This is a genomic window from Escherichia sp. MOD1-EC6162 (assembly GCF_002965125.1).
GTDB lineage: Bacteria > Pseudomonadota > Gammaproteobacteria > Enterobacterales > Enterobacteriaceae > Escherichia > Escherichia marmotae.
The window spans coordinates 1-57,671 of record NZ_PTSB01000002.1; the positions used below are offsets into that span (position 1 = coordinate 1).

The following is a 57,671-nucleotide window of genomic DNA, read 5'->3' on the forward strand; positions in this document are numbered from 1 at the left end:
CCATCCCGCCGAGCATACAGGCCTCGGAAGAACCAATGGTGTTGGTGCCAACGGCCTGACCGTTTTTCGGCGCAGGCGCGTGCCACAGATCAGCAACCATGTTTACGCAACGCAGGTCAATTGCTGCGGACTGCGGATATTCTTCTTTATCGATCCAGTTTTTATTGATCGACAGATCCATCAGCTTATGAACATTTTCATCGTCCCAGGTCTGACAAAATGTGGCGAGGTTTTGTCGGGCATTGCCATCCAGGTATAATTCATCATTGATAATCTGGAAGGCGATATCATCGCGCATTTCATGCAGCGGAAAACGTTTCGATTCCGCGATAGTGGAAATAGATTTCGCGCCAAAACGTGAATCGAGTAGTTCAGACCTTAAATCCGTTACTTGCTTCTTATCCATTTCAAACTCCTTAAAATGATTGGAACGCATTAAAAAAAGTAGGATTTATTGATAAAGTAAGCAAGCGTAAAGGCCTCGGTTTCAAATAACAAAATCCTAATTTTATTTTGTTGTTTGAAAATGGATTTTTTATTTTGACAAGTAAAAACAATAAGATAGGAAGATAATCAATGATAACATCACTCTTTTTATTGTTATTTTAGTCCGTTCTATTACCCTCCGAAATTATCACATAAAAATTGGCCTTTAAAATATCATTATTAGTTCGCGGTTAATTTTTTGAAAAACTTTCAAAGGTTGTCAAACAAACACGTTAATTATACAGAATACCCCGCCAACAAAGTTGGCGGGGGTAAGTTATTATTTTGGCAGCAATACTCCAGTGTAGGTATTCGCGGTTTTACTCAGATATTCTTTAACTGTAGCATTAACATTTTCCACAGTCATATTCTTTAACACTTTCTCCTGCGTCATCCACACAGCAGGATCATCATATTGAATAATACTATTCACAATAGTGTTCGCTGATTGCTGAACGCTATTTTGCTGAATATCGAGGCTGCGTTGAATATTTTGCTGATATTCGTCCAGCTCTTGCTGACTGATCCCTTTAGTCAGACGTTTAGTCATTACCTCATTCGCCAATGTTAACAGTTCGCTATGACGTTCAGGTTGACAGGTGAAAGCCAGCAAATGACTGATATCTTTGGCCTTAGGATCAACAGAGAGACGAGAAGAAACGCTGTATGCTCCGGATGCCTGTTCACGAATATTTATCCGCAGATCTTTTGCCAATGCGACGTTGAATGCATCCAGTGCCATGCGTGTCGCCAGGTTAATAGGTGTGTGGGGATCATACCGCGTCCACTGTGAAACTTGTGCTACAGGTTCATTTTGTTCTTTTACAGTAACAGCCGCGTTACCCGTCGCGCGGGTTAATGGTTTACCTGCTGCCAATGCTGAATCAGAACGTTTGATTGATCCTAAGTAACGCGTAATTAACGGCAGGAGTTTGTCTTCTGCCACATTACCGACAATCACAAAAGTGATATCTGCTGGGGAAGAAAACAACTGACGATCGGCAGCCAATGCGTCTGCGGCAGAAAACTGTGCAATCTGTTTTTCTTGCAGTAATTTCGTGCGCTCATCGGCATAGCGTGTTTCGTACATCTGCTGAGCGAATTTCTCTGCCGGGCGTTGATCGAGCGTTCTCAACGCTTGAATTTGAGCATTTTGTAACGATGACCAAATGTTGTCGTTAATTGTGCTGCGGGTGATCCGCTGGTTAATTAACTGAAAACCGGGTTCAGGATTATTAGCCCGTGCGCTAACAGACAGTAGTGTATTCAAGCCACTGACTTTACTGCTCATGGTCACTGAGTTTTCTGCGCTCCAGCGTTTCAGGCTGGAAGAGGAGAGATCGCCAACTCCGCTACCGCTAACGGCTTTATTTGCCAGCGCAATAAGTGATTTTTGTCCCGCAGGGAAACTCAAATCGCCTTTATCAGAGACGGCAATAATTTGCAGCTTTTCTTCTTCGCCCGTAGATTTTGCCAGAATGACGTTTGCGCCATTAGAAAGGGTCAGTGACGTCAGATTTTCAGCCAGTCTTTTTTGGCTGGTTATTTTTGCTTGCGGATCAGCGTTTACCGTTAAAGATAAATTTCTGCCAGGGAAGACATAAGCCGCCAGTTTTTTGTTGGCATATTCATTTTCCAGCGCCGTAATGGCTGCAGGAGATAATGCATTTTGGGCTGCAGTATCATTGTTGACCATTTGTTCCCAAAATGTGTCCTGGTTCTTTCTTAATTGCTGCCATTTTTTCGCCAGGCTTTGCACGGTAATTTGTGGCCACAGGCGTTTAGAAAGCTGGTATGTCTCTTCCGGTGAAAGGAATGGCGTATTATTTAACGAGCTGGATGCCAGGCGGCTGGTCAGCATCCGCAGATCGCGTTCAGCCTGTTGCTCAGCCGCATTTTTCAGCCAGGTCAGACGGGTGGCTTTTACATCATCAAGCTCTGCAACGGAAAAACCATGTTGGTCGATAGTTGCCAGTTCTGCCATTAATGCATTCGCAGCATCCTGCATATTATCGTCCCGTGCATTTACACGGAAAAACAGCGACTGATAATCAGGCGCAATTTTAATACTGCGCGCGGTGCCACCGGAAATAGTCTTCAACTCACCGGACTGGATCCGTTCCAGCAATCGCTGATTAAACAACTGGACCAACATGCTCCATTCTGCCTGTTCGACAAAGCTTTGTTCATCGGTCACCTGAACCATTGGCATGCGATAATAGAGTGCGATACCGTTCACCCGATTTTCTTTATCATTAATGATATTAAAGCGCCGGCGGTTTTCTGCTTCCGTTGGCCATACGCGATTTTCAGCCGCTTTGTTTGCCGGAAGTTTACCTAAATTTTCCTTTATCAACGCCAGCGCTTCTTTACTGTCGATATCACCAACGACGATAAAGGTCATATTATTCGGCTGATACCAGCGTTGATAAAATTGGCGCAGTTGTTCCGGCGCGACCGTTGCGACAATATCCATCAAACCGATCGGTTCACGGTCTAAATTGCGTGTATTTGCCAACAGGAAAGGGCGACGCGCCTGAGATGTGCGCCATTTAACATCCTGATGCGCGCGCCATTCCTCGGTAATTACGCCACGTTCAGCGTCTACTTCGTGTTTTTCAAAGGTGGCGGCATTGCTCCATTCACTGAAGATTGCCATCACTTTTTGCAAATTTTGTTTCTGCGTTGTTGGCAAACTTACCTGATACACCGTTTCGTCATAGCTGGTATAGGCATTAACATCGCGGCCAAAACGCAGCCCCATCGATTCAAAAGTTTCGATGACTTTATTACCAGGCCAGCTTTTTGTACCGTTAAACATCATATGCTCAACAAAATGCGCCACGCCGCGCTCGTTGTCCTCTTCCTGCAATGAACCGGTATGAATTTGCAACCACAAATTCACTTGATCCTTAGGGTGTGAATGTGGATAGATCATATATCGCAAGCCATTTTCCAGTTGCCCGGTAATTAACTTGTCATCCTGTGGTAATGCCGCGGCAATAAGTCGTCCAGGAAGCAACAACAGTGTTGCCACTAAAGTCAGTAAGAAACAGAGGTTTCTCATAATCATCTCCATGCGAAAACCAGGTGAATTTACCCGGTAAAGTAAAATCCGAAGTTTTAAAATTTCATGCTGACATCAAGCCAGAAAGTACGACCGCTGGCGTAAGTCGCCACACCGGCGGTTGTTGTATCAACAGCGGTTTTGCTATCCAGCACATTCAGAATGTCGGCGCTAATCGTCAGGTTTTGCTGCTTAAGAAATTGGGGTGTCCAGGATAAACGGGTATCCCAGGTCAGGCTGTTATCCAGTTTCTCGTCAACGTACTGCTTGTAATCTGAATATTCGCTGATGTATTGCGCGTTCGTCTTACTCAGAATGATGCGAGCTTTGCGTGCTTCTTGCCAGGCCAGTGTATTCGCCCACACCAGTCCGCTTGGTTGATGAGTGAAATCCATATTTAAGGAAATCTTTAACGGGTTATTAAAATCCGCCAGCGGGACGCTGTCATAAGAGACAAGTTTACCGTTGTAAACTACCTTGTTATCATCGGTATTGCTCTCTTCATAACCATTATTCAATGACAAATTGCCTTTGCTCTTGATATAGCTGAAGACAATTTGCGGATTAATAGCCACCTGGCTGACATGCAGAGGTTCTGTCAGTTCAAAACTCACGTTGAACGAATGGGTTTTAGTTTTACCGTCATTGTTATACTCAGTAATCGTTGTTTTCGTTGCGCTGTCGGTACGACTACTTTTACTGATTTGATCATGCGCCTCACGGTAAACATAGTTTGCCCGCGCAATAACGTTATTACCGATCTTTTGCTGCAAACCTATTGCCAGTTCGTCATTATAGGGTGTTTTCAAATCCTGATAACGGGTGAGCGTTTTATTGCCTGAAATTGATTCTGTCCAACTATTACGGATGTCTCGTAACCCCATATCGAGAATATTTCCGCCATAATAGCGGTTATATCCGGCGGTAATTATTGAGGTTTGATCAGCGAAAATATCCCATTCCGTCATAAAGCGGGGAGAGATATTGTGGTTTGACAGGTAGTTGTCATAGTCATAACGCACGCCAGGCATCAGCGACACATTGCGCCAGCTAATACGATCCGCGATGTACAGCGTGTAGTTGTCAATTCCAAGGCTACCTTTACCTTTATGGTAAATGGTATGGTTAGTTTTCTTTCCTGCGGCATTAATTACATAAGATTCAGACTGATTATGGCGTTCAGTCCATGCATCGGAATAGATGTATTCCGCACCGAAGTAAGGCTGATGCGAGAAATTGCCCACTTCAACTTTTTGCCAGTCAAGTCGTGTTTTGAAGGTGTAATTATCAACAGCCTGCGAAATATGCCCCAGCCCGCCACGGGTGCAACGTCCTGTAATATCACCATATGTGCATGAGAGTTCGGTGTACCAAATGTCATGGTCGTGACGGGTATAGTCACTGATATGATCCCAGCCGACAGTGGTATGCAGTTTGGCCCATACGAGTTGTGTGTCCATATCCCATGCCAGGCCATAAGATTTGTTGCCCATTTCTCGGTCAGACTCGGGGAAGGTGCTGGTATTATAATCCCGGCGAGAACCGGTATATTTAAAGGTTAAATCGTGGGTAAAACGCTCACTGGCAAACCAGGTAAATTTACTTAATGCTGTATCGATAACGTTTTTATACTGCGCCCGACCTGCAACAATACCGTCATTCGAAACATAATCTGCGCGGATAATGTCAGACTGGCGGCGGGAGAAACCAGCAGTCACGCCAAAGTTATCAGTGAGTTCCTGATTAAATGACAAGGTGTAAAAGTTCTTTTTAAAGTCGGGAGAATAATAAGTACTTCCTGAAGACCCCTGGTTAAATGCATTCTTGTTATTCTCATCGATATGAGACGTTAACCAGTCCGAACGCGTTGTGCGATAACTCAGCTTTACGCTGTCATCATCAGCATTAAAGCGTTTGATCCTTGCATCTATCACCCCACCATTAAAGTGACCAAATTCAACCGGAACAAAACTGTCATAAAGCGTGACATTGTCCAGTAAGCTGACATCAAGATAATAACCCTGTGACATCCCGCTAATATTGGTTGCACTGCTGGCATCCGATTCATTCGCCGGGTTCAGGTTATTGGTGGCGCTAATACCATCAATCAAATAGGCATTCTGGTAGGGCGATGCACCGTGAATGGATATTTTCTCCGGGCGGATCTCCCCCTGATTCAACGAGGTGCTTTGCGTTGAATCCATACGCACCGCTGGGTTTGTTTTTAATAAATCGCTGATATTGCCATTACCTGTCGGTAAACGCTCGATGCTTTCACTGGTGTAATGCGTGTTACCGTTTACGGGCACAGGGACAGGGGCATAGACTGTCATCTCTTCAAAAACAGGCATATACTTGTCTTTGTCGTCGACGGCCTGCGCCATATCAGCGCCAGCGCCACATAAAATGACGCCAGAAATAAGAACTCGCTTCATTTATTTTTATCTCCGTATAGCAGGGCATTTATCGTTTTTATAAAACCGCGCTAATGTCACAAATATCATCCGCCAGATCCCAAACACCAGGCTGATGGGTCACCATAATCACACCGCTTTCAGGTAATTTTTCGCGCACTAAACGCAGTAAACGGATAGCCTCTTGCTCCTCCAGATGTGACGTTGCTTCGTCGAGAAATATCCATTTCGGACGTCGTAAAATTAACCGAGCCAGCGCAATACGTTGTTTTTCGCCGCTGGAAAGAATATCTCCCCAACGATCGTGGTTATTAATGCGCGTAGCCAATTTACCCAGCCCAACCTGATGCAACACCTCGCTCAACGGCTCATCGTCTATAGGGTGCGGAAGTGCTTTACAAATGTTCTCTTTCAGTAAGCCGGTTTTGATTAACGGCGTTTGTGACACATACCAACTGTCTGCAGGAGAAGAAATATCACCTTTAAACCACGGCCAGCAGTGGGATAATGTTTTAAGCAGCGTTGTTTTTCCCGCACCAGAGTATCCTTTCAGCAGTAGCCATTTGCCTGGAGAAACATGAAAGTTCAGGTTTTCTAATATGACTTTATTATCGGGGGTACGGATACTGGCATCAGCAACCTGAACGGCATGATCGCAATTTTTGGGTTTATTTGTCGGGCGCTGTTCAGTAAGTTGATGAAATTCATACAACCGGTCGATAACCGCTGCCAGCTCTGCAAGTTCATCGTATTTATAAATAAACCAACTCAGATTGTTGGATACCAACATAAATGCCTGACGTGATTTCATCAGCCCACCTAAATTGATCTGCCCGCTGATAAACTGCGGTAGCAATAGAAAGTAGGGGAGAACACTAAGCGAGCGTGAATAAACATTCTGCCAATAGTCAAGCCAACGCTGACGATTCATTAAACGGTGCCAGTTGTCTTTTATTGTATGAAAATTGTCGCTCAACTCCTGACGTTGCAGCGTTTCAGCATTGCTTAACGCAATTAACTCCGCTTGCTTATTATGCTGCACAAGGTTAGTTCGAAAAGTCGCTTCGCTACGTTGCTTCTCCACATTAAGCGGGCGGATACGTTTACCCACTTTATGGGTAAACAACGTGCCACCAATAACAATGAGCACGACGGTATAAACCATATAACCCTGGATATTCCACTCCGTTCCACCAACCGTGAATGAGAGTGTCCCCGCGCTTTGCCACAGAATAACGGTGAAGGTAATCAGCATACTCAGTGACTGAATGAATCCGAATGAAAGGCTAAGTGTTTTGCTGATCAATAGAAGGATATCTTCAGCGATACGTTGGTCAGGATTATCGGTATTCTTATCCTCGCCGTAGATCTGTGTGAAGTAGTAGTTTTTATCTGTAAACCAACGATTGAGGTAGTAATCTGTTAACCATTCGCGCCAGCGAATAGTCAGTAGTTTAATTAACCATGTTTTGTTAACGGATATTAATACGAAGATCCCCAGCAGAGCAGGAAACCACAGGACAAGCTGCCAAAGTTTATCGGTTTCTTTCTGGCTTAGCGCATTGAAAAAATCATTGTTCCAGTCATTCAACCAGACCTGAATTTTAACCACGCCAAGGATCATGGCGAGGATAATAATGATTAATAATACTGAAGTTTTATTATTCTTACGTAGCCAAAAAGGCTTCAGCAAGCAGAGGTACTTTGCAATTAGCATACAAATGGTAATGGGAACAATTATCATTAACGAAATTTGATTGTGCCACCCAATGATTGGCTATAGCAATGATTTACTGATGAAATTTACTTAAGTGTCTGTAACTATATGATATATATTGATAATTGTTGTTGTGCTGGTTACTTTCATGCCCTTGATTATCAAGAGTATTGCAAAAGCATGTCTGAAGACGCTCCTCCAGAACAACAGATAATGATGGCTGAAACCCCCGGCCTGAGTCTGTGCCGGGTGTTCTGCTGAAGTCGTAAGAAGGATGATATGACCGGAGTGAATGCAGGAGTATTATTTATTACTCTCCATTCGTTTTGCGACATCCATAATGTGATAGAGGGGGACTTTATTTTTAGCGAGTTCAACCATTGCATTCATATATGGCACCATAGTTGTAAATAGGATTTTATAACCTTCACAGAAGTACGATACTACCTCATTATTCACTTTTGTGATGCGATGTTTAGGACAACCACCATTACAAATTGGCTTGTAAACACATTGCTGGCATTTTTTTGATATCAACTTTTTTTGTGCAGTCAACTGCACGCTTTTCATCGTTTTTAGTGCAGCGTTATTGATGTTGCCAATTTTATACTGCGGGTAGACAAAATGATCGCATTCATAAATATCACCATTACTTTCCACTACCAGATTGTCTTTACATGACTCCTGGAAAATACAGCTAGTATGCCCATTTCCCAGAAAACGGCTGACAAAACTTTCAAACTGGCGGATGAATATTTCACCAACATCATTTTTAACCCACTGCATAAAAATAGCTGACATAAACTTGCCATAGGCGGTGGGTGGAACAGAAAAATCGATGATACTGAACGTATTCTCACCATTGCCCGTAAAATCTACATTCGGTGTCCCCGTCTCCAGTAGTTCTATAAACTGCATATGCTTACTACCGATAGATTTTAAAAAGTTATAAACCTCAAGAGGATGTTGGACGTTAATATTGTTAATGACAGTTAGCGTATTAAACTCAACCTTATACTTCTTCAGACGATCAATTGCCGTCATGACTTTTTCAAATGTCCCATTACCAGAATTACTGCGTCTGTAACGATCATGTAATTCTTGCGGGCCATCAATTGAAATACCGACCAGAAACTTATGCTCTTTGAGAAAGGCGCACCATTCATTATTCAATAAAATACCATTGGTTTGTAACGCATTATGAATACCTTTTCCCCCAGCATAGCGTTGTTGGTAGTGAATAACCTTACGAAAAAAATCAAGACCCGCGAGAGTAGGTTCGCCGCCTTGCCAGGTAAAATAGACCTGTTCACCTGAGGCAGCAATGTATTGTTTAATGAACTCTTTCAGAGTGCTGTCATCCATCCATTTTTCATGACTAAATTGCGACTCTTTTTCAAGATAAAAACAGTAATCACATTTGAGATTACATTGAAAACTGGAGGGCTTGGCTGTCACGTGCATTGCTATCTCACTCAATAAGGCGGCGGAAAATCTCCGCCGCATAAGGGGTTAGTTATTTGGCATCGCTAAGTGCTTTCTTAATATTGTTAAACTTCTCCTGATTCACCTGACTAAGCGGCGGTTGGCTGCTGTTGATAAACTCGCTTACCACACCTTGCATCTCTTTAACAACTTGTGGTTTAGCAGCAGCGAGATTCTCTTTTTGTTGTAGATCGGTGAGTTTGTACAAACCTAACTGGTTATTTTCCACGGTATAGACAAGAGAGTAATCATTATTTCTCACCGTATAAGAGAACTGGCTTAAGTCCTCGGTATTCGGATTGTGAGGATAATCATCTGACTCATGGCGGACAAATTTATGGTAATTATCCCAGAATGGAATATTTTCCTCATCAAACCAGTGAGAGTAGGACGTTACCCAGGTCAGGTTTTTATGGGGTTCGCCTTGCTTCTTATCTTGCAACCACGGGAGTAATGAAACGCCGTCCAGTTTAAGATCTTTTGGAATGTTGATATCGGCAGCATCCAGAGCAGTAGGGTAGAAATCCATAGCAGAAATTAACTTGTCATAATTTCCTGGCTGAAGTTTTCCTTTCCACCACATGAACATCGGCGTATGCGTTCCGCCAGGATAAGTCTGACTCTTATAGCCTTTTTGCGCACCATTTAGCGGTAGTGGGCCATCGATGACCGCACCATTATCAGACGTAAAGAGAATAATGGTGTTGTCGTACTGACCATTTTTCTTCAACTGTTCGAGAATCCGTTTTACACCTTGATCGACGGAGTAAACCGATGCGTAGTAATTATCTGCAGTTTGGCTACCGGTATTGAATTGCTTCTGATATTGCTCCGGTGCTGGATTGTCATTCGGCAGATGCGGCGCGTTATAAGCCAGATAAAGCATAAATGGTTGGTCGAGTGCTTTAGCCCGGTCAACAACACCAATTGCTTCGTCCGTTAACTGATCGCTGATATAACCCTTGGCAGGTACGCGTTCACGATTTTTGAACAGCGAAGGTGAGTTGTAATAGGCTGTTCCCGCTGCATGGAACCCCATAAAGTAATCGAAGCCGCGGTTTTGTGGTTGCCATTCTTCCGCGGAGAATGTGGTGAAGTTGTCATGATAGTCACGGGTTTGTTTATCTTCCGGAACCGGGACATTACTGATTTTAGACAGATGCCATTTACCCACAGCCGCGGTGTAATAGCCATGATTCTGGAATAATTCGGGCAGGAAAGTTTCGGTCAGGGGAATACCATCCTGAGCATCGGTATTGGAGTAAACACCAAAACGGGCAGGCGCTCGGCCCGTCATAATTGCAGCACGGGATGGACCAGAAACACCGTGAGCGACATAACCATTAGTAAAACGTACACCTTCATCCATTAAAGAAAGAAGAGTTGGCGTTGATTTTTGAGCCGCTTCGATGGCTTTATCAATACCTATTTTGTAGGTATTGACAACTTCCCTGTTTTCCATTGTTTTTGGATCAAAAGACCCTTTATCAAACGGTAGTTGTCCATACCCAAGATCATCCATGGTCAGTACGATAATATTCGGCTTTCCTTCGGTACTGTATTCAGTCGGCGTAAAATCCGAAAAAGCCACGTTAGTTTTTGTTGCTTTCAGTTTTACATCTTCTGCTGCATGAGCCGCGAATCCGGCCATACCAGATGCCAGTATTAAGGATATGGATGTGCTCACAACACTTTTTTTTAGTGCAGACGTCATAAAATTTCCTCTTTTTATTGTACTTAATTCCAAAGTAATTTTACGAAGAAAAATAAGTGAATGTAAGTGAAGTAAGTCACATTAAGGGACAGTAGATTTGACTAAAAATAAGCAAACTAAAGGCCATAATTGGTTGACAAATGAAAGATGTTAACTAAGTAAATTCTGATCACCAAATAACTATCATCTTGAAAAGATTAGATATTTTTTGGTGTTGGGCGCAATGCAAACATTATTGCTTCATATTTTTTATTGCAACTTTCCACTCCGGTGCATAAAGTTGTGATGTTCATCACAATATAAACTGATGCGTCGGGAAGATAAAAAGAGGGGCGCTTATAGATACTTTATTAATTAAGCGTTCTAATGCATGCTTTTATTTTATAATTTAAATGTTCTTGCTATTTTATCTCCTTATCACTGTGAAATATATTTCTATCAATAAAAGCCAAATTAGCTCTACCACAAAAAATATTTCATCTCACGCTGTTTAAATAATGAAGTTGCTTTGATTTTTTAGCAAAAAATAGAACGTAAGAATCTATTTTACGGCTTGCACAAAAAGCTAAATTTGCACTCACAAACAAAAATATAATCCCGGCCCTGTCATCCGGCGAGTAGTCGCAACCACTGAATATTCAGGGTGACGATGCGCTTTCTTTCATAAAGGTATTTCCTTTTCTGCGGAAAAGGAAACCGGGAAATACCCGGTTTTTCTGACAAGCAAACGTTTTATTTGCGTTTGCTTATGTTCGTTAATTCGTTCATCAGGAAATTATCTCAATGTCACGTTTAAAAAAGGCTTATAAACAACCACGTTTTCGTTATTCAGCCCTGGCCCACTGCGTGGCGTGGGCAAACATCTCTATTCAGGTTCTTTTCCCACTGGCTGTTACCTTTACACCGACAATGACGGCGCGAGCGCATAATGCGGCTCTGCCACGTCTAAGTACGGAAAATACTGCGGTTGCTACTGACAATAATGCAGACAAAAACATCGCGTCGTTTGCCGCGAATGCCGGTAAATTTTTAAGCAGTCAGCCGGATAGCGATGCGACACGCAATTTTGTTACCGGAATGGCCACAGCGAAGGCTACTCAGGAAATCCAGGAGTGGCTTGGCAAATATGGTACGGCTCGAGTCAAATTGAATGCCGATAAAGATTTCTCGCTGAAGGACTCTTCGCTGGAAATGCTTTATCCAATTTATGATACCCCGACAGATATGCTGTTCACTCAGGGGGCAATACATCGTACCGACGATCGTACTCAGTCAAATATTGGTTTCGGCTGGCGTCATTTTTCAGGCAATGACTGGATGGCGGGGCTGAACACATTTATCGATCATGATTTATCCCGTAGCCATACCCGCATTGGTGTTGGTGCGGAATACTGGCGCGATTATCTGAAACTGAGCGCCAACGGTTATATCCGGGCATCTGGCTGGAAAAAATCGCCGGATATTGAGGATTATCAGGAGCGTCCGGCTAATGGTTGGGATATCCGCGCCGAGGGCTATTTACCGGCCTGGCCGCAGCTTGGCGCAAGCCTGATGTATGAACAGTATTATGGCGATGAGGTAGGTCTGTTTGGTAAAGATAAACGCCAGAAAGATCCACATGCCATTTCTGCCGAGGTGAACTATACGCCAGTGCCTCTTCTGACACTGAGTGCAGAGCACAAACAGGGCAAGAGCGGTCAGAATGACACTCGCTTTGGCCTGGAAGTTAACTACCGGATTGGCGAACCTCTGGAGAAACAACTCGATACGGATAGCATTCGCGAGCGTCGGGTACTGGCAGGCAGCCGCTATGATCTGGTTGAACGTAATAACAATATCGTTCTTGAGTATCGCAAAGCTGAGGTGATCCGTATTGCCTTGCCAGACCGTATTGAAGGTAAGGGCGGGCAGACGGTGTCTCTTGGCCTCGTGGTCAGCAAAGCAACTCACGGCCTGAAAAATGTGCAATGGGAAGCGCCGTCTTTGCTGGCCGCAGGCGGTAAAATTACCGGTCAGGGTAACCAGTGGCAAGTGACGCTCCCGGCTTATCGTGCAGGCAAAGACAATTATTACGCGATCTCTGCGGTCGCATACGATAACAAAGGCAATGCCTCGAAACGCGTGCAGACAGCGGTGGTCATTACCGGAGCGGGTATGAGCGCCGATCGTACTACGTTAACGCTTGATGGCCAGAGCCGTATCCAAATGCTTGCTAACGGGAGTGCGCAAAAGCCGCTGGTTCTGTCTCTGCGAGACGCCGAGGGACAGCCAATCACGGGCATGAAAGATCAGATCAAAACTGAACTGACGTTTAAACCTGCCGGAAACATCGTAACGCGGGCCCTTAAGTCCGCTAAATCACAGGCACAGCCAACACTGGGTGAGATCACCGAAACAGAAGCCGGGGTGTACAAGTCTGTCTTCACCACCGGTACGCAATCAGGTGAAGCAACCATTACTGTGAGCGTTGATGGCATGAGCAAAACCGTCACGGCTGAACTGCGTGCCACTATGATGGATGTGACAAAATCGACTCTGAGTGTGAATGAGACGTCAGGTGATGTAATTGCCGATGGTCAGAAATCTTACACGTTGACGCTTACTGCGGTGGATACCGATGGCAACCCGGTGGAGGGAGAAGCCAGCCGTTTGCGCTTTGTTCCACAGGACAACAGCGGTGTTACCATTGGCACCATTTCGGAGATAAAGCCGGGGGTCTACAGCGCCACGGTTTCTTCGACCCGTGCCGGAAACATTGTTGTGCGTGCCTTTAGCGAGCAGTATCAGTTGGGCACGTTACAACAAACGCTGAAGTTTGTTGCCGGACCGCTTGATGCAGCGCGCTCAACCATCACTCTGAACCCGGATAAACCGGTGGTTGGCGGCACGCTTGCGGTAACCTGGGCGGCAAAAGATGCCTATGACAACCCAGTGACCGGCCTTACTCCAGATACACCGTCATTAACGGGTGCAGCCGCTGCGGGTTCTTCAGTCTCAGGCTGGACGGATAATGGCGACGGGACGTGGATCGCGCAAATTTCTCTGGGTACTACGGCGGGTGAATTAATTGTTATGCCGAAGATCAACGGTCAGGATGCAGCAGCTAATGCGGCTAAAGTGACTGTGGTAGCTGATGCTTTATCTTCAGGCCAGTCGAAAGTATCCGTTGCAGCGGATCGCATTAAAGCAGGGGAAAGCACGACAGTGACGCTTGTGGCAAAAGATGCGCATGGTAACGCTATCAGCGGTCTTTCCCTGTCAGCAAGTCTGACGGGTGCCGCGTCTGAAGGAGCGACCGTTTCCAGTTGGACTGAGAAAGGCGACGGTTCCTATGTTGCTACGCTGACTACCGGCGGAAAGACGGGTGATCTTCACATCATGCCGCTATTCAACGGCCAGCCAGCAGCCACCGACGCTGCGCAGTTGACCGTTGTTGCGGGGGATCAGGCGGTTTCTAACTCAACGTTGACGGTAAAAGATAGCGTTCTTGCTGTTGAAAGCGCAACGGAACTGACTTTCTCCGCCAGAGATCAGTTTGGAAATGCGCTTACCGATATCGACACTGCTAAACTTGGCGTATCGCTTTCCGGTGATGCCGCGTCTGGTAGTTCGGTTACAGGCTGGAGCCATAAAGGCAACGGCGAATACACGGCTATTCTGCGTTCGGGAACACGGGCAGGCGCGTTGAACATTATGCCGCAGATTGATGGCAAAAACGCTACAGCAAAGGCAACTCCGATTAATGTTAAAGCGGGTACTGTTTCGGTTGACCACGCGGAAATGACGGTATCGAAAACGTCGATTACCGTTGGTGAAAGCGTCACACTGACGCTGACGATGACGGATAAATACGGCAACGCAATCACCGGCATTACGCCTGAAACACCACAATTTGGTGGTGATGCATACAACATCAACCAGCAGCGTCCATCCGTCAGTCAGTGGACGGATAAGGGCAATGGAACCTATACGGCGGTGCTGACTGCTGGCGCAACGGGAGTTGGTGAGCTGACTATCATGCCGCGAGTTGATGGCTCTGACGCTCTGAAACAGGCGGTTTCTGTCACCATTGCCGCCGGGGAGATGTCATTAGTGAACTCCACGTTCGTAGCTGATAACGATGCCCCGATGATCAAAACAACGACACAACTGATCTTCACGGCGAAGGATGCGAACGGTAACCCAGTCAGAGGTCTGAAACCTGATGCTCCAGAAATTAGTGGCGCAGCCAGCACAGGGACGGAGCAACCTTCGGCAGGAGCCTGGACGGAACAAAGTGATGGCACTTATGTTACGACGTTAACTATAGGCTCTGCAGCCGGCCAACTGGTTATCTGGCCGCGGGTGAATGGCAAAGATGCTGCTTCGCAACCGCTATTGCTGAACGTTGTGGGTAACGCATCTGAGGCTAACATTCACGATATTTCAGTGAATGTTGATAACCAACTGGCTGATGGACAGTCTGCCAACAAGGTTACTCTGACCGTAACGGATTCCTATGGTAACCCGTTGCAGGATCAAACTGTAACGCTGACTCTGCCGGAGGGAGTGAGCAGTAAGACGGGGAATAAGGTAACAACGAATGCTGCAGGTAAAGCCGATATTGAGCTGATATCAACCGTTGCCGGGGAACACAAAATCACGGCTTCGGTGAAAAACTCCCAGAAGACTGCCACGGTGAAGTTCAAAGCGGATGCCAAAACTGGCCAGGCAAGCCTTCAGGTTGATACCGCCCAAAAAGCAGCAAACGGCAATGATGCCTTTACGCTGACGGCAACTGTTGAGGATAAACACGGCAACCCTGTTCCCGGAACTATGGTCGCCTTTAATCTTCCCCGGGGCGTCACACCGCTTAATGACGAGAGTACCTGGGTGAAGACTAACGATGAAGGTAAAGCCGAGCTGCGTGTTGTTTCTGTGGTTGCAGGAACGTATGCAATCACAGCCACGGCAGGAAATGACCAGACTTCGGATGCGCAGAGCATCACGTTTGTGGCCGACAAGGCTACGGCAACCATCTCGAACATTGAGGTGATTGGCAACCGCGCACTGGCAGATGGTAAAGCCAAACAGACTTATAAAGTCACGGTTACTGATGCCAATAACAATATCGTGAAAGATAGTGAAGTGACGCTGAGCGCCGAGCCAGCAACGTTAGACCTGGAGCCGAACGGGACTGCAACAACCAATGAGCAGGGGCAGGCTGTATTCACCGCCTCTACCACTAAAGCGGCGATATATACGCTAACCGCGAAAGTGAATCGGACTGACGGTCAGGTATCGACGAAAACAGCCGAATCCAGATTCGTCGCGGATGATAAAAATGCGGTACTTGCGGTCTCTCCTGAACGAGTAGAGTCTCTGGTGGCAGACGGGGTGGCGACCGCAACACTGGAGATCTCTCTGATGTCGGCAGGCAACCCTGTTGGGGGGAGTATGTGGGTCGACATTCAGGCTCCGGAAGGGGTGACGGAGGATGATTACCAGTTCCTGCCATCGAAAGCCGATCATTTTGTGAGCGGAAAAATCACGCGTAAATTCAGTACTACTAAGCCAGGGGTATATACATTCACATTCAACACTCTGACGTATGGTGGGTACGAAATGCAGCCAGTGACGGTGACAATTAACGCAGTGGAGGCTGCTACTGAAGAAGGTGAGGAGGCAATAAAATAATTTCTCCAGGAATGAAAAATTCGCTGTAATAAAGAATAATGGCGTTGACACACACAACGCCATTATTTACTGAACACCTACCCTGATACTGATTAGACAGTAGCAGGGTAGGGTAATCCTCAATGAGATATAGATACAGGCTAAGCCGGGCGAACGGGGATAAAAATTTCGCAAACAACATAGTTGTTATTCTTTTCTACAAAAGTTTCATTGCAGTAAAAACGTTCGATATCACAACCGTTTACTCTGACTAACCCCCTGGCAGGCAGTTCTATCAGATAGAGGTTCCGCACCCAGTTCGCATAATACTCCCAATCTCCTTCATAGCGGAAAGAGGCATAAAGCCCTCCAGCCGTTATCCATTCCTTTGGCATCTCCGTATCCGCATGGTCGCATACTGTACCGGCGAAGGTTTCAACTGTGAGCAAATCTACCGATTTTGTAGATGGTGTATATGTTGAGACGTAATAGATATCCGTCTTCAAATTCTGAAGACATCTGGATAAATGATTACGCCGCAGTTTTACTTCTTCATCTGGTGGTTTGTTAGAGATTTCAATGTCATATTTAAATGAATTACCCCAAATACGTGTCTCAGGTAAATTGATTAATCTGCAATCAGTCTTTTGGTACTGACGCGTTAATAAAGGAGGCAAGATGTTGGTGAGATCCCAAAAGTCACGGAGCCGATATTCTCTGGGAGAACATCCAAACAACTTTTTAAATTCGCGGCTGAATGACTGCTGTGAATCAAAATGCAAAGATAGTGCAATATCAAGCATTGATTTAGCTGTAAGTCTGACAAGAATGGCTGCCCGACAAAGTCTTCGTTTGCGGATGTATGATCCCAGGGGCATGTGCATGAAGTTTTTGAACAGAAGTTGAATATTGCGTCTACTGTAGCCAGATTTCTGTGCGATATCTTCGATTGAGATAGGGTGATCGAGATTGCACTCAATCCACTCCAGGAGCTGCTGTAAAATCTTCTGCCTGATCATAACATTCTCCATTTATCTTTAGTCACTTTGCACATTTTCCTTGCGACAATGACTTTGAGTATATCAAAAACAGAAATGCCCGAGGCTAAACAAACGATTGATAGTGCATCTTCATTTTGCCGGGTAATCGTGAATGCCATAAAAGTGGTTTTGGCCAATAACATGGGGGAGGTGTCATGAACATCACGCTATGAGGTGGCCACAGTGGCTGAGTGCATTCTGATACTATTCATTTAACATAATATATATTATGCGCACCAAGGTTATAACTGCAATATTCTAATGTTGCGCGGCTAGGTTTTCCCTGGGCTTGTTATGTTGTGATCCCAGGATGCTGCCGGTACTTCACCGGACTCATTTTTCGCGGTCGAGATTGTCTTGCTCGCTAAAACCGGCCAAACCCCATATCTCACTTAATTCCATATTCTCGGCTTAACCGACCGTGCAACCTCAACACATTGGTTTCAATTGCCGTCAACACGTTCTCCGGAAAATCTGCCGGTAATGAAGCCTTCACGTTATCCAATGCTGCGGGAATCATTCTGGCAAAGTCACTCAGGATTTCATGCATCTGCACTTCCGGAAATTTCAGTGCCTTTGCTGTCGCCAAAAAATGTCGCGGATATATTTTATCGATTTCCGTTTTTCTGCCTTTGGATGCGTTAAGCCCCATTGCCAGTTTGAGATCGCTGATATGTATTCCCGCGCCACCCAATACCGGAAATGCTGAAATGATGTCGTAAAATGGCGTGAGTCGATAACTGCCACCGGCCTGGATAAACACTGAGAAATGCACCAGTCATTGCCCATTCTGAGCAGCGCAGTCTTCTCCTGCGCGCCAGCAACCGAGATGCGAAAGTCATTTTCCTCCCTAATCATGCCTAGCGGGATATCTGCTTTATAAGCCGTTAATACTTCTTCAAGTCTGGCTTCAGTAAGCTTTTCCCATACCATTATTGGGCGCGTCACGGTTTCGTCTTCTGGTAATAACGTCACGGCGCCAACGCTATCTCGCCCTATTTCTGACAATAAATCAAACGGTTGCCTGGATTTAGCATGATAACGTTTAACGATGCGGTCGCGTACAATCGGGCTATCGGGTAACAGGTTATCGAAGAAGTTAAATACAGCATCAGAGGTGATATTCCCCCTCTGCAATGGCAGCGAAAGCGACAATGGCCTGGCATAACGGTTGGCCAACCACTCCGGCGCATACTTAAAGGTATGGGCACCGTTGGTCAGCTTCGTCAACTCGCCTACCCGCTGGTTGTTCATCCACGTGACAAGTTTTGGCATTACCACTCCAGATCTTGCTGATCGGTTGATTCTGGCGAGTCATTTTTCGTGTCGCATAGCGTCATCGAGAGATTAAGTGACTGTAATATCTTAAAAAATGTCGTTAGTGTGGTGTTGTCAGGGTTATTTTCGAAATTGGAAATAGTCGCCTGTTTTATGCCGATTTTTTTCGCCAGCTCGCTCTGCGTCCAGCCATTTTGCTGACGAACCAGTTTCATTGCATTTGCTAATTGCGTTGGGCTATAGATCATCGGAAAGCTCATCATGCCATACATCCACAAGAATTTTATCCGCTTTAGGGGATATTTTCAGTTTTATCCTTTAGTGAGGATAAAGTCAATCTGTAAACGCATTTTATCCGCTCTACGGGATAAACACTGCGATATCCCCGATCGCGGATAAAATGGAGGATTTAAAAAACGGCACTGACGTGCCATTTGAGGTTGCTGATTTAAGCTGCATTACAAGCCTCATCACAGCGATCTCACCATTCTTGATGTACACTCGCGGCAAGTCTGGCACTTCGGGATCAGGCGCCTTTTCCCATGATTATATTTCTTTTCAATTTAATGGCATTCCTCAGTTCGATATTGAATTTAGCCTCGTCACTGAGGTTGTCCTTAAGATCAAGCGCAATGCGTTTTAATTCCGTAAATGCAAGCGGTCTTTGCCCATGTAAAAATTGAACGCCAGAACGTTCATAATACTTATCAATATGCTTTAACCTGTATTTTGCTAATTTTCTTATTTCACCTATAGACCCCTGCTGCCCATTGTCTATTAGGCGGTTGATTGTATACTCAACAAACTCTTTTTTATCTTCTCCGAAATAACTTAAAACTAACGGAAGTAAGAATCTTTGCATACAGATATCATATGAAAAAACCATAGAAAAATCGGAACCTAAAAGATCACAAGCCCCATCGAAATCGTTATATATAAAGATATAACGGTAAAAATCCTTAAACCTACTAATTATGCTTGCGTCGGTAACTTTATTTGCGCCAATATAGCAGCCATAAGGACTTCCTTTTGCAAAGTCAATGTTTTCTGTTGATTTGAAACTATCACATCCAGCGACTATAGCGAGTAGATTATTCATTGTATGTTTGTTTATCATTAAAAATAGATCATTCATCTCACTCCAGGATATATACTTTTTAATGCCAGGGAAAAACATTCCCTCATCGGGTGAGCCATGACACTCAAAATGCACTATCGGGATTAAACCTTTTTTTATGACTCCTTTTTCCAGCTCCTTAAAGAAAGATATTAGCATGGGGATATTATGGATCTTAACAAACACAATGGGGATGGGGACTTTCAAGCTTGAGATCGATTTAAATAGTTTTGAAGCGGTATTGCTTTTAAGTGTTATATCATCTGGTCTATTGGTGTTAATTTTGATGTCACTCGAGGAGTCAAGATCTTCATCACCTAAAACATCGATGATATATATAATGTTGAATGCAAATTTTCTCGTCATATTTTATATCGCTATATCCGATAGAGTTAGCGTCCAAAATGCCAGGAGTTTCACACAAAAAACTTCAAACCTGGTTCCTGTCCTAAGGATATCAAAAAAAAGTCACTTTGTGATTATTCACTATCCACAGATAGATATTAATTTTGAATATATTGCATGTTAATATATTTATATGAAATGAATAAAAACAACAAGAAGGAGGATTTATTTGTTTTAAATTGATTTTATGCGAAATTTACTCTTCCCTACCCCGTTAGGCTCTAATATTTTATTGATTAATAAATATCTCTGATGAATCTTGACCAGCACGTAGTCAATCACTTTTAGGTATCCTTGATTTAATGCGCGTGTTCGGTGGATTGATGACGTGAGGCGAATTCATCAATTTTATCTACACTTGGGTTAACGCGCTGACGGGAGTAAAAAAATGGCTGACTGGAACCCTTCTTTATATTTGCACTTCACCGCCGAACGGTCGCGACCAGCGGTAGAACTGCTTGCCAGAGTTCCTCTGGAAAACGTCCGGCAAATAGCCGATCTCGGCTGCGGCCCAGGCAACAGCACCGCCCTGCTACATCAACGTTGGCCAACGGTAAAAATTACTGGCATTGATTCGTCTCCGGCGATGATTGCTGAAGCGCGTGCAGTGTTGCCAGAATGTCAGTTTGTTGAAGCAGATATCCGCAATTGGCAACCGGATCACGCATTCGATCTGATTTTCGCCAACGCCTCGTTGCAATGGTTGCCTGATCATTACGAACTGTTTCCACATCTTGTGTCGTTACTCAATCCGCATGGCGTACTGGCGGTACAAATGCCGGACAACTGGCTGGAGCCGACACATGTATTAATGCGCGAAGTCGCCTGGGAGCAGCATTATCCGGATCGTGGACGCGAACCACTGGCAGGCGTTCATGCTTACTACGATATTCTGAGTGAAACCGCATGTGAGGTTGATATCTGGCGAACCACCTACTATCACCAGATGCCATCTCACCAGGCGATTATTGACTGGGTGACCGCCACCGGATTACGCCCGTGGTTGCAGGATCTGACTGAGAGTGAACAGCAGCATTTTCTTACGCGCTACCATCAGATGCTGGAAGAGCAGTATCCACTGCAGGAGGATGGTCAAATACTGCTGGCATTTCCGCGCTTGTTCATTGTTGCCCGGCGAACAGAGTAATTGTTACGTCAACTGGTAATGGCGGTCGGGAAGAATCTTCGGCGGGATCTCCGTTTCATCGTTCATCTGCAACAGGTCAATTTCAATAGCGTTGCAGATGGCATCCAGCGGTAAATCATTGTTTTCTGTACCGAACGGGTCTTCTAACTCTTCCGCCAAACAATCAAGCGAAATGAAGGTGTAGGAAATCAGTACTGAGATAAAAGGCGTCATGTAATGCAGATCCACGACCAGCGCGAACGGTAGCATGATGCAAAACAGGTAAACGGTACGATGCAAAATGAGTGTGTAAGCAAAAGGAATTGGTGTATATGCGATGCGCTCACATCCTGCCAGCACCGCAGAAATATCATTGAGCCGATCGTTCAGACTAATAAATAGAATGTCAGAAAGTTGCCCATTCCGGCGCTGAACTGCTAACCACTTCCCCATCATCAGCAAAATATGATTAGCTGGGGAGTTTGTAGCCTGCACCCGCTGAAGATCTTCTTCATTGAGGTAATGTGCCAGCACTTTTGCCTGTGGCAGTTTGCGTAATGTCATGCGTAAACAGTGAGCAAAGGCAATTTGTAGCCGGACAAACTCCTTTACGCTTGCTGAATCGGGCAACGTCGTTTTTACTTCACGCAATAATGACCGTGAGGCAATCATCAACTGTCCCCACAGTTTGCGCGCTTCAACATAACGAGCGTACCCCGCGTTATTACGAAACCCCAGAAAAATGGCGATAGCAACACCGAGAATGCTGAACGGCGCGAGGGTAAATTTGATGCCCAGATGCGTATACCAGGGCAGCATGAAAATAACCGCGATAGAAAAAAGAAAGTTGAGTAGCAAGCGCGAGGATATTTTGGATAATACTGAACCGTGCCAGACAAAAATACGGCGCAACCAGTGTTGTTGTGGGCGAACAATCATGATTATCTTCAAACATGGAAAAGTCGCCCTATTAAACGTGATTGCGATCACGTTCTCAAGTGTCAATTTACAAATTACCTACAAGACTACAACAATCACAGATGCGCCATGTGGCACCTGGTTATGATAAGGGTATATAGGATGTTGTAACTAATAATGCATAATAACAAACCCGGCCGAAACCGGGTTCAGAGATTGCGCCGTTAATTGCCTGATGCGCTGCGCTTATCAGCGCCTCCAACTAGCTATGTGATTTCAGTTAGTTGGAAAAGTGCGGCAGGATGCAGCATAAATGCCTTATCCGGCTTACAAAATAATGCAATTATTAGCACAACGGACGTACAGCTTCGCGCATCCCTTTTTCCAGAATCGCATCCAGGTCATTGGCCACCTGCTCTACCAGACCAGGCACTTGCGTCAGATCCTGCTCCCAGTGGTCTTTTTCTGCCAACACAATAGCAACCAGTGCCTGGGTGTCGATGACACGATCACGATGCTGACTCCACAATTGCTGATAACACTCCAGCCAGTGAGCATCATCCTGCACCGGATAGGTTTCACCGTTACGCTCACCGCGATAGAATGCAATCAGTGCCGCTAACGCGAAAGTGAGACGAGCCGGGAGTTTACCATTCGCCTTCTGCCCTGCCAGCAACTGCGGCAGGATGCGGGTACGGAACTTGGTCATACCGTTGAGCGCAATGGACAGCAACTGATGCTTAATGTACGGGTTACGGAAACGTCCGGTGACTGCACTGGCGAAAGATTCCAGCTCATCTCGCGGCAGATCCAGTACCGGAATAATCTCTTCATAAATGGCTTTTTCAACGAATGCACAGATTTCTGCATCGTTCATCGCTTCGCCTACAGTATCCAACCCAGCCTGAAACGCCACCGGCACCAGCGCGGTGTGAGCACCATTAAGGATTGCTACTTTGCGCTCTTTATACGGTTTAATATCGTCAACAATCAGTACGTTGAGCGGATATTTATCCAGACGCAATTCAGACGCTAAGGATTTCGGTCCCTGAATCACAAACAGGTAAAAGTGTTCAGCGGTGTCGAGGAAACCATCGTGATAACCGAGTTCTTCTTCCAGTTTCGCTACTTCATCACGCGGATAACCGGTAACGATACGGTCCACCAGCGTAGAACAGAAGCTGTTAGCTTTATCCAGCCATTGAACAAACGCTTCCGGTAGCTGCCACTCTTGCGCATAACGCAGCACCAGTTCACGCAGCGCATCACCATTATAATCAATCAGTTCACACGGAATGATGATCCAACCTTTATCCAGCGCACCGTTGAAATGGCTAAAACGTTCGAACAGCAAACGCGTCAGTTTTGCCGGATAGCTTACCGCTGGCGCATCATCAAATTTGTCGCCCGCATGATAGCTGATGCCCGCTTCGGTGGTGTTAGAGAAGACGAAACGCATTTCCGGATTGTGCGCCAGCTTCAGGAATTCATCGTAGTCACCGTAGACGCTAATTTCACGGTTTACAGAACGAATCAAACGCGCATCGCTGACTGCTTCGCCCTTCTCATTCAGGCCACGAATAATGGTGGTGTACAAACCATCCTGAGTGCTAAGTGACGGCGGGAATGAAGTTTCAATCGGACGAACAACGACCACACCAGAATTCAGATCGGTGTGCTCATTCAGGAGATCAATTTGCCAGTCAACAAAGGCGCGCAGAAAGTTACCTTCACCAAACTGAATGATACGTTCTGGATACTGTGCACCGGGAAAATCGCGACGATTTAGTGTTTTCACAATGGGTTCCCTTTTGATTAGTCATACAACCTGTTTGAATTGGTATAACAGATTAGCAAACTTTAATACGCTGAACCCCTGTTTTGATCAACTCGTGGTGATTAATTAGCAGGTTTAAGAGAAAAATGTGGCGCAGATCATGGTTCTGACGGTATTTATTCAACCGCCAGAGTGGTAGAACACATTATTCTGAAACAGCGGAAAAATAATAAAGCTGTCAGACAACTTCCTCACCATAACGCATGGTGCTGGTGCGGTTACGCCCATCTTTTTTCGAGCGATAGAGACACGTATCAGCTTCAACCATCAATTTATTGAAGTCATCAGTTAGTGTACTGTATGAAGCACATCCACTACCGACACCGATGCTGACCGTAAGATAGAGCGTCTTTTGTTGCCAGGTAAAAGGTTGAAGTTCGACAGCTTTGCGGATTTTCTCCGCCATCAATAGACCATCGACGGGATTCACTGAAGGTACAGCAACGGCAAACTCTTCTCCCCCCATCCGCGCCACCAGCCCTTTATCGCCCACAATTTTCTGAATATGCTGAGCAAATACGCTTAAGACTTTATCGCCACATTCATGACCATAGTTGTCGTTAATGCTTTTGAAATAGTCGATATCAAGCAGCATGACGGTCAGATGTTGTGTCTGTTGCAGCGATGGACTTTTCAGCGCCTCATAAAGACCGGATCGTGAGTACACCTGTGTCAGAAAATCAAAATCGGCACGCAGAGAAACTTGCTTCATCAGTGAATTAATCGCCGCCACGCTAAAGGAAACCATAATTGGGCAAATGGCCATCGTGGCAATGCCCAGACGAGCGGAAAACATTTGCGGAATCGAGAACGGCGAACCGACGGCGATATCAATCACCGAATTAGCCACCAGCACGATTTCTACCGCTCCGGTGATAAAGGTCAACAGACACGTAGCCTGTGGCGTATAGCGCACCGCACACCAGATTAATGCCGGCAGCGGAAATGCCAGACTCCCTGCACCGCCAATCGCCACTGAGGCAATGACCGACACGATCAGCGCAATGACAGGCATCATCTGCTCTGCTTTAAAACGCGGTAATACTCCCGGAATTGCCAGCGTCAGCATACAAGGAACAATCAACACGCCTGTTGAGAATTGTTCACTAAACCAGTCAGCAAGCAAAGGCCAGAAATCAAGACTATCAATACTGACCGAACCAATCGCGCCGACGATGGCACATAATAAAGCGGCAATCAGACAGTAATTAAATAACCGTAAGGCACTTACTGGTTCATATTTATTTTTCCCCAGACGCTTATCCCGTACCACCAACAGAGCAACGGTCACAATAAACATCATATTGGATAAATTAATAACCAGCGAGACCAGCCCCCATTCGGTGGTCATGGCATCATAAGCCAGCATTGCCACGTAACAGATAGCATAGTAATGCAGACGATTAAGCCAGACATAGCGGGCAAATACCCCTGCCATTACACCATTGAGCGGCCAGAAAAGAGAGAGTTCATGAACCAGGCGTAGCTCTGCACCAATAAAATAGAACAGCGTCGTTAGCGCAAAAATTGCAATGCTATTACGTAGCAGATGACCTTCCTGGAACAAACGGAAAGTGGATATGGGGTGTACATACATTAATTATCTGTCCATACAATTGCGGATGGCAATTATCTCAACGCAATAAGTAAATTCTCATAAAGGATAGCATGTTCGCTGACAGCGGCGACAAGGAAAGATATCAGTCAGATGATCTTTTGGCTTTTACCACCATTCTTATGGCTGATTCATCTGTATAACCAGCCAGTGGTAGATAACCGTCACGATATAACGTTGTTGTTCCTCACTTAACGAAACACCCTGCGGAATGTTATGCCACTTAGCCAGACAACCACGGCAACAGGTCGCGGTGGCGTGCTGAGCGATAAACACCGGATGCCCACGCATGGGGGTTTGCTTACCATCGTTCGCCGGTAATGCCGGAGCAAGACGCTTAGCGACAAAATCCGCCGCATGTTGTTCTATAACCGGCGCGCCCTTCTCCAGACAATACTGACGCTCTTTCACACCCAAACGAAAGCGGGAGCGAAATTTTGAACGGGATAAACGCGCGAAGAGTGGATCAAGTGACTGCATTAATAAACCGAGCGTCCTAATTGTTTCGTCAATTGTTCAAGTACTGCGATACCGGCAAGAGAGTTGCCCGCATCATCCAGTTCCGGGCTCCATACCGCGATAGCCATTTCATGCGGGACGATCGCAACAATACCGCCGCCAACGCCAGATTTCGCCGGAAGCCCCACTCGCCAGGCGAATTCACCCGCGTTCTGGTACATTCCGCTCGTTGCCATCAGCGCATTAATTTGCCGTGCCTGCATCGGCGTCACTACTGGCTCATCGATATGAAAAGCTTTCCCCTGATTCGCCAGAAAGACAAACGTCCGCGCCAGCTCAACACAACTCATTTTCAGTGCGCAGTAATGAAAGTAGTTTTGCAGAACGGTAGTTACATCATGATGGAAATTACCAAACGACTTCATCAGCCAGGCGATCGCCGCATTTCTCGCAGAATGTTCAAACTCGGAACGCGCCACCACCGTATCGTAGGCAATATCAGACACGCCGCTTAAGCCGCGCACCACTTCCAGCATACGCTGCCGCGGGGCGCTTAACCGCCCTTGCAGCATATCGCAGACGACCAACGCACCGGCATTAATAAACGGATTGCGTGGAATGCCCTGCTCCATTTCCAGTTGCACCAGGGAATTGAACGGCGATCCAGACGGATCTTTGCCGACGCGTTGCCAGATCTCCTCTTCGGAGTAATGACGCATAGCGACAACGAGACTGAGCACTTTGGAAATAGATTGAATGGAAAAACGTTCTTGCGCGTCTCCGGCCTGAAAAAGCTGCCCATCAACGGTACAAATGGCAATCCCCAGGTGGGAGCCATCGACGGTTGCCAGTGCCGGAATATAATCTGCGACTTTACCCTGACCAATTAGCGGCCGCACTTGCCGCAAGATGTTTTCTAAAATTACATTATCCATGGCGACAGCCACACTCTGCTCCTTGCTCGCAGGTCTGAAAAGACCTGCGAGTATAACAGAGCTAAATATGTGACGTCAGATCCGGTCTTTCCACACCGTCTGGATATTACAGAACTCATGTAAACCGAAATGGGAAAGCTCACGACCAAAACCACTCTTCTTCACACCACCAAAGGCGACTCGCGCATCGCTGGCGCAAAAACCATTGATAAACACGCCACCGCATTCCAGACGTGCTGCCATCTGTCTGGCTCGTGTTTCGTCAGCGGTAAAGATCGTCGCAGAAAGACCGAACTCGCTGTCATTAGCCAGTTTCAGCGCATGTTCCGCATTTTTTGCTATGGTGATTGCGGCAACGGGGCCAAAAAGCTCTTCACGAAACGCCGTCATTTCGGGGGTGACATTAGCCAGAACCGTTGGCGGATAGTAGTTACCTTCCCCTGCCATCTTTTCTCCGCCCAGTAACAAACGCGCCCCCTGCGCCAGTGTTTTTTCCACCTGATGATGTAGCTCATCACGCAAATCAAAACGTGCCATCGGGCCGAGATCGTTCTCTTCGTCACGTGGATCGCCCATTTTTAACGCCGCTGCAGCCGCTACGAAACGTTCGGTAAATGCCGAAGCAATTCCCTCTTCGATGATAAAGCGTTTTGCCGCCGCACATACCTGCCCGGTATTCTGATAACGTCCGATAACCGCAGCTTTCACGGCCAGCTCCAGATCGGCATCGTTAAGCACAATAAACGGATCCGAACCACCCAGTTCCAGTACGCATTTTTTTAGCGCTGCGCCGGCCTGTGCGCCAATAGCCGCTCCCGCACGGACACTGCCGGTCACCGTGACCGCTGCAATACGCGGGTCTTTAATCATCCGGCTGACACCATCGTTGTCAGCATTCAGCCAACCATATACGCCTTGTGGGATACCGGCATCTTGAAATACCTGGGCAATTAACTGTGCACAACCTGACACATTCGGCGCATGTTTAAGTAAGTAACTGTTACCCGCAAGAATGATAGGAACAGCACCGCGCATGACCTGCCATAACGGGAAGTTCCACGGCATAACCGCAAGGATTGTCCCCATTGGGCGATATTCAATGACCGCTTGCTGGTTCTCAACCAGTGTAGGTTCAGCTTTCAGCATTGCCGGGCCATGCTCTGCATACCAGTCGCACAAATTCGCTGATTTCACCACTTCGGCACGCGCCTGTTTGATGGGCTTACCCATTTCACGGGTGATCATTTGCGCCATCTCTTCGCTACGCGTACGCAGAGCCTTAGCGATATCACGCAGTTTCTTCGCCCGGTAATCTATGCTTGTCTCGCGCCAGTCGCGATAGCCTGTCGCCGCAAGCTGAAGAGCGTTTTCAATATCGTCAGCACCAGCCCACGGCAGTGAAGAAAGTTGTTCACCATTGGCTGGATTTATCGAAATGGCATGGGTCGCCGGAGTGATGGTCATTGGGGTATCTCCTTCATGAGTCAGGGTAAAAAGATACGCAGATTTACTCTTACTTTAAAATGAATAATATTAAGCCACTTATTCACGAATTGAGAATACTATGGATCTAACCCAACTGGAGATGTTTAACGCCGTTGCTGAGGCAGGCAGCATTACCCAGGCTGCGGCAAAAGTGCATCGTGTACCTTCTAATCTCACGACCCGTATACGCCAACTGGAAACAGAACTCGGCGTTGAACTGTTTATTCGCGAGAATCAGCGGTTACGGCTTTCTCCCGCCGGGCATAATTTTTTACGCTATAGCCAACAAATTCTCGCGCTGGTGGATGAGGCGCGGAACGTTGTAGCTGGCGATGAGCCGCAAGGTCTGTTTTCTCTCGGGTCGCTGGAAAGCACCGCCGCTGTGCGTATTCCGGCAACGCTGGCTGAATTTAACCGTCGCTACCCTAAAATTCAGTTTTCACTCTCTACCGGCCCATCCGGCACCATGCTGGACGGTGTACTGGAGGGGAAACTGAATGCGGCATTTATCGATGGGCCAATCAACCATACTGCCATCGACGGGATACCGGTTTACCGCGAGGAGTTGATGATCGTCACGCCACAAGGGCATATGCCAGTAACCCGCGCCAGTCAGGTTAATGGCTGTAACATTTATGCCTTCCGTGCCAATTGCTCGTATCGCCGCCATTTTGAGCGCTGGTTTCATGCTGACGGCGCAGCGCCGGGGACTATTCATGAGATGGAGTCATATCACGGCATGCTGGCTTGTGTTATCGCGGGTGCAGGCATTGCGCTTATCCCTCGCTCTATGCTGGAAAGTATGCCAGGGCATCATCAGGTTGAAGCCTGGCCGTTAGGTGAGCAATGGCGTTGGTTAACAACCTGGCTGGTCTGGCGTCGCGGTGCGAAAACACGTCCGCTTGAGGCATTTATTGAGCTGCTGGATGTGCCAGACTAAGCATGATGAAAAAATTTTCTGCTCTGTATGTTGTACCTGCCACTCACGCAGTAGTTGGCACAACATGAAGCGGCAAAACGCGACACAGGTCACAAAGTCATTGTATTCAGATCATTAACCGTTTTAAGATCATTTCATTACCTTTTCGCAACTCACCCGATAATCTGTTATGACAACGAATATTGTTTCCCGCAAAGTGGCGTGGCTACGGGTAGTTACGCTGGCAGTCGCCGCTTTTATCTTCAATACCACTGAATTTGTTCCTGTTGGTCTGCTTTCTGACATTGCGCAAAGCTTCCATATGCAAACCGCACAAGTCGGTATCATGTTGACCATTTATGCGTGGGTAGTGGCGCTAATGTCACTGCCTTTTATGCTAATGACCAGTCAGGTCGAACGCCGCAAGTTGCTGATCTGCCTGTTTGTGGTGTTTATCGCCAGCCACATCCTGTCGTTTTTATCGTGGAGTTTTACTGTTCTGGTGATCAGCCGTATTGGCGTAGCTTTCGCTCATGCTATTTTCTGGTCGATTACGGCGTCACTGGCGATCCGTATGGCACCCGCCGGAAAGCGAGCGCAGGCATTGAGTTTAATTGCCACCGGCACAGCACTGGCAATGGTATTAGGTTTACCTATCGGGCGCATTGTGGGGCAATATTTCGGCTGGCGAACGACATTCCTCGCGATCGGTATCGGGTCGCTTCTTACCCTTCTGTGCCTCATCAAGCTACTGCCATTACTGCCCAGCGAACATTCCGGCTCATTAAAAAGCCTTCCGCAACTGTTCCGCCGCCCGGCATTGATAAGCATTTATTTGCTGACTGTGGTGGTCGTTACCGCCCATTACACGGCATACAGCTATATCGAACCTTTTGTGCAAAATGTTGCGGGATTCAGCGCCAACTTTGCCACGGCATTGCTGTTGATGCTCGGTGGCGCGGGCATTATTGGTAGCCTGATTTTCGGTAAGCTTGGTAACCAGTATGCTTCTATTCTGGTCAGTGCTGCGATTGCGCTGTTGCTGGTGTGCCTGGCGTTACTGTTACCTTCGGCAAGTAGCGAGATACACCTCGGCGTACTGAGCATTTTCTGGGGGATCGCGATGATGATCATCGGGCTTGGGATGCAGGTTAAAGTGCTGGCGCTGGCACCGGATGCCACCGACGTTGCGATGGCGCTATTCTCCGGGATATTTAATATTGGCATTGGTGCCGGGGCGCTGGTGGGTAATCAGGTCAGTCTGCACTGGTCAATGTCGATGATTGGTTATGTGGGCGCAGTTCCGGCACTCGCCGCATTGATATGGTCGATCATAATATTCCGCCGCTGGCCTGTGGCACTCGAAGAACAGACACGATAATTGGAAGGCCCGAACGCGGTGCCGGATTCGGCGGGAACGCCTTATCCGGCCTACAAAACCACGCAAATTCAATACATTGCAGAGATCAGGCCTGATAAGCGTAGCGCATCAGGCAATTTTGCTTTTGTTATCAGTCTCAAAGGCCCATTCGGGCCTTTTTTAATGGTAAGTTTTAATAATTTCCAGGATGCCGTTAATAATAAACTGCACACCCATACAAACCAGTAAGAACCCCATCAGGCGGGAGATCGCTTCAATTCCTCCCTTGCCCACCAGCCGCATAATGGCACCAGAGCTACGCAGACTTCCCCATAAAATGACCGCCACCAGGAAAAAGATCAGCGGCGGCGCAACCATCAGTACCCAGTCCGCGAAAGTTGAGCTCTGACGCACAGTGGACGCCGAGCTAATGATCATCGCAATGGTTCCCGGCCCGGCGGTACTTGGCATTGCCAGCGGCACAAAAGCAATATTGGTGCTGGGTTCATCTTCCAGTTCTTCCGATTTACTTTTTGCCTCCGGAGAGTCCGTTGCCTTTTGCTGTGGAAAGAGCATACGAAAACCGATAAACGCAACGATTAGTCCGCCTGCAATCCGCAGACCGGGAATCGAAATGCCGAAGGTATCCATCACCAGTTGCCCGGCGTAATACGCCACCATCATGATGGCAAATACATACACTGAGGCCATCAACGACTGGCGATTACGTTCAGCACTGTTCATGTTGCCCGCCAGACCGAGAAACAACGCTACGGTAGTAAGCGGGTTAGCTAACGGCAGTAACACCACCAGCCCCAGACCAATCGCTTTAAACAAATCTAACATTGGTGATTGTTATCCTGTGTCTCTTAGTTATCAGCGAAAAGTATAAAGGGTAAACAAGGAGAAAGTTTCACTCTTTAACTTTCCTTGCATTGCGCTGACCAAAACTTGAACCGATTTAGCAAAACGTGGCATCTGCCAACCCATTCATTTGACTTATACTTGCCTGGGCAATATTATCCCACGCAACTAATTACTTGCCAGGGCAACTAATGTGAAAAGTACCAGCGACCTGTTCAATGAAATCATCCCATTGGGTCGCTTAATCTATATGGTTAATCAGAAGAAAGACCGTCTGCTTAACGATTATCTGTCACCGCTGGATATCACTGCGGCACAGTTTAAGGTGCTCTGCTCTATCCGCTGCGCAGCGTGCATTACACCGGTCGAGCTGAAAAAAGTGTTGTCGGTCGACCTGGGAGCACTGACCCGTATGCTGGATCGCCTGGTCTGTAAAGGTTGGGTGGAACGGTTGCCTAACCCGAATGACAAGCGCGGCGTGCTGGTAAAGCTCACCGCCAGCGGCGCGGCAATATGTGAACAATGCCATCAATTAGTTGGCCAGGACCTGCATCAAGAATTAACAAAAAACCTGACGGCGGACGAAGTGGCAACGCTTGAGCATTTGCTTAAGAAAGTCCTGCCGTAAACAAAAAAAGAGGTATGACGATGTCCAGACGCAATACTGACGCTATTACTATTCATAGCATTTTGGACTGGATCGAGGACAACCTGGAATCACCACTGTCACTGGAAAAAGTGTCAGAGCGTTCAGGTTACTCCAAATGGCACCTGCAACGGATGTTTAAAAAAGAAACTGGCCATTCATTAGGTCAATACATCCGCAGCCGTAAAATGACGGAAATCGCGCAAAAGCTGAAAGAAAGTAACGAGCCAATACTCTATCTGGCAGAACGTTATGGTTTCGAGTCCCAGCAAACTCTGACCCGCACCTTCAAAAACTATTTTGATGTTCCGCCGCATAAATATCGGATGGCGAATATACAGGGCGAATCGCGCTTTTTACATCCATTGAATCATTACAATAGTTAGTTAAAACGTGACAACGTCACTTGAGGCAATCATGAAACCACTTTTATCCGCAATAGCAACCGCGCTTATTCTCTTTTCCGCGCAGGGATTTGCGGAACAAACTACGCAGCCGGTCGTTACTCCCTGCGGCGATGAAGTGATTGTTCCTCCATCGCAGGAACAACCCCCTTTCGATTTAAATCACATGGGGACAGGCAGTGATAAGTCGGATGCGCTGGGCGTGCCTTATTATAATCAACACACCATGTAATTAATTCTGGCCCCGGGATATCGGGGCTTATTAGCCTCTCACCTTCACCGCTTTACGCCAGCGCAAACCAAACACATTGATATACAGCCCACCCATTATCAGCACCGCACCGAAAAATTGCAGACCCGTTAATCGTTCATCCAGCAATAATGCCGCACTTGCCAGACCAACTACCGGCACCAGTAACGATAACGGTGCAACACGCCAGGTTTCATAGCGACCCAGCAGCGTCCCCCAGATCCCATAACCGACAATTGTCGCCACAAACGCCAGATACATCAGAGATAAAATGGTGATCATGTCGATAGTGACCAGGCTGTGAATCATGGTTGCAGAACCATCGAGAATGAGTGAAGCGACAAAGAACGGAATAATGGGAATTAATGCACTCCATATCACCAGCGACATCACCGCCGGACGCGATGAATGCGACATGATCTTTTTATTGAAGATGTTGCCACACGCCCAGCTAAATGCTGCCGCCAGGGTCAACATAAAGCCGAGCATCGCTACATGCTGACCGTTCAGGCTATCTTCGATTAACACCAGTACACCAAAAATCGCTAAGGCGATCCCCGCCAGTTGTTTGCCATGCAGTCGCTCACCGAAAGTAAACGCGCCAAGCACGATAGTAAAAAACGCCTGAGCCTGTAATACCAGCGAGGCCAGTCCAGCCGGCATACCGAAGTTAATGGCGCAGAAGAGAAAGGCAAACTGCGCAAAACTGATGGTTAAACCATACCCCAGCAGTAAATTCAGCGGTACTTTCGGCCGTGCGACAAAAAAGATAGCCGGGAAAGCGGCCAGCATAAAGCGCATACCGGCCAGCATCAGCGGTGGCATGTTGTGAAGTCCCACTTTGATGACCACAAAATTAAGCCCCCACACCACCACAACCAGTAGCGCCAATAACCCATCTTTTCGCGACATTCTACCGCCTCTGAATTTTCATCTTTTGTAAGCAATCAACTTAGCTGAATTTACTTTTCTTTAACAGTTGATTCGTTAGCCATCGTTTCCGACGGCATTAATGGCAAATAAGTCGCTATACTTCGGATTTTTGCCATGCTATTTCTTTACATCTCGAAAACAAAACATAACAAAACGCACCGCCGGACAGCCAAATGAACTTATCCCTGAGACGCTCTACCTGCGCCCTTCTCGCCTCATCGTTGTTATTAACCATCGGACGGGGTGCCACGCTACCGTTTATGACCATTTATTTGAGTCGCCAGTACGGTCTGGGAGTCGATCTGATCGGTTATGCGATGACAATTGCACTAACCATCGGCGTGGTTTTTAGCCTTGGATTTGGCATTCTGGCGGATAAGTTCGACAAGAAACGTTATATGTTACTGGCAATTACCGCCTTCGCCAGCGGTTTTATCGCCATTCCCCTGGTGGACAGCGTAACGCTGGTGGTGCTGTTCTTTGCTCTCATCAACTGCGCCTATTCCGTTTTTGCTACCGTGTTGAAAGCCTGGTTTGCCGATAATCTTTCATCCACCAGCAAAACGAAGATCTTCTCGATCAACTACACCATGCTCAACATTGGCTGGACCATCGGCCCACCGCTCGGCACGCTATTGGTGATGCAAAGCATCAATCTGCCCTTTTGGCTGGCCGCCATCTGTTCCGCGTTCCCCATGCTTTTCATTCAAATTTGGGTAAAGCGCAGCGAGAAAATCATCGCCACAGAGGCGGGTAGCGTCTGGTCGCCAAAAGTTTTGTTACAGGATAAAGCTCTGCTGTGGTTCACCTGCTCTGCTTTTCTTGCTTCTTTCGTGAGCGGTGCTTTTGCCTCGTGCATTTCACAATATGTTATGGTGATTGCTGATGGCGATTTTGCCGAAAAGGTGGTCGCGGTTGTTCTTCCGGTTAATGCTGCGATGGTGGTTACGTTGCAATATTCCGTGGGTCGTCGCATTAATCCGACCAACATTCGCGCATTAATGACGGTGGGCACCCTCTGTTTTGTCGTCGGTCTGATCGGGTTTATCTTTTCCGGCAACAGCCTGCTACTTTGGGGAATTTCAGCCGCGGTATTTACCCTCGGTGAGATCATTTATGCCCCTGGTGAGTACATGTTGATTGACCATATTGCGCCGCCGGGGATGAAAGCCAGTTATTTTTCCGCCCAGTCATTAGGCTGGCTTGGCGCAGCGATAAATCCACTGGTGAGTGGTATCGTGCTCACTACCATGCCGCCTTCCTCGCTGTTTGTCATCTTAGCGTTGGTGATCATTGCGGCGTGGATGCTGATGTTAAAAGGTATTCGCACCAGAACGTGGGGGCAGCCGGTGCTTTGTTGACGGACGAGCCGTGCCAGTGTGGTACGGCGCTGCGGATTATTTTCCTGCGACAAAGGCGATTAATACGCGTACAGGATTATCTGCAAAATTCGGCTTTTAACATCGATAAAATTGCCGAGCTGACGGGGTTTAGTCATTCAGCGTTACTGCGTCATCATTTTCACCAGCGTTTTTTATTATCCCCTTCACAATATCGGAAAAACAACCGACCACCATCACATTAACCACCTAATTCAGCCTTCGTTTAGGTTACCTCTGCTAATATCTTCCTCATTGAGATGAAAATTAAGGTAAGCGAGGAAATACACCACACCATAAACGGAGGCAAATAATGCTGGGTAATATGAATGTTTTTATCGCCGTACTGGGAATAATTTTATTTTCTGGTTTTCTGGCCGCGTATTTCAGCCACAAATGGGATGACTAATGAACGGAGATAATCCCTCACCTAACCGGCCCCTTGTTACAGTTGTGTACAAGGGGCCTGATTTTTCTGACGGCGAAAAAAAACCGCCAGTAAACCGGCGGTGAATGCTTGCATGGATTGATTTGTGTTTTGCTTTTACGCTAACAGGCATTTTCCTGCACTGGTAGCGGATCGCTGACACAGTAGCATCACGTTTCTCAATGAATGTTAAACGGTGTTTAAACTCGAGTAATCACGCTCTGTTCATCAATAAACATGCAGCGGTTTCTTCCGGTCTGCTTACCTTCATACATTGCTCTGTCTGCTCTTCCGATTACCGCATCCAGCGACTCTTCAGGAAATGCCCGGCTGACTCCAGCGGTCACGGTTATGCTGATATGCCCGTCAGAATGTGCAATTGCGTGGTTATCGACTAACTGGCAAATACGAACTCCGGCACGGCATGCCTCTTCATCATTAGCAGCTTTGACGATGATGATAAATTCTTCGCCGCCATAGCGATAAACCGTTTCGTAATCACGCGTCCAGGTAGCTAAGTAAGTTGCCAGCGTGCGTAATACCACATCGCCTATTAAATGCCCGTAGGTATCATTAACCAATTTAAATCGGTCTATATCCAGCAATATTAAATAGAGATTCAACGGCTCAGCATTGCGTAATTGATGATCAAAGGACTCATCAAGAACCCGACGACCGGGTAAGCCAGTCAGAACATCCATATTGCTACGAATAGTTAAAAGGTAAATTTTGTAATCGGTTAATGCCGCGGTAAAAGAAAGTAACCCGTCCTGAAATGCGTCAAAATGCGCTTCCTGCCAGCGATTTTCAACAATAGCCAGCATTAACTCCCGTCCGCAGATATGCATATGCTGATGCGCAGAATCCATTAGCCGAACGTAAGGTAATTCATCGTTATCGAGTGGCCCCAGATGATCAATCCACTGACCAAACTGGCACAGCCCATAAGAATGGTTATCTGTAATTTCTGGCTTACTGGCATCTTTCGCTACCACGCTGTGAAACATACTCACCAGCCACTGGTAATGGGCATCAATAGCCTTATTGAGATCTAACAAGATGGCATCGATTTCCGTTGTCTTCTTGATCATTGCCACTCCTTTTTCACAGTTCCTTGTGCGTTCTATTGTAACGGGAGAAAAGAAAACTTATGTCAACAATTCCATAGAAAAATATTTACTAATGGATAAAAACATAACCGCGTGATTTAAAACAAAATACGCAGAAAAAATAATTAAATCTGGCAAAACAGGTTCAATTTAAGCCAGAAGATATAATACTGATTATGCCGAAGGGGGGAAAACAATGGCCAGATGGATTAGAGCATCTGGCAGTATTATAATTCTACAAATGTACGGAGATACCGAATAACAATTCCAGACATAGCAGTGGGAAACTAAAAACAGAAATGAATAACATAGTATATATTGCCCCGGGCAGGAATCAGTCCGGGGCAATATGGGAGAGTTAAACATCCAGCCCGCGATGTTGCAACATTGGTGCAATCTGTGGTGCCTTACCGCGCCATTGACGATACAGACGTTCTAAATCTTCGCTGTTGCCTTTAGAGAGGATTGCCTCGCGAAAATATTGCCCATTTTCACGCGTTAATCCGCCCTGCTCAACAAACCACTGATAACCATCGTCTGCCAGCATTTGTGTCCACAGATACGCGTAGTAACCCGCCGCATATCCTCCGCCAAAAATGTGGGCGAAATAACTGCTGCGATAACGTGGCGGTACAGCAGGAAGATCCATATTTTCCGCCACCAGCGCCCGCTGTTCGAAATCGTCCACATCCTGCATCGCCTCATTCTCTTGCAAACAGTGCCAACGCATATCGAGAAGCGCAGCACTAAGCAGTTCGCTCATCTCATAGCCTTTATTGAACAGGCTGGCATCGCGCATTTTCTGTTGCAGAGTTTCCGGCATGGCTTCTCTGGTTTGATAATGTCGGGCATAGCGGGCGAACACCTGCGGATGCGTTGCCCAGTGTTCGTTGATTTGCGACGGAAATTCAACAAAATCACGCGGCGTATTGGTGCCGGAAAGCGTGGCATAACGCTGGCAGGCAAACAGACCATGCAATGTATGTCCAAACTCATGGAATAAGGTAATAACGTCATCCCACAGCAACAAGGCAGGCTCACCAGCGGCTGGTTTTTGATAATTGCAAACGTTATAAATTACCGGGCGCGTTTCATTGAGCGTAGATTGCTCGACAAAATTACCCATCCACGCGCCGCCACTTTTTGAATCACGGGCGAAGAAGTCACCGTAAAATAGCGCCAGTCCAACACCGTTATGATCAAAGATTTCCCAGACCCGCACATCCGGGTGATATACCGGTATATCAAACCGTTCGACAAACTTAATGCCGAAAAGCTGATTGGCGGTCCAGAATACCCCTTCATTCAGTACCGTGTTTAATTCAAAATAAGGTTTGAGTTGCGCCTCATCAAGATCGAATTTCTCACGACGTACCTGTTCGGCGTAAAACGCCCAGTCCCACGGCTGTGCGCTAAAACCGTCTTGCTGTTTTCCGATAACCGCCTGAATAGACGCTAATTCATCGCTCGCACGCTGACGCGCCGCCGGAACAATTTCCCGCATAAAGTTGAGTGCCGCTTCTGGCGTTTTTGCCATCTGGTCGGCTATTTTCCATGCGGCATAATGAGGGAAGCCAAGTAATGTTGCCTGTTGCGCGCGGATCTCCACCAGCCGTTGAATGATAGCGCGGGTATCGTTGGCATCGTTTTTTTCCGCACGCGTCCAGGCTGCAGTGAACAGTTTTTCACGTGTGGAACGATCGCGGAGTTCCGCAAGCGCCGGTTGTTGCGTAGTATTCAGCAGCGGGATAAGCCATTTGTTATCCAGACCTTTCTCGCGAGCCGCCCCGGCCGCCAGGGCAATCTCTTGCTCACTCATGCCTGCCAGTTGCTGAATATCGTCAACCACCACTCCACCGGATTTGTTCGCAGCTAATAACCGCTGGTTAAACTGACTGGTCAGCGTCGCGGCTTCGGTGTTCAGCACTTTTAATTTTGCTTTATCCGCATCTTCAAGTTGGGCTCCGGCAAGGACAAAACGCTGATGAATAACGTCAACCAGTCTAATGGATTCACTATCAAGCCCCAGGGAGCCGCGGCGCTGCCAGACTGCATCCACCCGCGCGAATAATTCGCCGTTCAGATAGATATCATTAGCCAGTTCCGCCAGTTCGGCGGAAAACTGTTCATCAAGACGCTGTAACTCATCGTTGGTATGCGCCGCTGTCATGGCAAAAAAGACGCTGGTGACGCGGGTAAGCAATTCACCGCTCTGTTCCAGCGCCAAAATCGTGTTAGTGAAATCAGGTGTCTGCGGGTTGATCGTGATAGCGGTAATCTCAGCCCGCTTTTGCCGCATCCCCTCGTCGAAAGCCGGACGATAGTGATGATCTGCAATTTGATCAAAACGGGGAGCCAGATACGGCAGTGTGCTTTGCACAAGGAAAGGGTTCATTGTTGTCATTTTCTTCTCCTGAACGCGAGGTGTCCCATAGCGTAGGCTGACTGGTAACGGAGTGCAAACCAGTATTACCTGCTCTTAAGCATCACGTGCTATGTTAAGGGACACACAAAAGCGTTGAGGAACAGTGAGATGATCGTTTTAGTAACTGGAGCAACGGCAGGTTTTGGTGAATGCATTACTCGTCGTTTTATTCAACAAGGCCATAAAGTTATCGCTACGGGTCGACGCCAGGAGCGGTTGCAGGAGTTAAAAGACGAGCTGGGCGATAACCTTTATATCGCCCAGCTCGATGTTCGTAATCGCGCCGCTATTGAAGAGATGATGGAATCGCTTCCTGCCGATTGGCGTGACATTGATATTCTGGTGAATAACGCCGGGCTGGCGCTGGGTATGGAACCTGCACATAAAGCCAGTGTCGAAGACTGGGAAACAATGATTGATACCAACAATAAAGGCCTGGTGTATATGACGCGTGCCGTGCTGCCTGGCATGGTTGAGCGTAATCGAGGTCATATTATTAACATTGGTTCAACGGCAGGTAGCTGGCCATATGCTGGTGGCAACGTTTATGGCGCAACAAAAGCATTCGTTCGTCAATTCAGCCTGAATCTGCGTACTGACCTGCATGGCACTGCGGTTCGTGTCACTGACATCGAGCCAGGTCTGGTCGGCGGTACTGAATTTTCCAATGTCCGCTTTAAAGGCGATGACGGTAAAGCGGAAAAAACCTATCAAAACACCGTTGCGCTGACGCCAGAAGATGTCTGTGAAGCCGTCTGGTGGGTGGCGACTCTCCCGGCTCACGTTAACATCAATACTCTGGAAATGATGCCAGTTACCCAGAGCTATGCCGGACTGAATATCCATCGCCATTAATTTTTATACCCGGCCTAACCGCCGGGTTATTGTTTGTCACAAAAAAGTGGTAGACTTGCTCAGTTAACCCACTCAAAAGCAAGAACGAATGACCGTCGAAACACAACTCAATCCCACGCAACCAGTCAATCAACAGATTTATCGTATTCTCCGTCGCGACATTGTGCATTGTCTGATTGCACCGGGTACGCCGTTATCGGAAAAAGAAGTTTCTGTTCGTTTCAATGTGTCGCGCCAGCCAGTTCGTGAAGCCTTCATTAAGCTGGCGGAAAATGGCCTGATTCAAATTCGCCCGCAACGTGGCAGCTACGTCAATAAAATCTCCATGACTCAGGTACGCAACGGTAGTTTTATCCGTCAGGCCATTGAGTGCGCCGTAGTCCGCAGAGCGGCGACCATGATTACCGATAGCCAGTGCTACCTGCTTGAGCAAAATCTCCACCAGCAACGTATAGCCATTGAACGCAAACAACTGGATGATTTTTTTGAACTTGATGATAACTTCCACCAAATCCTGACGCAGATTGCCGACTGTCAGCTCGCGTGGGACACCATTGAAAACCTGAAAGCGACCATTGACCGGGTACGCTATATGAGTTTTGACCACGTCTCGCCACCAGATATGTTGCTACGCCAACACATGGATATTTTTACTGCGCTACAAAAGCATGATGTCACTGCGGTAGAAAAAGCAATGACACTGCATTTGCAGGAAATAAGTGAATCCGTGCAGCAAATCCGCCAGGAAAACAGCGACTGGTTTAGCGAAGAGTAATTCATGTCCTCTCATCCCACCCGGGATGAGACTCCATTCCCTTCTTCTGGTTCATGCAAGCATCAAAAAAGATGTGAACTTGATCATAAACAAAAAAATATTCACTCGACAGGAGTATTTATATTGCGCCCGTTACGTGGGCTTCGACTGTAAATCAGAAAGGAGAAAACACCTATGACGACCTACGATCGTAACCGTAACGCAATCACCACTGGCAGCCGTGTTATGGTTAGCGGCACCGGTCACACTGGCAAGATCCTGTCGATTGATACTGAAGGTCTGACCGCAGAGCAAATCCGCCGCGGAAAAACCGTGGTTGTTGAAGGTTGTGATGAAAAACTCGCGCCTCTGGACCTGATTCGTCTCGGCATGAACTAAGCGTGTGAATGCCGCCGATGGCGGCATTGCTGTTTTTACGCCACGGTATATTTTGCCACGGTTGCTTTCGCGCCTTCAGTCAATAAAGACAAATACGCCTCTGTTACTTTATCTGTGAATAAAGCATTGTTCGGCAAATCGTTACCAAAGATCGCCTCAATCGCTATCAATGCCCGCACGCGTTCTTTCCCTTCCTCACTATTTTGTACGGTCTGCTGGATCACAGACAATAACGGGTCGCTGATCTCAATTGGATTACCCAGCTCATCTACACCGCCGACATAACGCATCCAACCCGCGACACCAAGCGCCAGGAGATTAAATGAACTGCCATGCGCCAAATGCCAGCGCACAGAATCCAGCATACGTTGTGGCAGTTTCTGACTACCATCCATCGCAATCTGCCAGGTCCGATGGCGTAAAGCAGGGTTACTGTAGCGCTCAATCAATCGGTTAGCATAATCTTGCAGATCCACCCCCTGCACTTTCAGCGTCGGTGCCTGTTCCTGCAACATTAATGTAAGCGCTACACGGCGATAATTATCATCTTCCATACAATCATTAATATGCTGATAACCCGTCAGATATCCCAGATAAGCCAGGAAGGAATGGCTGCCGTTGAGCATACGCAGTTTCATCTCTTCATATGGCAGTACATCACTAACCAGTTCGGCTCCCGCTTTTTCCCATTCCGGGCGTCCGGCAACAAAGTTATCTTCAATCACCCACTGGCGGAAAGGTTCACAGGCAACACCTGCCGGATCACGCACACCGGCGAGTTGTTCGATTTTATCCAGTGTTTCTGCCGTGACCGCGGGTACAATGCGATCCACCATTGTCGATGGGAAAGTCACGTTTTCTACAATCCATTGCGCCAGTTTTTCGTCGACAGCACGCGCATAAGAAGTGACAACGTCACGCATAACATGACCATTCTCAGGCATGTTATCGCACGACATCACCGTAAATGCCTGTAACCCTGCCGCTTTACGTCGTGCCAACGCCTCGACGATAACCCCTGGTGCCGTTTTGGGCTGGTGAGGATTGTTCAGATCAGCGACGATCATTGGGTGATCCAACATTAACTGGCCGCTCGCCGGTGAGTGGAAATAACCTTTCTCCGTAATTGTCAGGGAGACAATAGCAATTTGCGGTTCACACATGGCAGCCAGTACCGCTTCCAAACCGTCGATTTGCACATGCAGCGCTTTTTTCACTACGCCAATGACACGAGCAGTCCAGGCATCTGCGGACATCTCCGCAACGGTATAGAGATTATCTTGCTGCTTTAGATCGACGATTTGCTGTTCCCCGCCGATTAAGTTGACCTCATAATATCCCCAGTCACTGCAATGTTCAGCGGCAAGAATATCGGCATACACGCCTTGATGCGCGCGATGAAATGCGCCAAAACCTAAATGAACAATTCGAGGTATCAAATTATTACGCTCATAGACAGGAAGCGTAGCCTTCGCTGATAACAAATTATTTCCCATGATCCCATATCCTAATTGTCAATAATATTCTTGACTATATGTAATTCTGCTTTACACATTTAACAATAAAACGCTTACATGCCTCATAAAAATCAAGGTGACACTTGTCACCTTGAATAATTTATATTAATGCTTTGCCCACTCCTGATATTCTGATTTTAATTTTCGTGGCGCAGTTTCTGGCATCAGAATCAAACCACCAATAGAAATAACACCAAGAACAATCACATAAATAGCCATGCCATAATAATGACCACCGGTAACCTGAAGGATTTTTACTGCAACCAACCCCAATACTCCGCTACCTATTAATGAGCCTAATTGCCAAATTAGAGCAATACCACTGCACCGAATATGGGTTGGGAATAACTCAGGGAAAAAAGATGCCTGCGGTGCATAACACATGCTATGACCAAAACTAATGACAATTATCATTACCAACTGTGTTAGCCAGAAGTTATCTTGATTGATAGCCAGGAAAAAAGGAATAATCATGATAACTTGTAATAAAGCGCCCATAATATAAACAGGTTTACGACCAATCTTGTCACAAAGCGCCCCCATTAAAGGAATTGCGAACACTTCTATAATGACGGCGACAATCATCGTCTCCATTAAAATATTAGCATCCAGATTGTTAGCTTTCCCGTAAGCCAATACAATTACAGTAAACATCGCGAATGTACAGGCTTCAATCAGTTTTGCGCAAACGCCTTTTGCTACAATGCCAGGATAATCACGTATAACTTCAATTAGAGGGCGAGACTCCTCTGCTTTTGTTTCCCTAATTTGAGCAAATACAGGAGACTCATCAATTTTTAAACGAATAAATAATCCTACGATTACAAGTAACAGGCTCAATAAAAATGGAATACGCCAACCATAGTCCATCATCGCTTCTGGAGTTAACGTCGCATTGAGTATTGCGAATAATGCCATCGGAAGTAAAAAGCCTACTGGAGCACCAATCTGAACCCAACTGGCAAAAAAACCACGTCGTTTGGGCTCAGCATATTCAGCAGTCATCAATACAGCACCAGCCTGTTCGCCTCCAACCCCAAAACCTTGTAAGACTCGTATAAATATTAATAATGCCGGAGCCCATATACCGATCTCTTCATAGGTTGGTAGTAACCCAATGCAAAAAGTGCCCAATCCAACAATTAAGATCGTAATAACCAATGCTTTTTTTCTTCCGACTTTATCACCTATATGCCCAAATACAATCCCTCCCAGAGGTCGAGCAAGAAAGCCAACAGCATATGTGGCAAACGCGGCCAGTGTACTAATTAAAGGATCATCACTGGGGAAAAATAAATGACCGAAAAATAATACTGCCGCTGTGCCATAAGCAAAAAAATCGTAGTATTCAGCAGCAGTACCAATCGCTGAAGCCGACGCAACACGTCGAACGACAGGTGTATTTTTGATTTCATTTTTTATATCGACGGAACTAACCATAAAAATATACCTTTGTAGGATTGAGGAATAATCAACATCCATGTCGCAAGTTTTTTACCTTACCAGTTCCATAACGTGCCATCTTCCAGACGTGCGACTGGCAGATAAGCAGGTTCGTAGGGATATTTCGCCGCCAGCTTTTCATCGAACTCGATGCCAATACCTGGCTTGTCACCCGGATGCATATAGCCGTTATCGAAGCTCCAGTTGTGCGGGAACACTTCGAGCATTTGTTCTGAGTAGCCCATGTATTCTTGTACGCCAAAATTCGGCACCCACAGGTCAAAGTGCAAAGCCGCAGCCATGCAGACTGGTGACAAATCGGAAGGGCCGTGTGAGCCTGTGCGCACCTGATAAAGCGAAGCAAAATCCGCAATCCGACGCATACCGGTAATGCCGCCTGCATGGGTCAGCGTGGTACGGATATAGTCGATAAGTTGCTCTTCAATGAGCTGTTTGCAGTCCCAAATGCTATTGAAGACTTCACCCACCGCAATTGGCGTGACGGTATGTTGGCGAATCAGACGGAAACACTCCTGGTTTTCTGCGGGGGTCGGATCTTCCATCCAGAACATGCGAAAATCTTCAATGCTTTTACCAAAGCGCGCCGCTTCAATAGGCGTTAAGCGATGATGCATGTCATGCAGCAAATGTTCATCAAAACCAAACTTGTTACGTACCGCGTCGAACAGTTTTGGCATGAAGTCGAGATATTTTTCCGTTGACCACAACTGCTCTTCTGGCCACTGCCCTTTGGTCGCAGGTTCATAGGCCTGCCCTTTTCCTTTGGACATACCGTAAGTCGTTTTCATGCCAGGAATACCGCACTGCACGCGGATGGCCTTGAATCCCAGTTCCTGATGACGGGCATAATCATCCAGTGCCTCATCAATACTGTGACCGGTGGTATGGCAATAGACCATCACCCCTTCGCGAGACGCGCCGCCGAGTAACTGGTAAAGCGGCATGTTGGCAGCTTTGGCTTTAATGTCCCATAGCGCCATATCAACGGCTGAAATGGCCGACATAGTCACCGGGCCGCGACGCCAGTAAGCACCTTTATAGAAAAACTGCCAGATATCTTCGATACGGTGGGCATCGCGGCCTATAAGTTGCGGACACAGGTGATCCTGCAAATAGGACGCAACGGAAAGCTCGCGTCCGTTGAGAGTGGCATCACCAAGACCGGTAATACCGTCCTCGGTGGTGATTTTTAAGGTGACGAAATTACGCCCCGGACAGGTAACAAAAACTTCAGCCCCTACAATCTTCATGTTCTATTCCTTGCATCGCTTATCGTGATGCATGAAATCTACGCAACTGAGCTACTACCATACAAGTATGAAGATCAAAAAAAGCCAGAACGATCACAAAAAAAAGCGCATATTTGCGCCATGAATAGTTCTAAAAATAGTCAAAACTTATTGTTTTTCAGTGCCCTGAAAACGCGTATGTCATTGATAATAAAATATCTTATAGACCAGAAAAATCAGGCACGTCCCCAGCCAGCAACAATAATCAACATACCGCAAAGCGCAATTATCGCGCCTGTCCAGTCGTAGAGACTGAGCTTCACCCCATCCACCACACGCAGCCAAATCAACGCCGTACAGACATAAACGCCACCATAAGCCGCATAAACTCGCCCACTTGCTGCGGGATGTAACGTTAACAGCCAGACAAACAGCGCCAGGGAAATCCCCGCCGGAACCAACAGCCAGACGCTGGCATTTCGTTTCAGCCATAACCAGGGTAAAAAGCAACCCATGATTTCACACAGGGCAGTAACAAAAAACAGTAACGTTGTTTTAATCATCTTTGTCACTTATTGACATCATGTATATTTATAGGGCGACATAATATCATCAACATATACATCCTTCTGTTACGTTTCGTGTTCACAGTGGATCGTGTAAAATCGCCCTTAATCATTCATACAAGGAATGAATCATGAATATCACTCTCTGCAAAAAACTCAGCCTGCTCGCTTTTCTGCTGCCTTGCGCACTGGCATTTAGCGCAACTACTCATGCAGAAACTAACAAACTGGTGATTGAATCTGGCGACAGCGCACAGAGTCGCCAGCAGGCGGCGATGGAAAAAGAGCAATGGAATGACACGCGTAATCTGCGTCAGAAAGTCAACAAACGCACCGAGAAAGAATGGGATAAAGCTGACGCCGCATTCGATAACCGCGATAAATGTGAGCAGAGTGCCAACATTAATGCCTACTGGGAGCCGAATACTTTACGCTGTCTGGACCGTCGTACTGGCCGCGTAATCATCCCCTAACCTGTTATTGATATAAGGAATGTAAGGACACGTTATGACAAGCGCCCACAGTGTTAAGCTACGTCCGCTGGAGCGTGAAGATTTACGCTATGTGCATCAACTCGACAATAACGCCAGCGTAATGCGTTACTGGTTTGAGGAACCCTACGAAGCCTTCGTTGAACTCTCTGATCTGTACGATAAACATATTCACGATCAGAGTGAACGCCGTTTCGTCGTGGAATGTGATGGCGAAAAAGCCGGTCTGGTAGAGCTGGTGGAAATTAACCACGTCCATCGCCGCGCTGAATTTCAGATAATCATCTCCCCGGAATACCAGGGTAAAGGTCTGGCAACCCGCGCCGCGACATTAGCGATGGATTATGGCTTCACTGTTCTTAATCTCTATAAACTTTATCTGATCGTCGATAAAGAGAATGAAAAAGCGATTCATATTTACCGTAAGCTCGGTTTTACGGTCGAAGGTGAACTGATGCATGAATTCTTTATTAACGGTCAATATCGCAATGCCATTCGCATGTGCATATTCCAGCATCAGTATCTGGCGGAACATAAAACGCAGGGGCAGACTCTACTGAAACCGACCGCGCAATAGCATTAATAATAATCAATGGTATTTTTGATGGTGTAAACCCGTTCGACAGCGGGTTTTTCCCCCTCATCCACAATGATTAATTGGCAGTCCACCGGATTGGCGTGGCTGTCATATTCACAGGTCTGCCTGATATTACCAACCTGTTGATTATTCAGCAAAGTAATGGCCGTATAATCGAGTTTTTTGATCGGATCCTTTGACGGTGTCGCGGTGACAGATAACGTTTTGTCGTTGCTTATTGTCGTTTTACCCAGCGGATACCCCTGGCCATCATACCGATACTCCATCTTCATCTGTTTACTGCTGGCTTTAACCACGAAGCCATTATCATCGGTTTCCCAACTCACCCCTGCGGAAGGTAATTCCGCTAACTGACATTTCCCCTGTAAACGTACTCGCTTCTCCAGCGTCTGTGCATCACGGTAATAATTTGCGTCTAACACCAGGGCAACTACAGTATTATTCTCCAGATCCAGCAATTCGAGAGAATCAAAACAGCCTTCTTCCGATAAAGTACCTGAAACGCGCTTCGTTACTTCCCCTTGCTCATTTATTAATGTCTGAGTGAAATCCTTAACCGGACCACGCAGCGGATCAAAATCGAATTCATTAGAGAAACTGGCCATCTCTGGCGTAAAAGAGAGCGTTACTTCTGTGCGGTCACATCCTGTAAGCGTTATCGCGAGCAAACATGGCAGTAATTTGGCATTCACATCAGTCACCTGACAGTAAAGATGATTCTCAATCATAGTAGCAAATACAGTAATTTACACGTGAAATGCTATGCTTAGGTAGTAATATTCATGTAAGGAGCCAATGATGAAAAACGTCGCCTGTAGTGCCGCACTTCTGCTCGCCCTGGCCTCATCCACAGTGCTCGCCGCGTCGGATTCTTGTGAGCGTATAAAAAGCGATATTTCACAGCGCATTATCAATAACGGCGTCCCGGAAAGCAGCTTCACTTTAAGTATTGTGCCGAATGATCAGGTTGATCAGCCTGATTCACAGGTCGTCGGGCATTGTGCCAACGACACGCATAAAATTCTCTATACCCGCACCACCAGCGGTAATGTTTCTGCCCACTCTCAACCAACCCATGATAGTGGCCCTGCCGAACCGCAGCAATAAACCTGTGGCTGCCTGATACGACGCTTACGCGTCTTATCAGGTCTACGTCCAGGTCTGGCGCGTGTGGTATTGTTATGCACTGGTCTAAGATGCAGGCTGTGTTCACTAATCCACGCCATAACCCTTGCCGGGTTTGTGCGGGAATGAATCCTCATACCTGATGGCGAGATGATCGGACGTGCGCTCTTTTATGGCCTGCATATGACCGTCGGAATGGCCGTCGCAGGTTAACAAATTAGTGCGGGTTACCCCGCACGTTTCAGGATGATAAGAATGACGCATTTTTCACAACAAGATAATTTTTCTGTCGCGGCGCGCGTGCTGGGCGCGCTGTTTTATTACGCTCCAGAGAGTGCAGAAGCCTCTCCGCTGGTTTCTGCGTTAACCGGCGACGGCTGGGATACCCAGTGGCCCTTGTCACAAACGTCATTAGCACCGCTGGTAACGACTTTTAAGGAAGAGTGTGAAGAGTCGCGTAATCAGGCCTGGCAACGGCTGTTTGTCGGCCCGTATGCGCTACCGTCACCGCCGTGGGGATCTGTCTGGCTGGATCGCGAATCGGTGCTGTTTGGCGATTCTACATTGGCGCTCCGTCAATGGATGCGCGAAAAAGGCATTCAGTTTGAAATGAAACAAAACGAACCGGAAGATCATTTTGGTTCACTGCTATTGATGGCAGCATGGCTGGCAGAGAACGGTCGCCAGACCGAGTGCGAAGAATTGCTGGCGTGGCACCTTTTACCGTGGTCGACACGTTTCCTTGAGGTGTTTATCGAAAAAGCAGAACACCCTTTTTATCGCTCACTCGGTGAGCTGGCCCGTTTAACACTGGCACAATGGCAGTCACAATTGTTAATTCCTGTCGCGGTTAAGCCTCTGTTTCGTTGAATAATCGTTAGTATGACCGAAAGGCGGTAACTGCACGCCTTTCGGATAAAATAAGTGACAACGTCACGATTAGTTTCTCATAAAGCACATACAGCTTTTGCTCCAGACCCCTTTTCCCGCAAAATAGATGCCTGTGTTTAATTTGCCATTTCTGCTCATGCATCATCTACACATCTACCCGGATCTACGCACCATGTTCCGCCGTCTGTTTATTGCGACGGTGATCGGTATTCTCGCGGCTCTTGCCGTCGCAGGGTTTCATCATGCGATGCTGTTGCTGGAGTGGTTGTTCCTGAACAATGATTCCGGAAGTCTGGTTAATGCTGCCATGAACCTTTCGCCGTGGCGTCGCCTGCTAACTCCGGCACTTGGCGGACTGGCAGCAGGTCTATTGCTGATGGGATGGCAGAAATTCACGCAACAACGCCCTCACGCGCCTACCGATTATATGGAGGCATTACAAACCGATGGGCAGTTTGATTATGCCACCAGTCTGGTCAAATCTTTCGCGTCTTTGCTGGTGGTGACGAGCGGCAGTGCCATTGGACGTGAAGGTGCGATGATCCTGTTGGCAGCGCTTGCCGCCTCCTGGTTTGCACAACGTCTTACACCGCGTGAAGAGTGGAAATTGTGGATTGCCTGTGGCGCTGCTGCGGGGATGGCTGCGGCCTATCGCGCCCCGCTTGCCGGAAGTTTGTTTATTGCTGAAGTGCTGTTTGGCACCATGATGCTGGCCTCTCTCGGTCCGGTGGTAATTTCCGCCGTAGTGGCACTGCTTGTCAGCCATCTTCTTAATAATAGCGATGCTTTGCTCTACAGCGTGCAACTCTCAGTAATAGTTAAGACCCGTGACTATGCGCTGATTATTAGTACTGGTGTACTGATGGGACTGTGCGGTCCACTGTTTTTAAAGCTAATGAACGCCAGTCATCGGGGCTTTGTTAATCTCAAACTTGCGCCCCCCTGGCAACTGGCATTGGGAGGTTTGATCGTGGGACTGCTTTCCCTGCTCACACCGGCTGTGTGGGGCAACGGCTATAGTACGGTACAATCCTTTTTAACTGCCCCGCCATTGCTTACGGTCATTGCAGGGATCTTTCTTTGCAAACTTTTTGCCGTGCTGGCCAGCAGTGGTTCCGGCGCGCCAGGCGGTGTGTTTACGCCAACACTATTTATCGGACTGGCTATTGGTATGCTGTATGGTCGTAGCCTGGGGTTATGGCTTCCTGGCGGAGAAGAAATTACGCTGTTACTCGGGCTAACCGGGATGGCAACACTACTGGCTGCAACCACGCATGCGCCAATTATGTCGACATTGATGATATGCGAAATGACCGGGGAGTATCAGCTACTCCCCGGTTTATTAATTGCTTGTGTGATTGCGTCAGTAACGTCGCGGACGTTACACCGTGACTCTATCTACCGCCAACACACTGCGCAGCATGGGTAAGCGGATGTATTGCCCCAGTTCACGCTGTTCTGCGCGCGGCAAATAAGGCAGTTCGCCAATGAGCGGTGCCGGGAGTTTTTTACCCAATACATCTATGATTTCAGCGTAATGTGCTAACCCTGGGTTGATACGGTTAGCCACCCAGCCAATGAGCGGAAGACCATCGTTCGCAATCGCCTGTGCGGTCAGAAGCGCATGGTTAATACAGCCTTCCTGAATGCCCACCACCATCAACACCGGTAGCTGCTCCTGAACCACCCATTCAGAGAGCGGACGCAGGTCATTCATCAGACTACGCCAGCCGCCAGTGCCTTCGACCACCACATGGTCGACTTTATTCGTCAGGTTAGCCAGACCATTTGAAATGAGGGTGTAATTGATCGGGCAACTGTGCGCCACACTACTTTCTTCTTCGCTTAACGCAATGGGATTGACTGCTTCATAAGGCAGTTCAATAGATGAAACACTCTGCAACACCAGGGCATCTTTATTACGTAGCCCATCGGGTGTCTCTTTGCTCCCCTTCGCTACGGGTTTATACCCCGCAACCGTTTTTCCCTGGGAGGCTAACGCTTGTAGCAATGCGCGGGAAACCACCGTTTTCCCTACAGAAGTGTCTGTACCTGTTATAAAGAAACGCTTCAGCATCACTAACTCCACCGTTATGCTTCACAAATATAAGCCAGGAAAATAATTCAACTTTGGAAGTCTAAGTTATGCTTTCCTGCCCCAATTTGAGATAGCGCAAATTTTGGTAGAACAGTTAAAAAATGTTAACCCTGCAACAGACGAATCAACAAAGAACCGTTATACATAGCGTCTTTTACCAATGCGGCTCCCGCCATCGTCCCCTGATTAGAAAACTGAGTGCTTTCGACGCTAATGTGCTGGCTGTAGGCAGGAAGCGCCTGCTGACGGATGCTGTCAGAAATGACAGGGAACAGGATTTCTGCCGCTTTGCTTAACGGTGAACCAATCAGTATTTTTTGTGGGTTAAATAAATTCACCATGATGGCAAGAATGCGCCCAACATGCGCCCCCACACCGGTAATAATATCTTTTGCCAGCAGATCGCCCCGCAGTGCCGCCTGGCACAATGAGTCCACGGTTAACGGCTGTCCGTGTAACATCGAACTCATGGATTGATTCAAACGTAATTGCGCCAGTTCAAGAATGCTGTCAACACTGGCGATGGTTTCCAGGCAGCCGTGGTTACCGCAATAACAGCGTTTTCCATAGGGGTCGACCTGAGTGTGGCCTATCTCCACAAGGCTACTGCTTCCTGCGTGTAACAGATGACCATCGGTAATCACACCCGCTCCCACATTGTGATCGATAACCACCTGAATCACATCGCGCGCTCCGCGGGATGCGCCGAACAAGGCCTCGGCCATCGTCCACGCGCTGATATCATGCTGAATATAAACCGGTACACCGGTATGCTGCTCAAGCGCTTCACCGAGCGGCATCTCTTTTACGTCCTCGTAGAACGGCATACGATGTACAATACCATTTTCCGTATCAATAATTCCCGGCATGGTAATGGCAATAGAAGTCAGGCGCTCGAGTTTTTTCTGATGGCGAATAAAAAACTGATCAATATGAGTAATGATGCGATCCAACAGCGGTAATTCATCCTGCAGCACCAACTCCAGCGAGTCTTCCACCACCAACTTGCTGCTTAAATCACGCAGTGCAAGAAAAATCTCGCCACGACTAATACGCAAAGAAAGATAGTGCCAGGCTTCCGTTTCTACTACCAACCCCACCGCCGGACGGCCACGGTTTCCAGCCTCTTTAATTTCCAGCTCTTGCACCAGGTGCGCTTCAAGCATTTCGCGGACAATTTTGGTAATACTGGCTGGCGCGAGCTGCGCCATGCGAGAAAGGTCGATACGCGAAATGGGACCAAGCTGATCAATCAGGCGATATACAGCACCTGCGTTGGTCTGCTTTATTTGATCAATGTGCCCCGGCTGGTTTTCAGCAACCACCTCATACTCCCTATATTTTCGCGCTCCGAAATAATCTGTAGGCTATGGTGAAGCACTTCAATGCGTAACGTCAAATTTTTACTTAGCCATGTGATTGACAGCACATTTTTCGGGATTTTTTGCTGAATTTTTCCTCATCAGAGAGCATTCAGTAGCTGAATACGAAAGTTACGTGCTGCCGGGCTTTGTTCATGATGTTTTGGCCAAACCAGCCACATCTCAGAAACCGCATCCTCTTCCGCAATAGATACCCAACGCATTTCATTGAGTTGTACTCGTTTGAAAGAAGCGGGCAAAATCGAAACGCCAAGACCCGCGGAAACCAGGCCGATGATAGTCATCGCCTCGCCGACTTCCTGGGTGATGACTGGGGTGAGATTGTAACGTCGCATCAGGCCGAGAATGTCATCATACAGCCCCGTCCCTACGTGCGGATCAAAAAAAACAAAGGGTTCTTTTGCCAGTTCTGCCAGCGTTACATTCGATTTATTGGCCAAAGGATGATCATGCGGGATCATCGCCATAAGTGGTTCATGCACAATGACCGCGTGGTCCAGCGTCTCCGGCAACACAGTATTTCGTAGCAACCCCATATCCAGCGTCCCTTCGATAAGGGGTGCTATTTGCTCGCGGGTGTTCATCTCGCGTGTCTGCAAATGAACATCAGGAAATTCGCGACGAAACAGCGATAAGGTATCAGATACTGCGCGAATAAATGGCGCTGATGAGGTAAAGCCAATGCGTAACTCTCCCGCCTCTCCCTGATGCAGGCGTTCAGCGCGAGCGGCAGCGTCATCCACCATAGACAGGATTTGCCGACTATCAGCAAGGAACTGCTTCCCTGCTGCCGTCAGCATTACGCTGCGATTGGTTCGTGCCAGCAGTCGCGCGCCAATTTGTTGCTCCAGTATCTGAATCTGCTGGCTTAGCGGCGGTTGTGAAATATTCAGTCGGGCAGCAGCGCGACCAAAATGCAGCTCTTCCGCAACAGCAATGAAGTAACGAAGGTGGCGCAATTCAATATTCATATTTTAAACATCTTATTTGAGACTATTAATATATTAGACATAACAATTCGATTTTCCTAATCTATTCCTAATCCCACATCACGGGCATATTTAGCAAGGATTTCAAGTGAGTCGTACTACAACTGTTGATGGCACTCCGGCAAGTGACACTGACAAGAAAAACCTTTCCCGGACAAACGAATTCATTAAACGCGGTACGCCGCAATTTATGCGTGTCACTCTGGCTCTATTCTCGGCCGGGCTGGCAACCTTTGCGCTTCTTTATTGTGTGCAGCCTATTCTTCCGGTGCTTTCGCAAGAATTTGGCTTAACGCCTGCTAACAGTAGTATTTCACTGTCAATTTCAACGATCATGCTTGCCATTGGTTTACTATTTACTGGCCCACTTTCCGATGCCATAGGTCGCAAGCCGGTGATGGTGACGGCACTACTGTTGGCCTCCATCTGCACGTTACTTTCGACGATGATGACTAGCTGGCACGGTATTTTGATTATGCGCGCCTTGATTGGTCTGTCGTTAAGCGGCGTAGCTGCCGTTGGCATGACCTACCTTAGCGAAGAGATCCACCCCAGTTTTGTGGCATTTTCAATGGGGCTGTACATCAGCGGCAACTCAATTGGCGGTATGAGTGGGCGCTTAATCAGCGGGGTATTTACTGACTTCTTTAACTGGCGAATTGCTCTGGCGGTTATTGGCTGTTTCGCTCTGACCTCAGCGTTAATGTTCTGGAAAATCCTCCCGGAGTCACGCCATTTCCGCCCATCCTCGTTGCGCCCAAAAACGCTGTTTATTAACTTCCGTCTGCACTGCCGTGATCAGGGATTACCCTTATTATTCGTCGAAGGTTTTTTGCTGATGGGGTCGTTCGTCACTCTGTTTAATTACATTGGTTATCGGTTGATGCTTCCCCCCTGGCATGTCAGTCAGGCCGTGGTTGGCTTATTATCGCTAGTCTATTTGACTGGCACCTGGAGTTCGCCAAAAGCAGGCACCATGACTACCCGCTTCGGTCGTGGTCCGGTGATGTTATTTTCGACAGGTGTCATGCTTTTTGGCCTTCTCCTGACATTGTTCAACCCACTGTGGTTGATTTTTGCCGGTATGATGCTTTTCTCTACAGGATTCTTTGCCGCTCACTCTGTCGCCAGTAGCTGGATTGGCCCACGTGCTAAACGCGCCAGAGGCCAGGCTTCCTCGCTGTATCTATTTTGTTACTATCTGGGTTCAAGTATTGCAGGGACATTAGGTGGCGTCTTCTGGCATAACTATGGCTGGAACGGCGTCGGTGCATTTATTGCCGTGATGTTGGTGGTCGCTATTCTGGTCGGAACACGTTTACATCATCGCCTGCACGCCTGAAAAATAAGCCCGGACTGAGTTAAAACCTGTCCGGGCTTATTGTCTGCTCAACTCAACGTTAATAACCATCCCAAAATAGACGAAGTGCCGGCCATTTCTCGCAGTGCATCTAACGCCATCAGGATAATAAGCACCCAAATAAACGGATTCATTTTGCTGTGTGTCATTTATTGTTAATACACGGTGATTCTACCAATTTATAGGTAATGAAAAAGTTAAGTCAATCAATACTACCGATATTGGTGGGAAAATCTCCTTAAGTCACAATGCGTTATTATTTCTCACGTCATCGCTACTCGCTTTGTACATATCGTTACATGCCGAAACCAACCACTCACGGAAGCCTGCTATTTCCAGAGATATAGTCATTACATCGGCCCCGCAGTGGGGTTGCATAAAAAACCAAATTGAGGGTATGACAATGAAAAAAGTATTAGCTCTGGTTGTTGCCGCTGCTATGGGTCTCTCTTCTGCTGCCTTTGCCGCAGAGACTGCGACCACGCCTGCTCCGACTGCTGCTACCAAAGCAGCACCTGCAAAAACCATTCATCATAAAAAACAGCATAAAGCAGCGCCCGCCCAGAAAGCGCAAGCGGCTAAAAAACATCATAAAAAAGCAAAAACTGAACAGAAAGCACCTGAGCAAAAAGCACAGGCCGCCAAAAAGCACAGCAAAAAACACAGCCAGCAACAACCGACAAAACCTGCAGCACAGCCAGCCGCATAAGTTTTCGACAGCAATAGTGGCGCGCCCCCTCGCGCCTGAAAATTACGGTGCTAAGCGGGTAACGTTTAGCACCGCCTTTAGCGGAGGGTACTATGGTGGGCCGTTATCGCTTTGAGTTCATTCTTATCATCCTTATTTTATGTGCGCTGATTGCCGCCCGTTTTTATCTTTCCTGAGCGTAGTTATCTGATTTTACTCCCACTTTCATCCCGTCCCGTCTATAGTATTTACGAGGGTTTGCTTTTAATAATCATAATTACTCGCCAGAGTGTGATATGCGTACAACCATTGCTGTAGTACTGGGTGCAATTAGTCTGACATCTGCATTTGTGTTTGCGGATAAACCGGACGATCCTAAATCGGCTCATGATGAGGTCAGCACCCTATTTTTTGGTCATGATGATCGTGTACCGGTAAATAACACGACCCAATCGCCGTGGGATGCGGTTGGGCAACTGGAAACGGCCAGCGGCAATTTATGTACGGCGACGCTGATTGCCCCTAATCTCGCATTAACTGCGGGCCACTGTTTATTAACGCCACCAAAAGGTAAACCAGACAAAGCAATTGCGCTGCGTTTTGTTTCGAATAAAGGGCTATGGCGCTATGAGATCCACGATATTGAAGGTCGTGTTGATCCGACGCTAGGGAAACGGTTAAAGGCTGATGGTGATGGCTGGATTGTCCCGCCCGCAGCCGCGCCGTGGGATTTCGGTTTGATTGTGCTGCGCAATCCCCCTTCTGGCATTACGCCGTTGCCATTATTTGAGGGAGATAAAGCCGCGCTTACCGCCGCATTAAAAGCGGCTGGTCGTAAAGTGACTCAGGCGGGGTATCCCGAAGATCATCTTGATACCTTATACAGCCATCAAAATTGCGAAGTGACTGGCTGGGCGCAAACCTCGGTGATGTCGCATCAGTGCGATACCCTGCCGGGTGACAGCGGTTCGCCACTGATGCTGCATACTGATGACGGCTGGCAGTTAATTGGTGTGCAAAGTTCAGCTCCTGCAGCGAAAGATCGCTGGCGCGCCGATAACCGGGCCATTTCTGTCACCGGTTTTCGCGACAAGTTAGAAGAACTGACCCGGCAATAATGTTCAAACGCTGCCCGCATTGTCGGGCAGCGTGGTCATCAGGCGAGTTTCACCATGATCATTCCGGCCAATAGCAAGATCAGGCCAACCCAGCCTTTGCGATTTAAACGTTGACCAAACAAGATCCACCCCGCAGCTAAAGTGGCGGTAATACCAAACCCACCCCACAATGCATAGGCTACAGACAAGTCGATCCCTTTAACGGCCTGCGAAAGCGCGCTAAAGGCAGCAAGCACCGCCGCCAGCGAGAGCAAGCCATAAACTTTGCGGCGAAAGCCGTCAGAAAATTTCAAAAAGACGTTAGCCATGATTTCCAGCACAGTTGCCAGTGCCAACCAGGCGGCATGAACCCATTCAAACTGCGCCACGGTTCACCTCCAGCGAGGGTTTACGTACTTTGCGTGTACCAGATTTAATCAACACAATCCCGACAACCAGGGTTGTTAACCCGGCAATTTTTAGCAGCGATAAGCTTTCATCGAATAACAGAACGCTAAATAGCGTAATAAATAAAATACCGATGCCTTCCCACAGAGCATAAGCCACACCAAGCGCTATTTTTTTCACGGCGAAAGAAAGAAATATATATGACAGTGAAATCATCACCAGCATTAAAATAAATCCACCGTTACCGTTACTGACGCTCGCCCATTTCATTGACAGCGTTCCGGTAATTTC

52 protein-coding genes and 3 pseudogenes (1 of these 55 running past the window's edge) are annotated in these 57,671 nt (G+C 47.2%); 24 read left to right on the forward strand and 31 right to left on the reverse strand.

Going from position 1 to position 57,671, the window contains the following annotated elements; translation table 11 throughout:
- The 6 genes from A9587_RS01985 to A9587_RS02010 all read right to left on the reverse strand — a co-directional run.
- The coding region (locus A9587_RS01985; RefSeq protein ID WP_105281894.1) for a pyridoxal-dependent decarboxylase at positions 1–406 on the reverse strand (406 nt) is incomplete at its 3' end.
- A 360-nt stretch (positions 407–766) separates the two neighbouring features.
- Positions 767–3,553: a M16 family metallopeptidase gene (locus A9587_RS01990; protein ID WP_172953839.1), complete on the reverse strand. Its 2,787-nt coding sequence runs from the start codon at positions 3,551–3,553 to the stop codon at positions 767–769.
- A gap of 56 nt (positions 3,554–3,609) precedes the next feature.
- Positions 3,610–5,988, reverse strand: coding sequence for a TonB-dependent receptor plug domain-containing protein (locus tag A9587_RS01995; RefSeq protein ID WP_105263184.1), 2,379 nt, complete (start codon positions 5,986–5,988; stop codon positions 3,610–3,612).
- A gap of 37 nt (positions 5,989–6,025) precedes the next feature.
- Positions 6,026–7,711: an ABC transporter ATP-binding protein/permease gene (locus tag A9587_RS02000; RefSeq protein WP_105263185.1), complete on the reverse strand. Its 1,686-nt coding sequence runs from the start codon at positions 7,709–7,711 to the stop codon at positions 6,026–6,028.
- A 276-nt stretch (positions 7,712–7,987) separates the two neighbouring features.
- Complete coding sequence (locus tag A9587_RS02005; RefSeq protein WP_105263186.1) at positions 7,988–9,148, reverse strand: anaerobic sulfatase maturase; 1,161 nt, start codon at positions 9,146–9,148, stop codon at positions 7,988–7,990.
- A 52-nt stretch (positions 9,149–9,200) separates the two neighbouring features.
- The gene (locus A9587_RS02010; RefSeq protein ID WP_001516373.1) at positions 9,201–10,883 is read right to left on the reverse strand and encodes a sulfatase-like hydrolase/transferase; all 1,683 of its coding nucleotides are present in this window, start codon (positions 10,881–10,883) and stop codon (positions 9,201–9,203) included.
- Between the two features lie 783 nt (positions 10,884–11,666).
- On the opposite strand from A9587_RS02010, the gene A9587_RS02020 reads away from it, so the two are divergent.
- Positions 11,667–16,559 (forward strand): invasin domain 3-containing protein, encoded by a 4,893-nt coding sequence (locus A9587_RS02020; RefSeq protein WP_105263187.1) that lies wholly within the window; start codon positions 11,667–11,669, stop codon positions 16,557–16,559.
- 140 nt (positions 16,560–16,699) lie between these two features.
- On the opposite strand, the gene A9587_RS02030 is transcribed toward A9587_RS02020, so the two are convergent.
- The 4 genes and pseudogenes from A9587_RS02030 to A9587_RS02045 all read right to left on the reverse strand — a co-directional run bounded on the left by A9587_RS02030 (position 16,700) and on the right by A9587_RS02045 (position 20,339).
- The gene (locus A9587_RS02030; protein ID WP_123057469.1) at positions 16,700–17,557 is read right to left on the reverse strand and encodes a helix-turn-helix domain-containing protein; all 858 of its coding nucleotides are present in this window, start codon (positions 17,555–17,557) and stop codon (positions 16,700–16,702) included.
- A 409-nt stretch (positions 17,558–17,966) separates the two neighbouring features.
- Positions 17,967–18,853: pseudogene (locus A9587_RS02035) on the reverse strand (HipA N-terminal domain-containing protein).
- Positions 18,853–19,119: a type II toxin-antitoxin system antitoxin HipB gene (gene hipB, locus A9587_RS02040; protein ID WP_001516368.1), complete on the reverse strand. Its 267-nt coding sequence runs from the start codon at positions 19,117–19,119 to the stop codon at positions 18,853–18,855. The pseudogene A9587_RS02035 and the gene hipB overlap by 1 nt, the downstream one beginning before the upstream one ends.
- A 263-nt stretch (positions 19,120–19,382) precedes the next feature.
- Positions 19,383–20,339, reverse strand: coding sequence for a hypothetical protein (locus A9587_RS02045; protein WP_000197006.1), 957 nt, complete (start codon positions 20,337–20,339; stop codon positions 19,383–19,385).
- 427 nt (positions 20,340–20,766) lie between these two features.
- Between A9587_RS02045 and tam the strand changes: the two genes are divergently transcribed.
- Complete coding sequence (gene tam / locus A9587_RS02050; RefSeq protein WP_016262005.1) at positions 20,767–21,525, forward strand: trans-aconitate 2-methyltransferase; 759 nt, start codon at positions 20,767–20,769, stop codon at positions 21,523–21,525.
- A gap of 3 nt (positions 21,526–21,528) precedes the next feature.
- On the opposite strand, the gene A9587_RS02055 is transcribed toward tam, so the two are convergent.
- The 6 genes from A9587_RS02055 to sad form a co-directional block, all read right to left on the reverse strand.
- A complete protein-coding gene (locus tag A9587_RS02055; RefSeq protein ID WP_001516366.1) occupies positions 21,529–22,443 on the reverse strand; it encodes a bestrophin family protein in 915 nt (304 codons plus the stop codon).
- 325 nt (positions 22,444–22,768) lie between these two features.
- Positions 22,769–24,220: a tagaturonate reductase gene (uxaB, locus tag A9587_RS02065; protein ID WP_016248689.1), complete on the reverse strand. Its 1,452-nt coding sequence runs from the start codon at positions 24,218–24,220 to the stop codon at positions 22,769–22,771.
- A 217-nt stretch (positions 24,221–24,437) separates the two neighbouring features.
- Positions 24,438–25,856 (reverse strand): sensor domain-containing diguanylate cyclase, encoded by a 1,419-nt coding sequence (locus A9587_RS02070; protein ID WP_001516364.1) that lies wholly within the window; start codon positions 25,854–25,856, stop codon positions 24,438–24,440.
- Positions 25,857–25,994: 138 nt separating this feature from the next.
- Positions 25,995–26,354: a DUF4186 domain-containing protein gene (locus A9587_RS02080; protein WP_001191034.1), complete on the reverse strand. Its 360-nt coding sequence runs from the start codon at positions 26,352–26,354 to the stop codon at positions 25,995–25,997.
- The gene (gene glsB / locus A9587_RS02085; RefSeq protein WP_105263189.1) at positions 26,354–27,280 is read right to left on the reverse strand and encodes a glutaminase B; all 927 of its coding nucleotides are present in this window, start codon (positions 27,278–27,280) and stop codon (positions 26,354–26,356) included. The genes A9587_RS02080 and glsB overlap by 1 nt, the downstream gene beginning before the upstream one ends.
- 63 nt (positions 27,281–27,343) lie before the next feature.
- On the reverse strand, positions 27,344–28,732 hold the full coding sequence (sad, locus tag A9587_RS02090; protein ID WP_001516363.1) for a succinate-semialdehyde dehydrogenase: 1,389 nt from the start codon (positions 28,730–28,732) through the stop codon (positions 27,344–27,346).
- Between the two features lie 100 nt (positions 28,733–28,832).
- Here sad and ptrR point away from each other — a divergent pair, with 100 nt between their 5' ends.
- Together ptrR and ydeA are read left to right on the forward strand one after the other, a co-directional pair.
- On the forward strand, positions 28,833–29,693 hold the full coding sequence (ptrR, locus tag A9587_RS02095) for a putrescine utilization regulator PtrR (protein ID WP_105263190.1): 861 nt from the start codon (positions 28,833–28,835) through the stop codon (positions 29,691–29,693).
- Between the two features lie 169 nt (positions 29,694–29,862).
- Positions 29,863–31,053, forward strand: coding sequence for an L-arabinose MFS transporter (ydeA, locus tag A9587_RS02100; protein ID WP_105263191.1), 1,191 nt, complete (start codon positions 29,863–29,865; stop codon positions 31,051–31,053).
- A 159-nt stretch (positions 31,054–31,212) separates the two neighbouring features.
- On the opposite strand, the gene marC is transcribed toward ydeA, so the two are convergent.
- Positions 31,213–31,878, reverse strand: coding sequence for an NAAT family transporter MarC (gene marC, locus A9587_RS02105; protein WP_000885037.1), 666 nt, complete (start codon positions 31,876–31,878; stop codon positions 31,213–31,215).
- 211 nt (positions 31,879–32,089) lie between these two features.
- On the opposite strand from marC, the gene marR reads away from it, so the two are divergent.
- The 3 genes from marR to marB are packed head-to-tail and all read left to right on the forward strand — an operon-like array spanning position 32,090 to position 33,178.
- Positions 32,090–32,524, forward strand: a complete 435-nt coding sequence (gene marR, locus A9587_RS02110; RefSeq protein WP_000843428.1) for a multiple antibiotic resistance transcriptional regulator MarR — start codon at positions 32,090–32,092, stop codon at positions 32,522–32,524.
- A gap of 20 nt (positions 32,525–32,544) precedes the next feature.
- Complete coding sequence (marA, locus tag A9587_RS02115; protein ID WP_000091195.1) at positions 32,545–32,928, forward strand: MDR efflux pump AcrAB transcriptional activator MarA; 384 nt, start codon at positions 32,545–32,547, stop codon at positions 32,926–32,928.
- A 31-nt stretch (positions 32,929–32,959) separates the two neighbouring features.
- A complete protein-coding gene (marB, locus tag A9587_RS02120; protein WP_000803534.1) occupies positions 32,960–33,178 on the forward strand; it encodes a multiple antibiotic resistance protein MarB in 219 nt (72 codons plus the stop codon).
- Between the two features lie 30 nt (positions 33,179–33,208).
- Here marB and eamA read toward each other — a convergent pair whose 3' ends face one another.
- Positions 33,209–34,108, reverse strand: a complete 900-nt coding sequence (eamA, locus tag A9587_RS02125) for an O-acetylserine/cysteine exporter (protein WP_105263192.1) — start codon at positions 34,106–34,108, stop codon at positions 33,209–33,211.
- Positions 34,109–34,302: 194 nt separating this feature from the next.
- Here eamA and ydeE point away from each other — a divergent pair, with 194 nt between their 5' ends.
- The 4 genes and pseudogenes from ydeE (at position 34,303) to mgtT (ending at position 36,021) form a co-directional block, all read left to right on the forward strand.
- Complete coding sequence (gene ydeE / locus A9587_RS02130; protein ID WP_001054142.1) at positions 34,303–35,490, forward strand: efflux MFS transporter YdeE; 1,188 nt, start codon at positions 34,303–34,305, stop codon at positions 35,488–35,490.
- Positions 35,491–35,531: 41 nt separating this feature from the next.
- A pseudogene (locus tag A9587_RS02135) lies at positions 35,532–35,714 on the forward strand (helix-turn-helix domain-containing protein); the annotation flags it as partial.
- A gap of 107 nt (positions 35,715–35,821) precedes the next feature.
- The gene (gene mgtS / locus A9587_RS02140; protein ID WP_000901364.1) at positions 35,822–35,917 is read left to right on the forward strand and encodes a protein MgtS; all 96 of its coding nucleotides are present in this window, start codon (positions 35,822–35,824) and stop codon (positions 35,915–35,917) included.
- Complete coding sequence (mgtT, locus tag A9587_RS24920; protein ID WP_214678605.1) at positions 35,917–36,021, forward strand: protein MgtT; 105 nt, start codon at positions 35,917–35,919, stop codon at positions 36,019–36,021. The genes mgtS and mgtT overlap by 1 nt, the downstream gene beginning before the upstream one ends.
- Positions 36,022–36,135: 114 nt before the next feature.
- Here the strand turns inward: mgtT and dgcZ are convergent, their stop codons facing one another.
- Entirely contained in the window at positions 36,136–37,026 is an 891-nt protein-coding gene (gene dgcZ / locus A9587_RS02145; protein WP_105263193.1) for a diguanylate cyclase DgcZ, read from the reverse strand.
- 376 nt (positions 37,027–37,402) lie between these two features.
- Positions 37,403–39,448 (reverse strand): peptidyl-dipeptidase Dcp, encoded by a 2,046-nt coding sequence (dcp, locus tag A9587_RS02150; protein WP_105263194.1) that lies wholly within the window; start codon positions 39,446–39,448, stop codon positions 37,403–37,405.
- A 129-nt stretch (positions 39,449–39,577) separates the two neighbouring features.
- Here dcp and ydfG point away from each other — a divergent pair, with 129 nt between their 5' ends.
- The 3 genes from ydfG to ydfZ all read left to right on the forward strand — a co-directional run bounded on the left by ydfG (position 39,578) and on the right by ydfZ (position 41,477).
- A complete protein-coding gene (gene ydfG / locus A9587_RS02155) occupies positions 39,578–40,324 on the forward strand; it encodes a bifunctional NADP-dependent 3-hydroxy acid dehydrogenase/3-hydroxypropionate dehydrogenase YdfG (RefSeq protein WP_000636576.1) in 747 nt (248 codons plus the stop codon).
- Between the two features lie 88 nt (positions 40,325–40,412).
- A complete protein-coding gene (locus tag A9587_RS02160; protein WP_000215557.1) occupies positions 40,413–41,099 on the forward strand; it encodes a GntR family transcriptional regulator in 687 nt (228 codons plus the stop codon).
- Between the two features lie 174 nt (positions 41,100–41,273).
- Positions 41,274–41,477, forward strand: a complete 204-nt coding sequence (ydfZ, locus tag A9587_RS02165; RefSeq protein WP_000214710.1) for a putative selenium delivery protein YdfZ — start codon at positions 41,274–41,276, stop codon at positions 41,475–41,477.
- Positions 41,478–41,512: 35 nt separating this feature from the next.
- On the opposite strand, the gene A9587_RS02170 is transcribed toward ydfZ, so the two are convergent.
- From A9587_RS02170 to A9587_RS02185, 4 genes are all read right to left on the reverse strand, one after another.
- The gene (locus A9587_RS02170) at positions 41,513–42,973 is read right to left on the reverse strand and encodes a mannitol dehydrogenase family protein (protein WP_105263195.1); all 1,461 of its coding nucleotides are present in this window, start codon (positions 42,971–42,973) and stop codon (positions 41,513–41,515) included.
- Positions 42,974–43,099: 126 nt separating this feature from the next.
- Positions 43,100–44,434 carry an MFS transporter gene (locus A9587_RS02175; protein ID WP_000255059.1) on the reverse strand — a complete coding sequence of 445 codons (1,335 nt, stop codon included), beginning with the start codon at positions 44,432–44,434 and terminating at the stop codon, positions 43,100–43,102.
- A 59-nt stretch (positions 44,435–44,493) separates the two neighbouring features.
- Positions 44,494–45,708, reverse strand: coding sequence for a starvation-sensing protein RspA (gene rspA / locus A9587_RS02180; RefSeq protein ID WP_000706280.1), 1,215 nt, complete (start codon positions 45,706–45,708; stop codon positions 44,494–44,496).
- Between the two features lie 215 nt (positions 45,709–45,923).
- Positions 45,924–46,250, reverse strand: coding sequence for a YnfA family protein (locus A9587_RS02185; RefSeq protein WP_001516354.1), 327 nt, complete (start codon positions 46,248–46,250; stop codon positions 45,924–45,926).
- A 134-nt stretch (positions 46,251–46,384) separates the two neighbouring features.
- On the opposite strand from A9587_RS02185, the gene A9587_RS02190 reads away from it, so the two are divergent.
- Both A9587_RS02190 and speG read left to right on the forward strand, forming a co-directional pair.
- Positions 46,385–46,726 carry a DUF1283 family protein gene (locus tag A9587_RS02190; RefSeq protein WP_001027860.1) on the forward strand — a complete coding sequence of 114 codons (342 nt, stop codon included), beginning with the start codon at positions 46,385–46,387 and terminating at the stop codon, positions 46,724–46,726.
- Between the two features lie 34 nt (positions 46,727–46,760).
- The gene (speG, locus tag A9587_RS02195) at positions 46,761–47,321 is read left to right on the forward strand and encodes a spermidine N1-acetyltransferase (RefSeq protein ID WP_000199502.1); all 561 of its coding nucleotides are present in this window, start codon (positions 46,761–46,763) and stop codon (positions 47,319–47,321) included.
- Positions 47,322–47,323: 2 nt separating this feature from the next.
- Here the strand turns inward: speG and A9587_RS02200 are convergent, their stop codons facing one another.
- Positions 47,324–48,034, reverse strand: coding sequence for a YnfC family lipoprotein (locus A9587_RS02200; RefSeq protein WP_085947941.1), 711 nt, complete (start codon positions 48,032–48,034; stop codon positions 47,324–47,326).
- 106 nt (positions 48,035–48,140) lie between these two features.
- On the opposite strand from A9587_RS02200, the gene A9587_RS02205 reads away from it, so the two are divergent.
- The 4 genes and pseudogenes from A9587_RS02205 (at position 48,141) to clcB (ending at position 50,787) form a co-directional block, all read left to right on the forward strand.
- Positions 48,141–48,449 carry a DUF1161 domain-containing protein gene (locus A9587_RS02205; RefSeq protein WP_000799836.1) on the forward strand — a complete coding sequence of 103 codons (309 nt, stop codon included), beginning with the start codon at positions 48,141–48,143 and terminating at the stop codon, positions 48,447–48,449.
- A gap of 147 nt (positions 48,450–48,596) precedes the next feature.
- Positions 48,597–48,680, forward strand: a pseudogene (locus A9587_RS24925) (hypothetical protein); the annotation flags it as partial.
- A gap of 42 nt (positions 48,681–48,722) precedes the next feature.
- Positions 48,723–49,337 carry a Tat proofreading chaperone DmsD gene (dmsD, locus tag A9587_RS02215; protein ID WP_000148720.1) on the forward strand — a complete coding sequence of 205 codons (615 nt, stop codon included), beginning with the start codon at positions 48,723–48,725 and terminating at the stop codon, positions 49,335–49,337.
- Between the two features lie 157 nt (positions 49,338–49,494).
- Positions 49,495–50,787 carry a voltage-gated ClC-type chloride channel ClcB gene (gene clcB / locus A9587_RS02220; protein WP_071985624.1) on the forward strand — a complete coding sequence of 431 codons (1,293 nt, stop codon included), beginning with the start codon at positions 49,495–49,497 and terminating at the stop codon, positions 50,785–50,787.
- Here the strand turns inward: clcB and bioD are convergent.
- The 3 genes from bioD to A9587_RS02235 all read right to left on the reverse strand — a co-directional run bounded on the left by bioD (position 50,740) and on the right by A9587_RS02235 (position 53,809).
- Positions 50,740–51,435 (reverse strand): dethiobiotin synthase, encoded by a 696-nt coding sequence (gene bioD / locus A9587_RS02225; protein WP_000919218.1) that lies wholly within the window; start codon positions 51,433–51,435, stop codon positions 50,740–50,742. The genes clcB and bioD overlap by 48 nt on opposite strands.
- 125 nt (positions 51,436–51,560) lie before the next feature.
- Positions 51,561–52,781: a sugar metabolism global transcriptional regulator Mlc gene (gene mlc / locus A9587_RS02230; RefSeq protein WP_105263196.1), complete on the reverse strand. Its 1,221-nt coding sequence runs from the start codon at positions 52,779–52,781 to the stop codon at positions 51,561–51,563.
- 137 nt (positions 52,782–52,918) lie between these two features.
- Positions 52,919–53,809 carry a LysR family transcriptional regulator gene (locus A9587_RS02235; protein WP_001516353.1) on the reverse strand — a complete coding sequence of 297 codons (891 nt, stop codon included), beginning with the start codon at positions 53,807–53,809 and terminating at the stop codon, positions 52,919–52,921.
- Positions 53,810–53,915: 106 nt separating this feature from the next.
- On the opposite strand from A9587_RS02235, the gene A9587_RS02240 reads away from it, so the two are divergent.
- Positions 53,916–55,169 (forward strand): MFS transporter, encoded by a 1,254-nt coding sequence (locus tag A9587_RS02240; protein WP_000091861.1) that lies wholly within the window; start codon positions 53,916–53,918, stop codon positions 55,167–55,169.
- A gap of 47 nt (positions 55,170–55,216) precedes the next feature.
- Here A9587_RS02240 and A9587_RS25605 read toward each other — a convergent pair whose 3' ends face one another.
- Positions 55,217–55,336: a KPN_01571 family protein gene (locus A9587_RS25605; protein ID WP_220131396.1), complete on the reverse strand. Its 120-nt coding sequence runs from the start codon at positions 55,334–55,336 to the stop codon at positions 55,217–55,219.
- 254 nt (positions 55,337–55,590) lie between these two features.
- On the opposite strand from A9587_RS25605, the gene asr reads away from it, so the two are divergent.
- The 3 genes from asr (at position 55,591) to A9587_RS02255 (ending at position 56,993) form a co-directional block, all read left to right on the forward strand.
- The gene (gene asr, locus A9587_RS02245; RefSeq protein ID WP_000756318.1) at positions 55,591–55,896 is read left to right on the forward strand and encodes an acid resistance repetitive basic protein Asr; all 306 of its coding nucleotides are present in this window, start codon (positions 55,591–55,593) and stop codon (positions 55,894–55,896) included.
- Positions 55,897–55,988: 92 nt separating this feature from the next.
- Positions 55,989–56,072 (forward strand): hypothetical protein, encoded by an 84-nt coding sequence (locus A9587_RS02250; protein WP_000233090.1) that lies wholly within the window; start codon positions 55,989–55,991, stop codon positions 56,070–56,072.
- A gap of 99 nt (positions 56,073–56,171) precedes the next feature.
- Positions 56,172–56,993 carry a trypsin-like serine peptidase gene (locus A9587_RS02255; protein ID WP_001260827.1) on the forward strand — a complete coding sequence of 274 codons (822 nt, stop codon included), beginning with the start codon at positions 56,172–56,174 and terminating at the stop codon, positions 56,991–56,993.
- A gap of 38 nt (positions 56,994–57,031) precedes the next feature.
- On the opposite strand, the gene mdtI is transcribed toward A9587_RS02255, so the two are convergent.
- Positions 57,032–57,361, reverse strand: coding sequence for a multidrug/spermidine efflux SMR transporter subunit MdtI (mdtI, locus tag A9587_RS02260; protein ID WP_000046672.1), 330 nt, complete (start codon positions 57,359–57,361; stop codon positions 57,032–57,034).
- On the reverse strand, positions 57,348–57,671 hold the 3' portion of the coding sequence (gene mdtJ / locus A9587_RS02265) for a multidrug/spermidine efflux SMR transporter subunit MdtJ (protein WP_000276139.1). 42 nt of this gene lie beyond the right edge of the window; only the last 324 of its 366 coding nucleotides appear in the window; the start codon falls outside the window, past its right edge; the stop codon is at positions 57,348–57,350. Before mdtJ ends, mdtI begins: the two co-directional genes overlap by 14 nt.

What these genes read in the sequence shown, in the direction of transcription:
- A9587_RS02235 (WP_001516353.1), bottom strand. Translation starts at nt 53,809, where the DNA reads ATGAATATTGAATTGCGCCACCTTCGTTACTTCATTGCTGTTGCGGAA.
- hipB (WP_001516368.1), bottom strand. Translation starts at nt 19,119, where the DNA reads ATGATGAGCTTTCCGATGATCTATAGCCCAACGCAATTAGCAAATGCA.
- A9587_RS02070 (WP_001516364.1), bottom strand. Translation starts at nt 25,856, where the DNA reads ATGTATGTACACCCCATATCCACTTTCCGTTTGTTCCAGGAAGGTCAT.
- A9587_RS02205 (WP_000799836.1), top strand. Translation starts at nt 48,141, where the DNA reads ATGAAAAACGTCGCCTGTAGTGCCGCACTTCTGCTCGCCCTGGCCTCA.
- mgtS (WP_000901364.1), top strand. Translation starts at nt 35,822, where the DNA reads ATGCTGGGTAATATGAATGTTTTTATCGCCGTACTGGGAATAATTTTA.
- A9587_RS02030 (WP_123057469.1), bottom strand. Translation starts at nt 17,557, where the DNA reads ATGATCAGGCAGAAGATTTTACAGCAGCTCCTGGAGTGGATTGAGTGC.
- tam (WP_016262005.1), top strand. Translation starts at nt 20,767, where the DNA reads ATGGCTGACTGGAACCCTTCTTTATATTTGCACTTCACCGCCGAACGG.
- eamA (WP_105263192.1), bottom strand. Translation starts at nt 34,108, where the DNA reads ATGTCGCGAAAAGATGGGTTATTGGCGCTACTGGTTGTGGTGGTGTGG.
- A9587_RS02255 (WP_001260827.1), top strand. Translation starts at nt 56,172, where the DNA reads ATGCGTACAACCATTGCTGTAGTACTGGGTGCAATTAGTCTGACATCT.
- sad (WP_001516363.1), bottom strand. Translation starts at nt 28,732, where the DNA reads ATGACCATCACTCCGGCGACCCATGCCATTTCGATAAATCCAGCCAAT.
- ydfG (WP_000636576.1), top strand. Translation starts at nt 39,578, where the DNA reads ATGATCGTTTTAGTAACTGGAGCAACGGCAGGTTTTGGTGAATGCATT.
- asr (WP_000756318.1), top strand. Translation starts at nt 55,591, where the DNA reads ATGAAAAAAGTATTAGCTCTGGTTGTTGCCGCTGCTATGGGTCTCTCT.
- dgcZ (WP_105263193.1), bottom strand. Translation starts at nt 37,026, where the DNA reads ATGATCAAGAAGACAACGGAAATCGATGCCATCTTGTTAGATCTCAAT.
- ydeE (WP_001054142.1), top strand. Translation starts at nt 34,303, where the DNA reads ATGAACTTATCCCTGAGACGCTCTACCTGCGCCCTTCTCGCCTCATCG.
- marA (WP_000091195.1), top strand. Translation starts at nt 32,545, where the DNA reads ATGTCCAGACGCAATACTGACGCTATTACTATTCATAGCATTTTGGAC.
- A9587_RS02045 (WP_000197006.1), bottom strand. Translation starts at nt 20,339, where the DNA reads ATGACGAGAAAATTTGCATTCAACATTATATATATCATCGATGTTTTA.
- A9587_RS02250 (WP_000233090.1), top strand. Translation starts at nt 55,989, where the DNA reads ATGGTGGGCCGTTATCGCTTTGAGTTCATTCTTATCATCCTTATTTTA.
- A9587_RS02000 (WP_105263185.1), bottom strand. Translation starts at nt 7,711, where the DNA reads ATGATAATTGTTCCCATTACCATTTGTATGCTAATTGCAAAGTACCTC.
- rspA (WP_000706280.1), bottom strand. Translation starts at nt 45,708, where the DNA reads ATGAAGATTGTAGGGGCTGAAGTTTTTGTTACCTGTCCGGGGCGTAAT.
- A9587_RS02175 (WP_000255059.1), bottom strand. Translation starts at nt 44,434, where the DNA reads ATGGTTAGTTCCGTCGATATAAAAAATGAAATCAAAAATACACCTGTC.
- A9587_RS02160 (WP_000215557.1), top strand. Translation starts at nt 40,413, where the DNA reads ATGACCGTCGAAACACAACTCAATCCCACGCAACCAGTCAATCAACAG.
- marC (WP_000885037.1), bottom strand. Translation starts at nt 31,878, where the DNA reads ATGTTAGATTTGTTTAAAGCGATTGGTCTGGGGCTGGTGGTGTTACTG.
- A9587_RS02020 (WP_105263187.1), top strand. Translation starts at nt 11,667, where the DNA reads ATGTCACGTTTAAAAAAGGCTTATAAACAACCACGTTTTCGTTATTCA.
- A9587_RS25605 (WP_220131396.1), bottom strand. Translation starts at nt 55,336, where the DNA reads ATGACACACAGCAAAATGAATCCGTTTATTTGGGTGCTTATTATCCTG.
- dmsD (WP_000148720.1), top strand. Translation starts at nt 48,723, where the DNA reads ATGACGCATTTTTCACAACAAGATAATTTTTCTGTCGCGGCGCGCGTG.
- dcp (WP_105263194.1), bottom strand. Translation starts at nt 39,448, where the DNA reads ATGACAACAATGAACCCTTTCCTTGTGCAAAGCACACTGCCGTATCTG.
- marB (WP_000803534.1), top strand. Translation starts at nt 32,960, where the DNA reads ATGAAACCACTTTTATCCGCAATAGCAACCGCGCTTATTCTCTTTTCC.
- ptrR (WP_105263190.1), top strand. Translation starts at nt 28,833, where the DNA reads ATGGATCTAACCCAACTGGAGATGTTTAACGCCGTTGCTGAGGCAGGC.
- bioD (WP_000919218.1), bottom strand. Translation starts at nt 51,435, where the DNA reads ATGCTGAAGCGTTTCTTTATAACAGGTACAGACACTTCTGTAGGGAAA.
- ydfZ (WP_000214710.1), top strand. Translation starts at nt 41,274, where the DNA reads ATGACGACCTACGATCGTAACCGTAACGCAATCACCACTGGCAGCCGT.
- A9587_RS02010 (WP_001516373.1), bottom strand. Translation starts at nt 10,883, where the DNA reads ATGACGTCTGCACTAAAAAAAAGTGTTGTGAGCACATCCATATCCTTA.
- ydeA (WP_105263191.1), top strand. Translation starts at nt 29,863, where the DNA reads ATGACAACGAATATTGTTTCCCGCAAAGTGGCGTGGCTACGGGTAGTT.
- A9587_RS02170 (WP_105263195.1), bottom strand. Translation starts at nt 42,973, where the DNA reads ATGGGAAATAATTTGTTATCAGCGAAGGCTACGCTTCCTGTCTATGAG.
- A9587_RS02055 (WP_001516366.1), bottom strand. Translation starts at nt 22,443, where the DNA reads ATGATTGTTCGCCCACAACAACACTGGTTGCGCCGTATTTTTGTCTGG.
- A9587_RS02005 (WP_105263186.1), bottom strand. Translation starts at nt 9,148, where the DNA reads ATGCACGTGACAGCCAAGCCCTCCAGTTTTCAATGTAATCTCAAATGT.
- clcB (WP_071985624.1), top strand. Translation starts at nt 49,495, where the DNA reads ATGCATCATCTACACATCTACCCGGATCTACGCACCATGTTCCGCCGT.
- A9587_RS02080 (WP_001191034.1), bottom strand. Translation starts at nt 26,354, where the DNA reads ATGCAGTCACTTGATCCACTCTTCGCGCGTTTATCCCGTTCAAAATTT.
- mgtT (WP_214678605.1), top strand. Translation starts at nt 35,917, where the DNA reads ATGAACGGAGATAATCCCTCACCTAACCGGCCCCTTGTTACAGTTGTG.
- A9587_RS01990 (WP_172953839.1), bottom strand. Translation starts at nt 3,553, where the DNA reads ATGAGAAACCTCTGTTTCTTACTGACTTTAGTGGCAACACTGTTGTTG.
- speG (WP_000199502.1), top strand. Translation starts at nt 46,761, where the DNA reads ATGACAAGCGCCCACAGTGTTAAGCTACGTCCGCTGGAGCGTGAAGAT.
- A9587_RS02185 (WP_001516354.1), bottom strand. Translation starts at nt 46,250, where the DNA reads ATGATTAAAACAACGTTACTGTTTTTTGTTACTGCCCTGTGTGAAATC.
- A9587_RS02190 (WP_001027860.1), top strand. Translation starts at nt 46,385, where the DNA reads ATGAATATCACTCTCTGCAAAAAACTCAGCCTGCTCGCTTTTCTGCTG.
- A9587_RS01995 (WP_105263184.1), bottom strand. Translation starts at nt 5,988, where the DNA reads ATGAAGCGAGTTCTTATTTCTGGCGTCATTTTATGTGGCGCTGGCGCT.